Genomic DNA, 56,567 nt, shown 5'->3' on the forward strand with positions numbered 1-56,567 from the left:
CCGGGCAGGCCGAGAGCGGCTTTGAAGTCATTTTCCGGAACAATCCCTTCACTCCAGGCCAGGACCAGGGTGTGATCAGCATGGCCGCTCTGACCCAGGATCCAATGCCCGGCCGTAATTCCCGGTTAATGGATCTGATCGAGGGCCTGGCTTTGAACGAGAGTCGAAGCATGGCCGCGGTCACTCTGGACTGGTTCCAGCACTATCTTGCCTGCGCCATTGGCCCGGCGCTCCGGCTTTATAACGACCACGGTATTGCCCTGGAGGCACACCAGCAGAACAGCCTGCTGGATATTGGTGGTGGCTATCCTCGCTGCTATTACTACCGGGACAATCAGGGTTACTACCTTTCGGAAACGTTTCGCAAACAACTGACAGAGCAGTGCCCGGACCTGTCGGAAACCCCGGAACTGTTCTACCGGGATGCCATGATCCGGGACCGCTTCTGCTACTACCTGATCGTCAACCAGGTGTTCTCCGTGATCGCCCGGTTCGGCCTGGACGGCCTGATTCCGGAATCGGTGTTGATCCGGCAGTTCCGGCAGTTTCTCCGCTCCGAACGCACCCGGCTCCATGGCCCGGCCCGGGCACTGGTCAATCTCCTGCTCGAGGACAGTCGCCTGCCGTACAAGGGCAACCTGCTGACTCGAGTACACGATGTTGATGAGCTGAATGCCGAGCTGGAAATGGCGGTGTACACCAGTATTGCCAATCCTCTTCGCGGTCTGGCGCACGCAGCGCCGCAGCCAAGTTTTCCTGTTCAGGCTGTTGGGGCAGATCATGGCGCTGCGTGAGCAAACACCGTCACCGATGACAGGGCTAAGCCCGGTCATCTCCCTGACCGAGTCGCCAACACAGCGCGTGCTCCGGCAACTGCTGGAAGCCCTGCTGTTTGAGCGTTTGATCCCCTACCGCCCATGCAATGACAACCGCTCCGGCTGGCAATGGCTGTCGTTCCGGATCGGCAGCCTGCCCGGGCGCTGCCGCGCTCGGGTTCGTGGCTTTGGCCGGTTGCGGCTGGATATGAGCACCCTGACCCTGGGGCAGGAACAACCATCAACCTCAACGTCGCTGGCCAGGCTGGTCGGCCAGTTGCCGGCCACGAGCACGCAGCAGCAAGCGCTGTTAAAAGAACTTGTCGCCACCATCGGAAACACCGAAAGACTCGACGCCCTGTATCGGGCCCGTGGCCCGCGGGAACGGCGGGCCCTGCACGGCGAAGCGCTGGACTGTGCATTGCACGAGGGTCACCCCTACCACCCCTGTTACAAGAGCCGACTGGGATTCCAGGGCGATGACCTGGTGCGCTATAGCCCGGAAACCAGCATCGGGTTCCGTCTCCATTGGGTGGCGGTTCCCCGACGCTATCTGGATTCGCAGTTGCTGGCTCCGGACCTTGCGTTCTGGCAGTCGGAACTCGGTCGGGAACAGGCCTATCTGCTGCGGGCCGCATTCCACCGGGCGGGCGTTGACTGGCAACACTGCGGTGCCTTGCCAACCCACCCCTGGCAATGGCAGCAACTCTGCCAGGGGCCCCAGGCCTCCCGGCTCTCCGCACTGGGCATCAGAAGCCTGGGGCCCCTGGGAGACCGTTACCGGCCGGGGCAGTCACTGCGGTCCCTGTTCAACGTCAGCCGGCCGGCGAACGCCTGCATCAAACTGCCACTAGGCATCCATAACACCTCGTCCCGCAGGCACCTGGAACCCCACTCGGTGCCTTCAGCGCCGGCCATCAGCCGCTGGCTTGAAGCGATTTTGGCCGCTGACTCGCAATTCGACGCTGCCTACCCTCTCCGCCTGCTGCCCGAATATGCCAGCCTGGGCGTTAACACTGGGCGTGACCGGGGCACAGGCAGTGCAGGGCTTGAAGGAGAACTGGCCGCCATCTGGCGTGCCAGCATCAGCTCCCGGCTTAATGACGGTGAGCAGGCCATCCCCCTGAACGCCCTGTTCCAGTGGCAACCTGACGGCATGCCGTTCATCCACCCGTGGGTAGAGCACTACGGCCTGGGCCCCTGGCTGGAAGCCACGCTCAAAGCCGTCATCCTGCCGGTCTGGCATATGCTGGCGGCCCACGGTGTCAGCCTCGAGGCCCATGCCCAGAACAGTCTGCTGGTGGTGCGCGACGGCTGGCCCAGGGCGCTGATGCTTCGGGATTTCCACGACAGCGTCGAGTACGCCCGTGACTACCTGCCCCCGGCCACTCCTGAACCAGACTTTGGCCCGCGACAGGCGCTCTACGATCAGGCACTAGACGACCAGTACTACCGTATGAGCGGCCCGGAAGCCCTGCGGGAACTGGTCATGGATACCCTGTTTATCTTCAATCTGAGTGAGCTGGCGCTGCTGCTGGATGAGGCCTACGGATTTAACGAAACCCGCTTCTGGGACCGGGTCAGGACGATCCTGACCGATTACGCACGGCAACACCCGTATCTGACCTCCCGCTTGCACAGGCTGGCCTGGGACCAGTCAACACTTCAGACCGAATCCCTGCTGCGCCGCAAGCTGCAGCCAGACAACCAAAGCCATTGCCTCCGGGTAACCAACCCCCTGGCTTCGGGCCCGGATTCCACATCGATGCCCCCTACCGATCACCATCACGAGAGGTTACCGTGACTGCACCTTTGTTTTACGTCGACAACACCCCCTACAGCCAGGCCGACTGTGATCATATTGTCCGGGGCCTGGCGGAGCGGCCCGAGTTCCAGTCGCCGGTCGGTTGCCGATTTGCGGTCTGCCTGCAAGACACCGCCCACTGGCTGGCCCTGTGCCTCTGGCTGAAGCCCCTTGGCGCCAGTGTACTGCCCATTCACCCCGGCACACCCTACCCTGCTGCCAAAGCCCTGGCCGAGGACACCGGCTGCAGCTACCTGCTGTTCGGCGAGCAACTGCAGGAGGTAACGCCGGAAACTCTTGGCGGGGTGACACGGACGGCTTCGGCCGAGGGTGGTGAGCTGATTCAGCTCAGCTCCGGCACCACGGGTAAGGCCAAGACCATCGCCCGGCCCTGGCGCGACATAGACCGGGAACTGGTCGCCTATGTCGCCCATTTTACTGAGGCCCGGGCCTTAACGCCGGTGGTCGCCTGTCCGGTCACCCACTCCTACGGTCTGATCTGCGGTGTGCTGGCTGCCCGGGAGCGGGGCATCGCACCCCATGTGGTCACCAATCTGAACCCACGATTCATTATTGCCCGACTGCGTGCGGTGCCTGAGCACCTGCTCTATGCCTCACCCACCCTGATTAGCCTGCTGATGAGGATGCTGCCGGAACAGGAAATGCTGCATGCTGTCATGCTTTCCGGGGCTCCTTTACCCGCGCCGGTGCTGACTCAGCTTAGGGACCGCTGTCTGCGGCTGTGCCAGCAGTATGGATGCTCTGAAGCCGGATGCGTGGCTGTGAGCGCGGACGTGACTGAGCCGGGCCTGCTGGGCCACCCGCTGCCTCACCTGTCGGTGCAGGCCGGTGCCTCCGCCGGGCAACCGGATGAAATCCTGATCACGGTAAAAGCCACCGGACAGCGCATTCACAGTAAGGATCTGGGCTATTTCGACCACCGGGGCCAGCTGCACTTCCTGGCCCGCACCGATGACACCATTAATGTCGCCGGCATTAACGTCTACCCGGGCGCGGTGGAAGACGTGTTCCTTGGCTACCCAGGAATTCGCGAGGCGGTGGCTTTCAAGCAACCCGATGCCTTTGCCGGTGAGCGGGTTTGCCTGCGTTTCGTGGCGGATTCAGACATCGACACCGACCAGCTTCGACAATGGAGCCGCGACCGACTGTCACCGCACCAGGTGCCGTCACTGATCGAACAGGTGGAAAGCATCAGCCGGCTCCCGAACGGCAAGGTCAGCCGCCGGCTGTTAAGCGAATCCCTCGCTGACAAGGGTCAGCGGGAGGTCCTGGCATGAGCAAAACCAACCTGACCCGAAGCGCCATTGAAACGGTGATTCGAAACCATCTACCTGACGCCCGGCTATCGGTGTTTTCGGCCAAGGCCCGCCTCAACGCCGACCTGGCGATTGATTCCATCATGCTGCTGCAACTGATTGTGCACCTGGAACTTGAGCACAGCCTGCATGTTCCGGAGGAAGCGCTGCTGACCCATCAGCTCGAGACCGTTGAGGATCTGGAAGCGCTATTGGTCGCCACCGGCAATCCGGAGGTTTCCCTGTGATCAAAGTGCATTGTTTTGTCAGCTGTGTCTGCGAGATCATCAAACGCACACCGGGTGTGGACCACCGCCCCTTCTACTTTGGCGTCTGGGATGCGGACTTCTCGGTCAGTGAGGAGCAGGTTCTGTCTTACCACTCGCCCCATACCCGCCACGACCAGTTCCGGGAGTGGTACCGGCTGCTGTATGGCGTCACCATTGAGCCCTGGTACAACCACCAGCAATCGAAAGAGGCCAACATCGACCGGCTGATTGAACTGGTGGAAACGCGCCCTGCCGATCGTCAGGTCATGGTCATGCTGGACCTTTACCGGTTGCCGGAACGGGAGAACAAGTTTCACCAGAACCCGTTTCCCCACTACGTGATGCTGGAAGCCACGGACGACCCGGAGCAGTGGTTCATGTCGGACCCGGATTTTCGCTGGGAGGGTGTGCTGCCCAAAGCCCGGATTCTGGAATCGGTCCGATCCCCGGCCGCTGCCGGTGGTTTCTGTTTCGACGGTCTGGAAATCCGGCATACGCCCGCGGAAACGGTTGCCGCCTACTTTGCCCAGTGCATGAAAGCGGATACCAATCCGTTTACCGATGCCCTGCGGCAGATTCTGCGCGCCCATACCGGGCCCGATGCCAGACAACCACTGGCGAACCTGCCCCGGGCATTTCGGGAGATTCCGGTGATGGCGATTCGCAAGTACGCCTACGAGCACGCCTTTGCCTGGCTTCTGGAGGATCAGGGCCGCACCGCCGAGGGCGATCCGTGGTTCGAGGCCCTGTGCGAGGACATTGACCGGCTGGTGAAAACCTACACCCAAATCCAGTACCGGGCGCTGAAACTGGTGATGTCAGGCAACCCTGCCCTGCTGGCCGGGGTCGAGCAGCTGCTGGACGAGCAGGATCGGCGGGAGTTCGCCATCAAGGACAGCCTGCAGGGGCTGTTCCAGGAATGGCAGCAGCAACACCCCGACCTCACCGGCGCCACCGCCGACACCCGGATGTCCGACCTGGAGGTATTGCCATGATCCGCTTCCACCTGTGTACCATCTCATTCCGCCACCAGTTGGTGTCGTTACCGGAACTGGCCACCTGGGCCGGGGCCACCGGCTTCGACGGCATTGAACTCTGGGGCGTGCATGCCCGGCACCTGTTACAGCAACCCGGGCTGGATGGCCGCTGGCTGAAAAGCCAGGGACTGGGCATTCCCATGGTCAGCGACTATCTGCCACTGGAGGGTGGTGAACAGGAGGCCATCCGCTACACCCGCGACCTCTGCCAACTGGCCCGGCACTGGCAGGCACCCAAAGTGCGAACGTTTGCCGGCCATCAGGGCAGCGCCGAGCTTGACCGGGGGCAGCGCAAGGCACTGACCCGACGCCTGCAGACGCTCACCCGTTGCGTCGCGGACGAAGGCCTGACCCTGGTGGTGGAAACACACCCCGGCACCCTGGCCGATACGGTTGACTCTACCCTGGAAATGTTGGCAGACATTGACCATCCGGCGCTGGGCATCAACTTCGATGTCCTGCATGTCTGGGAGGCCGGTGCGGACCCACAGCTTGCCCTGCAACAGATGGCGCCCTGGGTCAGGCATTTTCACTTCAAGAATATCCACCAGCGGGATCAGCTTGGCGTGTTTGCCCCGGCCAATGTGTACTCACCGGCAGGCTCAAGGCAAGGCATGGTGCCGGTGATGGAGGGCGCCTGTGATTACCGACCACTGCTGGACACGCTGGCAAACTGGCAACAGTCGCTGGCCAACCCGGCCCCTCTGGACATCTCCCTGGAATGGTTCGGCCCGGACAGCTATCGGGTGCTATCCAGCGACCTTCGCCAGCTAAGGCTGCGGGTTCCGGAAACCGGCGATCAACCTCAGTCGCTGGCGGCCTGCCAGTGAACCTTATCCACCTCATCGCCGGCAAAGCGGATGAGGTGGGAAGCTACCACCTGGCCCAGCGCCTCCAGCTCCGTCTCGGTGGGTGACTGGCACCGCATAAGCAACTTACCGTCTGCTGCTTCGAGCCGGCATTCACCGATGGAGAAAGTCAGCCTGCCATCGGTCCCGGTCCACTCAGCCTCAATCTTGTGGCGAAAGTGTTTGCACAGGCGATTGATCAGGCGACCGGGATCGGTGGTGGCCACTTGGGCGTTCATGGTTAGCATGGCAGATTCCTAGACATCAGTGGGTCAATTAACACTGGCGGATAGCGGACGATCCGCCAGCACGATGGGGTGTCCACGAGAGCACTGTTCGATTCTGGCTTCGATACCATAGGTTTCGGCCAGCAGCTCCGGCGTCAGTACCTGTGCCGGTGAGCCCAGCACGGCCTGGCCGCCGGGAGACAACACCAGAACCTGGTCGCAATAGCGCAGGGCCAGATTGAGATCATGGCTGGCCACCAGGGCAATCGAGCCGGTCCGGCTGGTGGCGTCACGCACCGCATTGAGTACGTTGAGCTGCCAGTGCAGGTCCAGGGCGCTGGTAGGCTCATCCAGCAGCATCAATGGCGTCTGGCGTACCAGTACCTGAGCCAGCCCTACCATCTGGCGCTGACCACCAGACATTTCCGACAGTCGCCGAAGCGCCAGTTGCCGGATACCCAGGGTGTCGAAAATTTCTTCGATCGCCAGCTCGGTCTCTTCCCGGGACCAGTCGCCGCGGGCAGAGCGGCAGGCGCTGAACACAGTTTCGTAGGCCACCAGGGGAATGGCCTGGGGCAGTGGTTGGGGCAGGTAGCCGACACGACGAATGCGCTGGTGGGCAGTAATCGCCGCCAGATTCTCCCCGGCAAAGGTCATGGTGCCGGCAATCGGCAGCAGGCCGGCGATGGATTTCAGCAGCGTGGACTTACCCACAGCATTAGGGCCGACCACGGCCACCAGTGAGCCTGCGGGTATCTCCGGCAGGGTAAGGCCGGTGAAGACGGATCGATTCCGGTAGCCGGCGGTCACGGATTGCAGCTTCAGGGTCACAACGCGGCCCTCCTGCTGCGGCCAATAATCAGGGTGATGAACAGCGGGATACCCACCAGTGCGGTCACAATACCCACAGGCAATACCACTCCCGGCACCAGCAGCTTGCTGGCGATGGATGACAACGACAGCAGGACGGCCCCGGCCAGGGCGCTGCCCGGCAGCAGGAAACGGTGATCTTCCCCCAGCATCAAGCGGGCAATGTGGGGTGCCACCAGGCCGATAAAACCGATTTCCCCAACGAAACACATGGCCGCCGCCGTCAACAGGCTCACCCGCATCAGCACCACCAGGCGCATGCGCTCCACCCGGATGCCCAGACTGCGGGCCTGCTCTTCACCACTGCGCAGCAGGGTCATGGCCCAGGCATTACGAAGGGAAAACGGCAGGCACACCGCCAGCACCAGGGCCACGATAGCCACTTTGTCCATACTGGCCCTGGCCAGGCTGCCCATGGTCCAGAACACAATCTGCTGGACCGACTCGGCATCGGCCATAAACTGGATCAGGCCCACCACCGCGTTGATACCGAATAACAGGGCAATACCGAACAGCACCACCGCATGCACCGAAGCGCCCAGGCTGCGTGACAGCACCAGAATCAGTAGCGAGGCGGCCGCAGCGAACACAAAGGCCGACAGAGGCAACAGCACATGGGCCGCCAGCCCCAATACCGAGATATTGAAGGCGATCACCAGCGATGCCCCCAGGGTGGCAGCCGCGCCGACGCCCAGGGTAAACGGGCTGGCCAAGGGGTTGTTCAGTACTGTCTGCATCTCGGCCCCGGCCAGGCCCAGGCAGGCGCCCACCACCACCGCCATCAACGCGTAGGGCACCCGGATGTCCTGAATGATCACCCGGGTGCCGGCATCAAGGCTTTCAGGATTCAACAGCCCGCGAATCACGTCCAGCAAACCCAGCATGGCCGGCCCCGAGGCGATGTCTACCAGCAATGCAGCCACCGCCGCAGTCACCAGACCAGCCAGACACAGTACCCGCCGGAACACAAAACGGCGGTACTGGCTCGCCAGCCCGCCATCCGCCGGTGTGCCTGCCCGGTTGGCGGCAGCGCCTGCACTCGGCGACGTCATAGCGTTTCCTCGCCAAGCGTGATCCAGTAACGACCATCCAGGGGCACCGGTTGAAACTCCCGATAAAAGGTTTCCAGGGTTTGCTCCGGGTCCAGTTCAGGCAGCGCCTCCGGGTGCAGCCAGCGAGCCAGCGCCTGAACCGCAACTACGTTCATCGGTGTGTTATAGAAGTGATGCCAGATCGCCATGGCCCGCAGCTCCCGGATTGGCTCCAGGGCCCGAAGCCCGGGCCGATCCGTCGCTCGCCGGAACGACTCGCGGGCCATCGGCCCATCAACACCTGCCCCCAGCATCACATAGGGCTGATCGGCATCGGACACCTGGTACTTGCGCGAACCAATGGCCGTGGCCAGGTAGCGATCGGGAGGGTCACTGAGCAGGTACTCCAGATTCATCACACCGGAAACCCCGGGCACCCGGTCTGCCGCCACATTGCGCCCGCCCGCTGCGTCAATGAAGCGCCCCATCATTCCCCGGACCATGGTTTCGCAGCAGCTGTCATGCAGGCCTAACCGGCTGTGGAGAAACACCCTGGGCCGGTTGTCCGGAGGGATGTCAGATACCACCTCACTGACCCGTGCAAGCTCCTCCCGGTAGAAACGGTTGAACCTCTGCGCCTCCTGCTCTCGGCCAAGCACATCTCCCAGCAGGGCCATACTTCGGGGTGTATTGACCAGGGGCTGCTGCCGGAAATCGACAAACACGACCGCCACGCCAGCCCGCTCAAGGCGCTCAATCAACGCCCTGTTGTGGGCTCCGGGACCATGGCCCTCCAGGCTGAAGATGGCCAGGTCGGCCCCGATGGCCAGCACCGATTCCAGACTGAAACTGTCGGCAGATGCATGCCCCACCTTGGGCACCTCCGCCAATGCGGGAAAGCGTTCCAGATACTGGGCATAACCACCGGGGTCGGTCTGTTCGAAATCCGGCAATATGCCGGCCAGGCGATCAATCGTTGCATCGCCGTCCAGAATGGCCAGCGCCGGTATATAGCGGCTCTCACCCAGTATCACCCGGTCCACGGTCTCGGGAATGGTCACCTGCCGGTCGGCCAGGTCCGTGACGGTTCTCGCCGCCTGGACCACGCCTGCCTGGATCAGAAGAACGCCGCCCAGCAGGGCGGCGACAAACTGTGACAATGCCATCAGCGACCTCAGAACCGCATGGCCAGGCCAAGGCGAATGTCACGACCGGGTTCGGGCATACCAACAATGCCTTCGTAGTCCTCGATATGCTGGTAATCGGCGTTACTGGCATGATCCAGGTACTGCTTGTCACCCACATTCTTGACCGTGAGGGTCAGTCTCAGATCTTCACTGCCGGTAGGCAGCCAGTGAACAAACACGTCGTGTACGCCGTAGCCGGGCTTGTCGATGGTACCCACAGAGGTTTCCAGGCCATCAATACCCTTGACGAACCGGCCCTGCCAGCCAAACTCCAGGTTGCGGTCCCAGCGGTAGGCCAAATCAGCAATCCAGGTGTCGCCCATGGTGTTGCCAAGCAGGTTATGCTCGTAAACGGTCAACGGCTGGCCATCCACTTCGGCATCGTTGCTGTGGAAACTGAGCCCGGCGGACAGCGCCTGCCACTGGTAACCGGTTGAAATCAGGTAACCATCAGACTCCAGGTCACCGATGTTCTTGTAGATGGACTCCCGGAAAGGCAGCAGCGGGTCGGCAATCGCATCCTTGATCTCGGAACGGTACACCTCCGCAGACAGGCGGAAGCGGTCATAGCGGTAGTCGAAACCAACTTCGGTATTGCGGGCCTTTTCCCCCTTCAGGTCGGGATCGTTTTCCGAGCCTTCCAGTTTGAAGGAGTCCTGGGTGGTGGGCCCACGAAATGCCTCGGCATAGCCGGCCTTCAGGGTCAAACCGTCGACCACCTCCCAGGCCAGGTTGGCGTTCGGACTGACCTCATCCTCACTGAAGCGCTGGTCATTGTTGTCCTTGAGCCGGTAGTCATCATAGCGGGCACCGGCACTGAACAGCAGACGGCTGGTGAGCCATACATCACCCTGGAGGTAGATACCCAGCACTTCACCGGTCTGCTGTTCGGCCTTCTTGTCGTCCTCGTAGCCGGCATTGACCTTGTCTTCCCGATAGTCCACGCCGTAGGTGAGGCTGTGCTCGCCGAAACGGCTGGTATTGCGTAGGTCGCCGCCGGTGTTCTTGCTGAACCCGAAGTAGCGACCCCAGCGGTCCTCAACGTTCTGCTCGATGTCGGACTCGGTGTGGTAAACGGTTGCTTCCAAATCCACCAGGGCATTGCCGGAGGGTGCATATCCGTAATTCAGTGTGGTGGTATCCCGGCGGCCATCAAGGTCGTACAGGCGATTGAAACCACTAACGATCCACTGTGGGCGCTGGGGCCGTTCGCCCTTGTCGGTGCGGACTTCGTGACTGAGTTTCAGGGTCTGATCGGCCGGCAACTGGCCTACCAGTTTGGCAAAGCCAAGCTGTTGGCGGGCATCACTGCCGGCAACACGCTCACCATTCCCATCCTTGAAGGGCTCGTGATCACTCTGGCTGACAGACACCAGGGTGCTCCAGTTATCGCTCAGCCGGCCAAAGGCTGTTCCGCTTGCCTTGTAGCCGTCGGTGTTGGAGAAAGAACCCAGCTTGACCAGGGCGCCAGCGTTTTCTCCCGGTCGCAACAGGTCTTCCGGATCCCGGGTCACGAAACGGATTGAACCACCCAGGGCACCCGCACCATCCGTGGCCCGACCGGCACCGGCGTTGACCTCAACCTGCTTGAGCAGCTCAGGCTCCACCGACAGACGACCGGAATGATGAAACAGCGCCCCGGCCTGGGTGGCGCCATCCACCGACACGTTCAGCAGGGGATCTTCAAAGCCTCGCACGTAGACTTTCTGGGCAATGCTGTTCGAACCACCCACATTGACATCCGGGCGCCCGGCAAACACATCGTTCAGATCATCCGCCTGGTAACGATCCAGGTTCTGCCGGTCAATGACGATATCGCTGGCAGCTTCCCGCTCAGCGGTCACCTGTATCGCCTCCAGGGACACCGGGTCTGCATGGGCCAGGGGGGATGCGGCCAGGGCAAGCCACAAGGCGTTGCGACGAAAACCACCCACTCGAGATTCAGTTCCTAGATTTGCCATGGGTACTGCGCTCCAATACTGAAAATGATTCCTATTTGGGGCGCATTCTCGATTAGAAAATCGAGGAAGTGAACGACTTTTACATTTGTTACAAACGTGACGCAGGAAACCACAGATCCATTTGAAGCCCCCGGCCGGGCCGATTCCGGGCCTGAATCCAGCCACCAATGGCCTCAACCTGACGACGAGCCAGGGATAGCCCCAGTCCATGCCCGCCAGGTCCGGACTGACCCGTGCGGGAGGCCCGAAAGAATGGCTTGAAGATCAGCTCAAGCTGCTCGGCCGGCACGCCCGGCCCCTGGTCGCCGACCGACAGCCGGTATCCGTTGTCCTGGGGCTCCAGCACGATCCGGATACAGCCCTCCGCCGGGGTGTAGTGACAGGCATTGCGCACGACATTCTCAACAGCCTGGGCTATGGCCCGGTGACTGCTCCCCGCCAGCATGGCCTGATCAGGCAATTCGGTCACAATCCTGCGGCTGGGGTTCTCGTAGCGGGCATCCTCAACGATGGTGTCCACAAGGTCGGTCAGGTTCAGGTCTTCGTTGCCCAGGTCCGGCTGTTCGTTCTCGAGCCAGGCCAGGGTCAGGGTATCTTCCACCAACGCCCGCATCAGATCACACTCCCGCCGGATACGCGGCAGGAAATGATGAGTATCAATGCCTTCCTCAACGCAACTGACGGCCATATCGATCCGGGTCAACGGGGTTCGCAACTCGTGAGAGAGGTCAGCAATCAGACGGCGCTGGGACAGGATCAGATCGCCAATACGCTCCGCCATACGGTCAAAGGTATCTGCCAGGGCGGTGAGTTCATCGTTACGATTGCCCAGCAGGGCACGCACCCGGGTTCCCAGATTACCTTCACTGAACTGACGGGTAGCCAGTTCCAATTGCCGGATGGGATTCATCACATGCCGGTAAATGACCAGTGACAGCACCAACAGCACCACTAACGGCAAGGCCACTTTCAGGAACAGCTTCATCTCCGGCAGGTAGGTGCCCGGGCGCATCCGTTGCGGCAGGGTAATCAGAAAATGGGTATGGCCATCGGCAAAGGTCATGTCCATGATCGGGTTGTCCGCGAAGTAGAGATGGATTTTCCACTCTACGTTCCGGCCAAGACGAAAGCCTTCCATAAACTGCCCGGACAACTCACTTCCAGCCAGGGGCTGCACCGACGACCGCACCACCGCCGCCCAGGTATCCTCCTGCACCTGAAGGTTCTCCAGCCAGTCTGCCAGCGCCCGTTCATCGCCGGATAGGTATAGCCGCTCGGCCGTTCGACCCCATTGCTTCAGAGTGTCCTGATGGTGCTTGGCGATAAAACTCATCTGTTGTTCGGTGGTGGCCCCCAGAAAGGAGATCACCCAGACCAGCACTAGCGTACCCAGGGCCAGGGTGCCGCAAAGGCGCCACCAGAGTTTGCGGCTCACAGAAAACAGTACCCCCGGCCATGGACAGTCTGCAGGCGGTCCGCCGCCATGCCGGCCTCAACCAGCTTGCGGCGCACCCGGCTCAAATGCATATCCAGACTCCGGTCGTAACGGCTGAACTCCTTTTCCAGCACCACCTGGTACAGATAGGGTTTGCTGAGAGTCTCCGACTGGTGCAGAACCAGCATCCAAAGCAGTCGAAACTGGATGGGCGTCAGGCAAATTGCCTCGCCGTTGCAAACCACCGACAGACTTGCGCGATTGAGCGTCAGATTACCAACCACCAGTTCCGTGGGGTCGGCACGCTGGTCGCCTGCCTTGAGGGTGCGCCGGAGCAGTGCTTCGATCCTGAGCAGCAATTCGGTAAAGCTGAACGGCTTGGGCAGATAATCGTCCGCACCCTGCTGGTAACCTAGGATACGCTCCTCCTCCGCGCCACAGGCGGTCAACATCATGACCGGCGTCTGGCGGGTCTTTCGCAGGCGCTCCAGGACATCAAACCCGTTCATCCTGGGCAACAACACATCCAGCAGGATCAGGTCCAGCCGCAGGCTGAGCGCGTCAAGCAGGGCCTGGTCGCCCTCAAAGCACTGTTGAACCTGATACCCCTTGCTGGTCAGCAGCCCTGATAGCTGATCGCTCAGGGTCTGGTCGTCTTCAACAATCAGGACTCTTGGGCGGGACTGGGTACCAGAGGACATTACCGGGCAACCTTAACTTATCAATTCACCTTATCATATGCAGTTGATTATCATTTATCAATCACACGACTACCAACGTTGAGACTTATTCCCGAGAACCCGAAATAACCAGGAATTCTAATAACCAAAGCGAATATCATATACCGCCATATTATTGGCCTACCCGAGGTCTGGCCCAGTAAATTAGCTGTTCTATCATCCAGTTAATCCGGGCAGACCACTCCATGAAAACAAGATTCGCTCTGACCTTTGCCTTGCTGCTGCCGGCCTTGCCGGCGCTGGCTGACGACCAGGCAAACGCCGCGCAAACCGCGCTGCTCGCCGCTTCCTGCGCCAACTGCCACGGTACCGATGGCAAGCTGGCCGGCGTTATCCCGGCCATCGCCAACCGGCCCGCCACGGCGCTTGAAAACCAGCTGATGGAGTTCAAGCACAGCGACTCCACCCGGGCCACCGTCATGCCGCGGATTGCCAAAGGCTATTCCGATGACGAGCTGAAAGCCCTGGCCCAGTATTTCTCGCGCATCGGCTCCGCCCAGCAGCGCTGATTATCACCACGACAGAAGAATCGAGACCATGACCAAATCAAACATCAAGAATCAGGGCCTGAACTCGTCCCGTCGTGATCTGCTCAAGTTGATGGGCGCAGCCTCTGCCTTGCCTCTGCTGGGCGCCTGCAGCAGCCTTGGCGGGCCCGCCAGCAAAGATCTGTCGGCACGGGTCGTGGTGGTGGGTGGCGGCTTTGGTGGCGCCACCGCCGCCAAGTACCTGAAGCGAAACGCACCGGATCTGGACGTTACCCTGGTTGAACCCAACAAGGTGTTCTACACCTGCCCGTTCTCGAATCTGGTACTGGCGGGCATGCGCACCATGGACAGCATCAGCCACAACTACAACGAGCTGCGTGAGCTGGGTGTCCGGGTAGTACACACCACCGCCCAGGATGTTGACCCGGTTTCCCGCACGGTCAGCCTCGGCGATGGCAGCAGTATCCGTTATGAGAAACTGCTGTTATCACCGGGCATTGATATCCGCTGGAACGCCATCGAAGGCTATGACCAGGCTGCTGCAGAACAGGCGCCCCATGCCTGGAAGGCTGGCGACCAGACCCGATTGCTGCGCCGCCAGATCGAAGCCATGGATGATGGTGGAGTGTTCGTACTGACCGCCCCCGCCAACCCGTTTCGGTGTCCGCCAGGACCCTATGAGCGCGCCAGCCTGGTAGCCCATTACCTGAGCCAGCACAAACCCCGCTCAAAGGTGCTGATCCTGGATGCCAAGGACAACTTCTCCAAGCAGGGCCTGTTCATGCAGGGCTGGAAAGACGTGCACGGCGACCGCATTGAGTGGGTCGGGCTGTCTGGCGACGGCAAGGTGGTTCGTGTTGATGCCGGCAAGCGGGAAGTGGAAACCGAATTCGGCACCATTCACAAGGCCTCAGTGCTGAACGTGGTGCCACCCCAGAAGGCCGGCTTTATTGCTGACCGGGCGGGCGTAACCAATGAGTCCGGCTGGGTGCCGGTGGACCCGGTTACCTTCGAATCCACCCAGGTAAAAGATATCTACGTGGTGGGCGACGCCACCATTGCCGCCCCGATGCCAAAGTCCGGCTTTGCTGCCAACGCCCAGGGCAAGGTGGCCGCCGCGGCCATCATTGCCGCCCTGGAAGGTCAGCGGCCGCTGGAGCCGTCCTGGGCCAATACCTGTTACAGCCTGATCAACCCGGAATACGGCATTTCCGTGGCTGCGGTGTACCGGATTCAGGAAGGCCTGATTCACGAGTCCTCCGGCGGCGTAAGCCCCAGCGATGCCAATGCCACCTTCCGCAAACTGGAAGCCGATTACGCCTCCGGCTGGTACAGCGCCATCACCCAGGACACCTGGGGCACGCGCCGCTAGGCCGGGACGATGGGCAACCTGTTCTCAGACCACCTGAGCGCCGTGCTTTGGGCCGGCGCCCTGCTTGGCGTAGTGTACGGCATGATCGCCCAGTGGAGCCGGTTCTGCCTGCTGCGGGGCCTGTTTAATCGTTGGCAGCAGAACGACAGCCGCCGGCTCAGGGCCTTTGCCCTGGCCATGGCGGTGGCATTAATCAGCAGCCAGTGGCTGGCCTGGCAGGCCGGCATCAACCTCACCCGTACCCCCTACCACCCTGGCAGCCTGCCGGTGGTCGCGCTGATTGTCGGCGGCTTGCTGTTTGGCTATGGCATGGCCCTGGCCAATGCCTGTGGCGCCCGTTCGCTGGTGTTACTGGGCACCGGCAATCTGCGGTCGCTATTGGTATTGCTGGTGCTTGGCATTGCTGCCTATATGACCATGTCCGGCGTGCTGGCTGAATTCCGGTTATGGATGGAAGATCTGTACCGCCCTACCCTTCCTGCCACCGATCTAACCCTTGTGACGGCGCCCCTGGGGCTCGACACAGAGACCGGTCGCCTGGTTCTGGCGGGCCTGCTTTCTCTGGCGCTGACTGCCTGGGCGCTGTCTTCCCGGGCATTCCGAACCTCGCCCCGGGACTGGCTGGGTGGGCTGCTGATCGGGCTTCTGGTTGCCGCCGGCTGGTGGATCACCGGGGTGCTGGGCGCAGACGACTTTGACCCGGTTCGGCTGGCGTCTCTCACCTTTGTCGCACCGGTTGGCGACAGCCTGCAGTACCTGATGCTCTCCACCGGCACATCACTGCGCTTCGGGGTTACCGTGGTGGCGGGCATTGTGGCGGGCAGCTTTCTGGTGGCGCTGCTCACCCGGGAGTTCGTCTGGCAAAGCTTCACCAGCCCGGGCCACAACGGCCGTGCCATTATTGGTGGTTTCCTGATGGGCGTGGGCGGCATTATGTCGATAGGCTGCACACTGGGCCAGGGCCTCAGTGGCTTTTCCACCCTGGCAATTTCCAGTTTTCTGGCCCTTGCCGGTATAGTAGCAGGCTCACGCTTGGCGCTGCGCTTCAGTGTCGGCAGTTCTGCCAGCCACTGAGCCCACGGCCAATGGTTCTGTTTGATTCGAGGTCGTCATGATATTCCGCTCCCTGCTCGCCGCTCTTGCCCTGATGTTCGTTATGAGTACCGCCACCGCGGATCAGCGATGGCAAAGGGTAGAAGCCGTGACCCAGGCACTCGACAACCGGGTACCTGAACTGGAAGGCCTGAGCCTTGAGCTTCCCCTGGTGGCGGAAGACGGCAGCAGCGTTGCGTTGTCCGTGTCGTTTACCGGCAGCCTGGAAGATGGCGAACACATCGAAAAGGTCCGCCTGTTTGCGCCCGGCAATCCCCGCCCCGAGGTGGCCGATATTACCCTGAGCGCGCTGGCTTCACCCGCCAACATTGCCACCCGAATTCGCCTGAGTGAAACCCAGCAGGTGGTGGCCCTGACCATCACCAACCAGGATCGCGCCTTTCTCACAACCCGGGATGTAAGAGTGACGGTCAGTGGCTGCCTGGTGGGCGGCGGCGATGCGTCTGCCATTGCCATGGCCAATCCACGCCTGGCGCTGGCCGGCAGTGTTCGCAAGAGCCGGCCGGTGACGGTCAGGTCGCTGATCAATCATCCAATGGAAACCGGACTGCGGCCGGATGGCCAGGCCGATGACAGCATTGAACAGCAGCTGGTTGAATCGCTGACCGCCACCCTGAACGACGAGCCGGTACTGACCGCCCGCTTTTTCACGGGTACCTCCGCTAACCCCTACCTCCAGTTCCAGCTGACGCCGGAAGAAGAAGGCGAACTGAAGCTGGTTTGGCAGGATCAGGAGGGTGAGCAGATGGAAGCAAGCCAGCCTATCAGGTTCTGAACCGCACCCGCAGCTGGCGTCATTCGGCCAGGGCCTCCTTTAGCAGTGACTGAAGGTGGTCTGGCAGTTTGCCGGCCAAATTCAGGGCCGCCTCGTGGCCCCGGGGTGTCATCTTGCCCCAGGTTCGGCGCACGATGCGCAGCCACTTCTCTTTGTCGTAGTCCGGCTTTTCCTCGAAGAACTGCGCAAAATAGCGTTCCAGAAACACCATGCACGCCACGTCTTCCAGTAATTGAGTGTCTTCATCCTCCCGCAGCTTGCGCTTGGTCAGAATCAGCTCCACCCGTTCGCATTCCTCCGGCGGGTAGCCACATTCGGCCATGATCTCCGCGGCCCGCCGGCCATGCATGCGGCCACAGGCCTGGCGCCACTGATAGTAATTTTGCCGGCCCTCCCCGTAATCACTTCGGGGCATGGTCCAGCGCTCGATATGCTGGGCCCGGCAGGCAATCTGCATACGCTCGGAAGGCGCCGGTTCCAGCGCGAACAGCCAACGCGTCATGTGCAGGCTGTAGGCATATTCCCTGGGCAGTGTTTCTCCCTCTAACAACTCCCGATTCGGATCGGCCAGGTTAGCTTGATCAATGGCGCTCAGGGTGCAATCCAGTTTCTGGCTCATGATTACCTTTACTGTTGGTTCATACCTGGGCGGAGGGCCGGGCCTTGACCCGGTCATACCAGGCTTGCAGGTTGGCCTGTTCCGGCTTGATGCGGATATTCACCACCCGGGCAAAGGCGATGGTGGTGAAGGCATTGATGTCTGCGGCGGTAAAGCGGTCGCAGCAGATGTACTCTTTGCCGTCCAGATGCTTGTCCAGGAAGTGCATGAATTTCTCAACACCCTTCCCGCATTCCTCGCCCCACTCTTTGATCGGGTTCATCCGGTCCTTGAAGTATCCGGTGGTGTGCTGGAAGCACATACCGGTGGGCATGAAGAAATAGAATTCCAGCCAGCGCAGCCATTGCTCCACCAGCGCTTTTTCGACCGGGGTTTGCCCCAGCAGTTTTGGCGTGTCCGGATAGGCTTCTTCAAAGTAACGGCAAATGGCCATGGTTTCCGCAATACAGGTGCCATCGTCCAATTCCATGACCGGCACTTTCTTCATCGGGTTGCGGGCTACGTATTCCGGTGTCAGGTTCTCGCCTTTTTCGATATCCACCTGTACAAACTCGGCCTTGTCCAGAAGGCCCTTCTCCGCCATGAATATGCGCACGCGACGAGGATTGGGGGCAGACTTGGTCTCAAAGATTTTCATATTGTTATTGGCTCCGTTGATCTGACATCAAGGCCTTGAGAGTGAACGGAAAAAACGGTTGCGTCAAGCAACTGCTACTGGCCCGGCAACCATTCCCGAATCTGCCGGATAACCCAGGCTGGCTCGTCCAGTGGCAGGTCGTGACCCGCATCCGGATGCAGTTTCAGGGTCCAGCACCAGCGCTTTTCCAGCTCCGCACTGCACTGCCAGTGCACAATCCGGTCCCCTTTGCTGGCCAACAGCAAGGCATCGGCCATCGGTGCCCTGGTTTGAGGCTTATAGCGGGCTGCTGCTGCCAACTGCCGTATCGCATTGTGGAACGACACCGGGCGCTGACGCTGAATGCTGTACCAGGCTTTGCAGAGAGACAACGGCACCTCGCGGTTGGAGGTCAGCTCAAGGATATCCCGCTCCCGGTGGAACAGCTCCCGCCTGGCCAGCAATCGAAGTACCCGGGGCCAGGTGCCCGGCCGCATCCTGCGCCAGGGCGGGCTGAAGCCTGAACTGGTGTTGATCAGAACCAGATGCTGCAGTTCACCGGGCTCAGCATGCTGCGCCCAATCCAGCGCCACCATTCCGCCCATGGACAACGCCACGATGGAGAACGGGCGCGGGATATGACCAACCTGCTCAAGCACCTTCTGACGGATACCGGCAATGGTGCCGGGGCTGTCGTCCCGATAGTGAATACCGGTACCGGGCAGATCCACTAGATGCACCTGGTCATTCGGCATTGCCGTCCGCAATTGCTCGACAAAGGGGCCCCAGTGACCGTGTTCACGCGTCAAACCCCTGAGCAGTATCCAGTGCATATCATCGGGTATCCCTGTACCAGTGCATGATGGCCGCTTCTCTCAGCATGGACTGCTGCTCACCGGTGGGCAACCAGTTCAGGTGACTGGCCGCCGCACTGATCAGAAAGTCCATCCAGGTCAGATGGCTGCGCAGTACGCGCTGATGCCGGTGCGGCACCAGCGGGTTGAAAAATCCATCCAGCCGGAACAGTTGCCGTGGGCGTTTGCGTATCCAGCGCCAAGACCCCATTTCCAGGGTCAGGGGTAGAAACACACCGCTGTTTTCCCGGTTTACCTGTTTGTAGAAATAGTCCCACAGATCGCCATGGGTCAGGTAGTGGGCAGACTGGGGCTCAAACCGGTAGTTGTGATTGGGGTAGGCCTGCTCCCAGATCAGTTTAAGCGCCATAACCGAATCAATACGTCGCATCGGGCGGCGGCGATAGGCATAAGGAAACCAGATCTGGTCCTGCCAGCCAAAACCGGAATGGCAATCCAGTGCCAGACTGAAAGGTCGGTTTGGCAACAGGTCCTGAATCACCGCTTCCAGCACCTGATTCTCCACTTCCATCCCCTGTTCTGGCCGGCCCCGATACCAGGGTAATCGAGACGACCATTGCTGGCCGCCCAGTAAAAAGGCACTGCCATCCTGCGCGGTAATGGGCGCGTTGCGCATCAGATCCACTCCGCTGGGGTTGCTGCGCTGGTTCAGATACATGCCACCGGGGTTCACAATCGGTACCAGGGTAATGTGGACTTTCTCAAGCAGGGCCTTGAGATGCTGGTCCCAACCCAGGCGAGCCAACAGGGAATCCAGCCAGGCCATCACCACCTGGCTGCCAATACGTTCCAGCCCATGCACCCCACCCACAATCAGTACCACCGGAACATCCGTCGCGGGCGTGCCAAGGTCCACCCGATAGATCGGCAACCCCATGGGACCAACAGCCACTCGGCCAGCCACCTGAGTGCTGACGAAATCCGGTGCTTCGGCCAACTGTCGCTCCAGCTGTACCAGCTCCGGCAGAAAGGTTCTGAGCAGTCGTTTTTGATGACGATCCCGGCTGGCCTGCTCAGCCGGAATGACGCTGTGGGGAGTCAGTGCCCGTAGTTCGGTCATGGTGCAATCTCTGGTCGCTGAGCCCCGGAGTTTACCTGCGGAATGCTGCAATAGATTGACAGCGTTACAGCCCCAAATATGCAATACAAACTATTCAGGAAGCGATATGATTAAAGTATCTGCCCCGATACTGATGGCGGTTTAACTTTCCATGTTCAGAACCCTGTTGCTCTCTGCGTTTTTCCTGCTCTCGGCCTGTTCTGACCAGGCGCCAACGGATTCACCAGAAACCGACGCTCCGAACCAGGCCGACCTTTCCAGTGCCGCTCCCGAGCAGGCGACAGCCGCCGGTGCCGCCATTCGGCGCGTGATACTCGCCGCGGACCCATGGTGCCCCCACAACTGCCTGGCAGGCGCGCTGCAGGAGGGCTACATGGTGGATATTGCCAGGGAGATCTTCGCGGAGGCGGGCTACGAATTCGATTACCAGAATTTCGGCTGGGCACGCTCGCTGCAGCTGGCACGGGAGCAATTGATTGACGGAGTGGTTGGCGCGCTGAAAGGCGATGCACCGGACTTCATCTTCCCCGAGACCAGCCTTGGCGAAGCCCGAATTACGCTATATACCCACCCGCAAAGTCAATGGGAGTATGACGGCATTGACTCCCTGCAGGGCAAGACATTACTGGTGATTAACGGGTACGCCTACTCTCCGGAACTTGACCACTATATCAGCGAATACACGGATGATTCCGAGCGGATCTGGATTCTGTCTGGCCCGGCACCACTGGCCCGAGCCCTCCAGCTTCTGGAACGCGAACGCACCGACGTGTTTGTTGAAGACAGCGCCGTGATGTCCTGGTTCCTGGCTCAAAACACGTCCATTGCCGCCCCCAGAAACGCGGGGCTGGCCTACGAGGCCCCCCTGTTTATTGCCTTCCCGCCGGAAAACCCTGACGCAGCCGAACTGGCAAACCTGTTGGACAGCGGCCTCGCCCGGCTGACGGCCAATGGCAGGCTCGCCGCCATCCTGTCGGCTTACAGGCTCTCTGACCCGGACTTATAGGCGGTAATAGTGTCACCGGACGCGGTCCGCAACAGCAGCTCGCCGTGGCGGCCAATTCGGCCATCGACCACCTCTGACATCAGGTCAAGAAACCGCTGTTCCTGGTTCATCAATGCCGGCGCGCAGGCCATCAGTGTGGTGGCCGGCGGCGTAAAGCTCAGGCCTTCTCCGGTCAGCCGGAAACCGCCGGAATAGCGGTTACAGGAGGCCCGGCCCGCAACCCGCCCCTCGTCAAGAAACTCGATCGTGATCCGGGACCGGTCGATGATCCCGCTGCCTGCAAGATCCTCAACAACCCATTCCGCACCGCGGAACAAACGTTCCCGGTCACCACCGCAGCCCATGAAGGTTTCACCGTCCAGAGTCAACCGAACCTGCGCCGGATACTGGGCCCCGGCCATGTCGTCCTCGCACAGCTGGTGGGCTATACGGAATTCCATTGCCTGACCGTCGAACCGTGCCTCGTAGGTTCGCCCGTGCCGGTTGGCCAATGTTTCATTCAGCACAATCTGCTCGCTGAGCTGCTGATCGTAAGGACGGCTCAGGGTCATCTGGTTCTGCTCAATCTGCACCGACCAGAAGGGCTCGGTACCGATGGCATGAAACGAACTTTCGATGGCCCCCGGCTCCAGGCACTCGGGATAGACCTGCCCGCGCAATGTCAGTGTGCCCCGCTCTCCCTTACCCCAGAAACTCGTATCCGGGTCGCCCGGCGCCTTATAGAGCGCACCGGAGGCGGCCACTGCCGGCTTCAGAAGTACCCGCTTGTTCAGGTACTCCAGCCCCACCAGATCACTGCCTTCAGAGCTGGTCATCCGGACATCCAGCTGGCCGCAGCGATATTGGCCAAAATCGGACAAGCCCTCGGTTTGTGGATGGGAGGCACAGGCTGCCAGGGTGAGGCCCGTCAGCGCCACGACGGACAACGGCAATACTCGTCGCAAAAACATGAACACATCCTCTGTTGTTCCACACTACAGGTCGCTAGTTTAGAGATTCCCGGCCCGATTAACCATCATTGCGGGCGCGGGAACCTTGCATCCCGGAAAACAACCGTCGACGTGTCTCAGACAACCAGCGAAGCGGATTACTCCTGACCGCTGGGCTGTGGTACCGCAGTCATTTTTGTTCCATCGGCCGTTTCAAGCACCAATCGGCCGTCAGGCTCGAACTGATAATGCCGTACATCCCCCAGCAGCTTCAAAAACCGGTTTTCCTGCTGCATCAGAGGTTCAGGGCACGCCATGCGGGTGGCCGCCATGCGAGAGAGTTCAAGCTGGGTGCCATTGGCATCCCAGCCACCCTGGTAGCGGTTGCAGGAGGCACTTCCGGAAACCCGCCCTTCGTCAGTAAAGGCGATGGTGACATCGCTGTCTTCTGCCACCGGGTCGCCGTCAATTTCCTCGACCTGCCACTGACTCCCTGCCAGGTTCATGGTTTTTCCCGTCGCCCGCTCCTGGGACAGGGAACATCCCCATAACGACCCGGTGACCAACAACATAGCGAGGACATTCTTTGCAAGACTCATATAACCCCCTGAAACTTATGGAACAACTCTCACAGTCTACGCCTCGCCTGGTGGGAAATCGCTGGCAGAAGAGTTAATCTTGCGTCATCAAAACACCGGGAGCACACCCATGACCGTCAAGCTCTATCAGTTCTGTATTTCCCACTATTCGGAGAAAGCCCGCTGGGCACTGGACTACAAAGGTGTCAACTACAAGCCGATCAATCTGCTCCCGGGCCAACACGCGCGAACCATCACCCAAATGACCGGGGCGGATTCCTCGGTGCCGGTGCTGGACCATGACGGCCAGATCGTTCAGGGTTCAGCGCAGATCGTGGATTATCTGGACCAGATGTTCCCCGACAACCCTCTGACACCGGAAGACCCCATACTTTGTGAACAAGCCTTGGAATGGGAAAAAAAGCTGGATGAACAGGCTGGGCCTGCCATTCGCACCTGGGTCTATCATTACTTTCTGCAACGGCCCAAAGTGGTGGTTCCTTTGCTCGCCGCCGGCACCCCGTTCTATAACCGGATTCTGCTCAGCCTGGCCTTCAGCCGGGTGGATGAGATCATGCGCAAGTGGATGAAGATCAACCAGAAAACGGCAGATGCGGCGCAACAGACCCTGGAGCAGCTGGTCACGGAACTGACCGACATCTACCGCCAGCGGCCCTACCTGGTGGGCGACCGGTTCAGCCGGGCAGATCTGGCCGCTGCAGCCCTGCTGGCGCCGCTATTCCAACCGCCCCAGTATCCGGTGCCCTGGCCAAAGCCCGCCCGTATTCCCAAACCGGTACAACGCTGGCTGGAAGAGTGGCGCCCCAAACTCGAGCCGATCGAAGCCCTGTACCAGAAGCATCGCTGACGGTGTTCGTGTGTCGGAAACCGCCACTTGCGCTGACGTAATAGGACAACGTGTTTGGCGGTAATTGTGCCAAGATAGACCCTGAACAAGAACAACACCGGGTTCCTTAATGGCACTGATAGACATGATGAAGGCGGTGCTGGAAAACAGCGGCCTGCTGGCACTCTGGCAAACCGTAGCCCCTTGGCTGGCACTGGATGAGCGCCAGCTTATTTTTGTGGTAGCCACACCGATTTTCGTCGGCGTTACCCTGTGGGAATACCTGAAAATCCGCCACGACCCGGCGCTGATGGATACCCGCGAGGCGGTCCGGAATTTCGCCCTGGGCGCTGGCTACCAGACCACAGAGCTGCTGTTCGCAGGCATCATCGCTTTTCCGGTTTATGCCCTGTGTTATCACTTCCGACTGTTCGACCTCGAGCTCAACGGGCTCACTGCCTTTCTGACCTTCCTGGGTGTCGACTTCTGTTTTTACTGGATGCACCGGGCCAGTCACCGGATGCGCTGGTTCTGGGCCGCCCACGTAGTGCACCACTCGTCAGAGCGGATGAACTTCTCAACCGCGATGCGCCAGAACGCCACCAATATTTTCAACGGCATGTGGATGTTCTATCTGCCGCTGGCACTGGTCGGTTTCAATCCTGTCTGGATTGGCGTGGCCTATGCGTTCTCCCTGGTCTACCAGTTTTTCATTCACACCACGCTGGTAAAGAGGCTGCCCGGCTGGTTCGAAGCTGTGTTTAATACCCCAAGCCATCACCGGGTGCATCACGGCCGCAACCCCGGCTACATCGATCGTAATTATGGCGGCACGCTGATCATCTGGGATCGACTGTTTGGCACCTTCGTGGACGAAGATGCCAAGGACCCGCCCGAGTACGGCATCACCCGCCCGGTGGCCTCAAATAACCTGATTGTGCTCTGGACCCACGAATACGTGGACCTGTTCCGCGACATGCAGCAGCCAGGCGGACTATTGTCTCGACTCAAACACCTGTGGAAACCGCCGGAGTGGCAACGCCCGGCCGCAAAGGAACCCGGCCAGGACCATGCGCAAACAGACCCTGCTACTGACAACCCCTGACAACCATCAGATCAACGCGACCCTGTTTGAACCAGAGCCGTCACCCAACTGCTGCCTGATCATCAGTCACGGCATGGCCGAACATGGCGACCGCTATGCGGCCCTGGCCTCCTGGCTGGCCGACCAGGGCGTGGCGGTCATCAGCTATCACCATCGCGGCCATGGCCCGGGCAGTGGTCACCCGGGACACTACGCAGACTCGGACGGCTGGCAGAAAGTGGTGGACGACCTGAACCAGGTGGTCCACTGCGCCCGGGAACAGATGCCGGGCATTCCGGTCGCCCTGCTGGGGCACAGCATGGGTTCGTTCATTGCCCAAAGCTACGCCCAGCAATACGGCCAGAACCTGGATACGCTGATCCTCAGCGCAACCAACCGAATCCACACAGCTGAACTTCGGTTCTCGCTGCTACTGGTGCGCCTGATACGTGCGTTGCGTGGGCAGCGGCACGCCAGCAAGACCATTGCCCGGATGACTTTTGGCAAATTTAACCGGATGTTCAAACCCAACCGCACGCCCTGTGACTGGCTCAGTCGGGACCCGCATCAGGTGGATCTGTACCTGGCCGACCCCTGGTGTGGATTCGAATGCACCACCGGGCTATGGCAAGACTTTATCCAGGGTATGCTGTCGATCAATCCCGCCCGGTGGCGCCCGGACCTGCCCGTTCACCTGTTCGCCGGCACCGATGACCCGGTGGGCGAAATGGGCAAAGGCATACGCCGCCACTTTCAGGCCATTCGGGAGGCCGGCGTGCAACAAGTCACCCTCCGGCTGTTTGAGGGCGGGCGTCACGAAACGCTGAACGAAACCAATGCTGAGGTGGTCTGGCAGCATCTGCTGCAATGCTTGCCCGGCCGAAGCCAGGGCCTCCGCCGCGACCAGGCCCTGGCAGGCTGACATCACCGGCATGGTTTCTGGCCTGTTTGGCCGCAGAGCCCGCCACCGGATACCGCTAACCTGATCAGACTTCAACGCCACCACAAGGTAATGATCAGCGTGAGTATCGAACAAGAACATTGGGTGACCAGCGGTGACCTGCTCCTGTACGCCAGAGTCGAAGGTAATCCCCAGGCCACGCCATTGGTATTGGTACACGGCTACCCGGACAACCACAGTGTCTGGGACAAGGTGACCGAGCAACTAGCGAGTAGGGTGAGGCGTTACCGCCTCATCCCTCTCACAGAACCGTACATACGGGCCACGTATACGGCTCATGCCATTAACTTACCCCGAACTCGGGGACAGTGATGCCGGTTTTGACCTTCGCAAGATCCATCAACTTCAGGTCATTGTGCAGGTAGGTGTTGGGCAGGGCCAGACTGGCCAGTGGGGACGCCGCGTTGCGCCAGCTTTGCATCTTGATATGCCGGAACGGGGGTTGGTAACCTAGCTGTTTCAGCCTCCGATGCAGCCGACTCGGCTTTTTCCACTGCTTGAGCTGGAGGCAGCGCAGGCGCCGCCTTAGCCAACTCATCACCTGCTTTAACACCCGCGCGCAGTTCGCCACCCGGAAGTAGCTGACAAAGCCCCGCAACACCGGATTCAGCTCACGTATAATGGCCGCGAGTCCGATGCCCCGGTTTCGCTTCGTCAGTGATTTCAGCTTCTGCTTAAGCCTGACCACCTTCTTTCCCTGTATGCGGGTGTACTTGCTATGTATCACCACGCCCAGGAACTTAACCCCTTCATCACTATGGGCGATGTGGGTTTTGGTGGTATTGACCGTCAGCTTCAACTCATTTTCCAGATAGCGCCGGGCAACCCGTAACGCATTCTCCGCGCCCGCTCGTGAGCCGCACAGGATCAGGATGTCGTCCGCGTAGCGAACGATCCGGTGCCCCCGCGCTTTCATGAACTGGTCGAAGGCGTCCAGGTAGGCGTTTGCGATCAGCGGACTGATCACGCCACCCTGAGGGCTTCCCAGTTCCGTCTCTTCGAGGTGGTATCCCACCATCACGCCACTTTCCAGGAACTGGCGCAGCAGTGACAGGACACTGCCGTCCGTGATCCGTTGGCGGAATTGGCGGATGATCAGGTCATGGTTGAGTGTGTCGAAGCATTTCGACAGGTCCATATCCACGACCCACTCACGCCGGTATCGGCGGATGAACAACTCCGCCTTGCCAATGGCATGGTGACCACTGCGTCCCGGACGATACCCGTAGCTCGACGGGTGAAAGCCCGGGTCGAAGATCGGCTCTAGGATGCTGCGCAACGCCTGCTGCACAACCCGGTCCCGAACCGTTGGAATGCCCAGTAAACGCTCACCACCATCGTCCTTGGCAATGGCGACGCGCCTGACCGGCTGCGCCCGATAGCGCTTTTCCTTCAGCTCGAGCAACAGGCACGACAGCTCCACCTCCAGATTCGCCTCAAACGCACCCAGGCTCTGCCCATCGATTCCGGCCGCGCCCTTGTTGCGTTTGATGTGTCTGAAGGCTTCATACAGGCGCTGTTTTGACAGCAATTGCCCGTACAGACTGTAGTATTTCCTCATGCCTGCTCATCTCTGTGGTGACGGCTTCGAGGATCGGTCTGGCTGCCGGTCTGTTTCAGGCGATCCGTCCGGGTACTAGCGCTCTGGCAATCTGCCGCCACGGTATCGCTCTACTCCCTTGTCCGGAGAACACCAGAGCCACTGCGTTCCCGCAGCACCCCAGTGCACGTCCCTGCCCCGTCGGGCAGCTTGTGAACACAGCGTCCACCTCTCACTCGTCGTCCGTCATTCTCGTTAATGACTTCCGCCCTTCGCATCCGATCAGAGCTTTTGACCCTGACCGGTCCGCTGAACCTCCGCCAGCGGTCATTCCGGTTTTGTCCTCCACGCTGTTACCAGGCTTCTCAGGCCGGAACTTCCTCACTACTACGGCTTCATCTGCCACCTCGCACCGACTGCGGCCTCGGCTTTCACCTTGCGCCACAGCCTCCGGCGTCGCCGGATTCGGTGTCAGGCTTCCCCGGTTACTGCACCGGCTCCCTGTTAACGATGCCACCCTCAAACACAGCCCAGGTCTGACTGAGTATCGGGCTTCGCGTTATTTCGCACGCTGACCCACCTGAACTGCCGAAGCAGGTTCACTTGCGTTGTGTACCGTTAACTTCCTATGGCTTCCTTCAGACCCCACCGTTGGCCAGTGGCGCCCTTGCCAGTCGGATTGTCTTCCCCTCAGTCGGGGTGACGCCATCTTCTTTCAGATGGCCGGGTTTGCCGGCTTCGCCGGGCAAACGAAAAAGGATTATCTGGTCATCCGCTATGACGTTCGGGGCGCTGGCCGCTCCGACAAGCCAGCCAGAACCAGCGCCTATCGCATGAAGTGGCTCGCGCAGGACCTCAAGGCCGTGGCTAACGCGGTGATCCCGGATCGCAGCTTCCACCTGGTGGCCCACGACTGGGGCTCTATCCAGAGCTGGGAAACGGTGACCACCGGAGCCCTGGACGGGCGCATTCGATCCTACACCGCCATTTCGGGACCTTGCCTGGATCACGTGGGCTACTGGTTGCGGGACCAGATCATGGCACCCGGTTCCGGGGGCACCACCAAGGTCCTGAAGCAGCTGGCCAGCTCCTGGTATGTGTTCATGTTCCAGTTGCCGGTGCTGCCAGAAACCCTGTGGAAGGCCGGCCTCGACCGCTTGTGGCCGGGGTATCTTCGCAAACACGAACAGATTGCCGATGCCCAGTTCAGCGAATACCAGAAAGCCGACGGCCGCTATGGCGTCAAACTCTACCGGGCCAACTTTATTCGTAAGCTGCTGCGACCAGAGCCGAGGCTGGCAGGCTGCCCGGTGCAGGTGATCATCCCCACCCGGGATGCCTATGTGGGCCGCCAACTCACCGAGAACCTGGCCCGCTGGACCGGCAAGCTGACCCTGCAGGAACTGGATACCACGCACTGGGCACCCATCACCGAACCGGCGGCCGTGTCACGGTCGGTACGGGAATTTGTCGAAGCCCATCGCTGATATGGGCGACCGCCACAACGCAAAAGGCCGCTGAAATTCAGCGGCCTTTGAGGCAGTTGCCAGGCGGGAATCGTTCAGCGGGTGCCGTACACCACCATGGTTTTGCCCTTGACCCGAACCAGGCCCTGGTCTTCCAGCGTTTTCAGGACGCGGCCCACCATCTCCCTGGAACAACCAACAATACGGCCAATCTCCTGGCGAGTGATCTTGATCTGCATGCCATCGGGATGGGTCATGGCGTCTGGCTCCTTGCACAGGTCCAGCAGGGTGCGCGCCACCCGGCCTGTCACATCCAGGAACGCCAGGTCGCCAACCTTGCGGGTAGTCTGGCGCAGGCGAGAAGCCATCTGCTCGCCGATGAAATACAGCACCCTCGGGTCCTGCTGGGCGATCTCACGGAATTTGGTGTAGCTGATCTCCGCCACTTCACACTCGGTCTTGGCCTTGACCCAGGCGCTGCGGGAATCCATGTTATCAAACAGGCCCATTTCGCCGAAAAAGTCTCCGGCGTTCAGGTAGGCCATGATCATCTCGCGGCCATCATCGTCTTCAATGATGACGGTGACGGAACCTTTGACGATGTAAAACAGGGAGTCGCTTTTGTCACCGGCATAAATAATGGTGCTTTTGGCGGGGTAACGCCGACGGTGGCATTGGGAAAGGAAATAATCCAGGTGTTTGGTTTTCTGCTCAACCGGCTTGACGATGGTAGCCATAGTGCGGGACATGCCTCCTCAGAGTCTGGCGATTCCTGATGTTTTTCTGCCCCGCATTTCCTTGCGGGTTTCGCGATTTTTATTGTTTGCAGCGCAACTTATAACAAGAAGGTCATCTTTCGGCAACTCGAAAGCGGATACAAGATGTATCTGGGATCAATGCCTCTTTGGTCGCAAGGGGTAGCTGTCGCCACTATCAGACTGTGCTAGCATCCTCCATCAGGCTCCGGAGCAACCTTGATCACATCCGGCCATGAACCATCACCCATGGGAGAACCCGATGAAAGCAACCGTCGACTGGACCGGCAATGCCAGTTTCAGGGCTACCAGTGGCAGCGGCCACAGCGTGCAGCTGGACGGCCCACCCGATCACGGCGGCGAAAACCTCGGGCCACGCCCCATGGAAATGCTGCTGATGGGCGTGGGCGGCTGCTCGGCCTTTGATGTGATGAGCATCCTGAAAAAGAGTCGGCAAGACGTCACCGCCTGCCATGCCGAACTTGAAGCAGAGCGGGCCGATGCCGTACCGGCTGTCTTTACCAAAATACACCTGCATTTTGTGGTTACCGGCCACAACCTCAAAGAGAAGCAGGTCGAGCGGGCGGTCAGCCTGTCTGCTGAAAAATACTGCTCAGCGTCCATCATGCTCGGAAAAGCCGGTGTCGAGATCACCCACAGCCACGAAATCCGCGCCGCAGAGTAAGCGATTTCCGTAGCCAGCGCGCCCCATGCCGCCGTTGGGGCCACTGTAACCAAAAATGTCATTGTAGATACTATTCATTGACACACACGGTATGCATAATACGCAACTTTCTCCGCAGGTCTGCGCAAAAGGTGAGCAATTATTATGGAAACCAAACTCCAGCTGCACGGTTTCAACAACCTGACCAAATCCCTGAGCTTCAACATCTACGATATCTGTTACGCGCAGACCGAAGAGCAACGTGAAGCCTACATTGACTATATCGACGAGATGTACAACGCCGAGCGTTTGACCCAGATCCTGTCTGACGTGGTCAAGATCATCGGCGCCAACATCCTCAATATTGCACGCCAGGACTACGAGCCCCACGGTGCCTCTGTGACCATGCTGATTGCCGAGCATGAACTCACCGACAGCGAAGCCAACAACGAAGAATCTCCGGGCCCGCTGCCCGACACCATCGTAGCGCACCTGGACAAGAGCCATGTGACCGTTCACACCTACCCGGAAAGCCACCCTCATGATGGCGTCAGCACCTTCCGCGCCGATATCGACGTGTCCACCTGTGGCCTGATCTCGCCCCTGAAAGTGCTCAACTACCTGATCCACAGCTTTGACTCCGATGTGGTCACCGTGGACTACCGGGTACGTGGCTTCACCCGTGATGTCGATGGCACCAAGCACTATATCGACCACGACATCAACTCGATCCAGAACTACCTGACCGAGGACACCCAGAACGCCTATCAGATGATCGACGTGAACGTGTATCAGGAAAACCTGTTCCACACCAAGATGATGCTGAAAGAGTTTAACCTGGATAACTATGTGTTCGGTGTGAATGCCGGCGAACTGGACCCGGCCGAAGCCCAGTCCATCGAAGACCGACTGCGCCGCGAAATGCTGGAAATCTTCTATTCCCGCAACGTGGAATAAGCTCGTTCAGCGGTGGCATCGTGCCACCGCTGAACTTCTTCAGTTTTTTTGATCTGCCCCGCCAGAATTCTGCGTTTTCATCCTTCGTCTCTCCCCGGTTTAATAGAACCATCATCAACGAGAGGAGGACGACATGACGCTTCGCTCCCTGAAACAAATCATTCCCGCCCTGGGTACCTCTGATGGCGCCGGCGTGAAAATCAAACGCTCACTGGGTCAAAGCCAGGCCATTCGCATGGACCCTTTCCTGATGCTGGATGAGTTTGGCTCCGACCAGCCCCAGGACTATATCGCCGGCTTCCCTGCACACCCGCACCGGGGCTTCGAGACGGTCACCTACATGATCGAAGGGCACATGCTGCACGAAGACCACCTGGGCAACCGTGGCAACCTTCGTAATGGTGGCGTGCAGTGGATGACCGCCGGCCGGGGCATCGTGCATTCTGAAATGCCGCAACAGGAATCCGGTGTCATGCGCGGCTTCCAGTTGTGGCTGAACCTGCCGGCAGCCGAGAAAATGAAGCCAGCCGGCTACCGGGATATTCAGCCCGAAGACATCCCCGTGTTCAATCAGCCCGGAGCCTCCGTAAAGCTGATTGCCGGCGAGATGAACGTCAGCGGCGTGCAGGTATCCGGCGCCGTGACAGGCGGCACTACCGAACCGCTATACGCCGACATTCACCTTGAGCCCAATGCCCAGCTTTCGCTGCCCGTGGCACAGCCCCTGAACGCCATGCTGTACCTCTACGAGGGCAACGCGAGTCTGGTTACTGGTGAGGCACAAACCCAACTTCGGCTATCGGCTGCCAACCTGCTGGATGACGGCGATGAGATCCTGCTGGCGGCTGGCCCATCCGGTGCCCGGCTGCTGTTGATTGCAGGCCGCCCGATAGGTGAGCCTATTGTTCAGTACGGACCATTCGTGATGAATACCCGTGAGGAAATCGAGCAGGCACTGAGGGATTACCAGACCGGTCGCTTAACCGCCGCCTGAACATCAGGCGAAGGTTCGGCCCGCCATCAGGCGTTGGATCATGGGGCGGATAATCAGCTCCATGGCCAACGCCATCTTTGGCCCCGGAATCACCAGCGTGTCGTGGCGTGACAGCGTGCTCTGGGGAATGGCCTGCAACAGCCAGGAAAAGTCCACCTCGTTGGAGTCGCGAAAGTGGATCACCACCATGCTTTCATCTTCACTGGGCACATCCCGGGCGATGAAGGGGTTGGAGGTATCCACCAGCGGTATCCGCTGGAAGTTGATGTGGGTATGGGAAAACTGGGGCACGATATCGTGCACGTAGTCTTCCATGCGGTTGATGATGGTCTGTACTACCGCCTCCTGACTGTACCCCCGCTGGTTGGTATCCCGATGGATTTTCTGGATCCATTCCAGGTTTACAATGGGCACAACGCCGATCAGCAGGTCAACGTACTGGGCAATGTTGTAGCTTTCGCTGATCACTCCCCCGTGTAGCCCTTCGTAGAACAGCAGGTCCGTGTCTGCCGGCAGTGGCCCCCAGGCGGTGAATGTCCCCGGTTTATGACCGGCCTCAACCAGCTGGCGATCTTCATCGTGAACGTACTGGCGGTATCGTCCGTTGCCGGTATGGCTGTAGTCATAGAACAAAGCTTCCAGACGGTCGATATGATTGGCTTCCAGGGCGAAGTGGTTACGCTCGCCAAACTGCCCCTTGGCCGCCAGCCGGGCCATCTGTTCCCGGGTGTACCGGTGGAAACTGTCCCCCCCCACCATGGCGGCGTTCAACTCCTCACTGGCAAACAGCCGCCTGAAAATCTGGCCGGTGGTGGTCGTGCCGGCCCCGGAGGAGCCGGTCACCGCAATGATAGGGTGGCGTTTGGACATAAGAGCAATTTCCCGGATCAGGTCAGGCTGGTAAGCAAGCGTGGTTTTTCAACAACAAAGCCCTGAGCATAGTCCACACCCAGCTGCCTGAGCATATCCAGAACGTCTCGGGATTCAACCTGGGAGGCAATGACTTCCCGGTTCATGTAGTGCGCCATATCCACCATGGACCTCACCATTGCCTGATCAGTCTGGCTCGACACCAGCTGGCTGGTGAAGGCACTGTCAATCTTGATCAGATCCACCGGCAGGGAACGCATGAACTGGAACGAACTGGGGCCACTGCCGAAATTACCCAGGCAGAACCGGCAGCCCAGCTCTTTCATTTCCAGGATGAAATCGGCCACCGCCTGCACGTCGCTGATGGCAGATGCCTCGGTCAGCTCAAACCAAAGCCGTTCGATGGGCGCGTCTTTTTCACTGAGCTTCTCGTAGATAAATTCCAGCAAGCTCTGATCATTCAACGAATACCCAGACAGGTTGATACACACGCCCCCGACATGTCGGGGGTCCGGCGCCTGGTCCCTCAGCCAGTCCAGCATATGCCCGACCACCCAGCGGTCCACCGCCTGCATGCGATCATAGCGCTCAGCCATGCGTACAAAATCCTGGCCGGTTATCAGGGCGCCGCTGTCATCGTACATGCTGATCAGAATCTCATACTGGGCCGTCATCCGGGCCTCGGCATGAAGCGGTATGATCTTCTGGCAGCGCAGCAGCATGCGCTCTTCATCCGGATCCGACAGGCTGGCGACGCGCGCAGCGATCTGCTCCTGGCGGGCCTGGTCATCGGCATCCAGGGTATATTCGGCGATCTTGCCCGGCCCCATTTTCCGGGCCTGGGATAACGCCTGCTCCGAACTTCTCAGCCAGCGTTCGGCACTCACCAGAGCCGGCAACTCGGCCACCAGGCCAACGTTGGCCGACAACGTATACTGGCGGCCGCCAAAGGCAAACTCTGCCGATTCAATGGCCTCGATCAGGGCCGCGGCCACATCCTGGCCCTGCTCTTCCGCAACCAGCATGGCGAACTCATTGCCGGCCAGGCGCGCCACCGGCATGCCATCACCCACATGGCGGCACAACAGCTCTGCCACCTGTTTGAGGGTTTCATCACCCGCCTGGTAGCCAGCGGTATCATTGAGCAACCGGAAGCCACGCAGGTCCAGATGCAACAGAGTGCGGCTGTCTTCACGACGGGCCAGCTGCTGCTCCAGCATCCGTTCGAACTCCCGGCGGTTGAGCAAACGGGTCAGCTCGTCATGGGTGGATGCCCAGGACAGCTGGTCATAAACGTTGCGAACCATGCGGTCGATACTTTCATCCACCAGCGGTCGGTCGTACTGGTTATCAGGCACGATGATGCCTTTGCGCATCTGCCGGGCCAGCGCGTCCAGCTCCAGCTCAACCACCCGCATGCCCTGATGATTGACGAAGACAAAGCGGCTAAAGCCCCGGGCAATCCAGACCAGCCGGATATACTGGGGTTCATCAGGCCGGGTCTGGTCCCGCAGCCAGTCCCCGGTACGCAGCTGCTGTGACCGGTTGATCCAGCGCTGAAGACTGCGCTGTTCCCGCTCGTTGAGGGTTTGCGGGTCTTTCTCGGCTGGTTTTGCCGGCGGCACTTCGACCATCTCAGGGGTTTTGTCGGGCCGGCGAACCAGGAAGTGCTTCAATTCATCGCGAATCTGGGATGACGGCATGTGATTGCTGGATATCGACGCCAGGCCGTCCTGGATCAGCCGCAAAAGCTCCGGCAGGTTGATACTGCTCTCCGGATCATCGGCAAAGGCCAGCAGCGAATCAATCACCGCCAAATAGTCCTGCCAGAGCTGACTGTCTGGTCCCTGGCGAATCCAGGTCAGTGACAACAGGTCCCGCCAGCCGCCTTCCAGCAAACTGACCAGCGCCCGGGGTACCTTGCGACCGGCAATACGCTGATCAATCGCGGCGCTCACCGCCGCCTTGGACTCAGACACCTTCTGGGCACCCTCGGCCGCTGCCGTTACCCGCTCGACGTTCCGGCGGTAGACCAGATTCTGCCGGTCAATCAGGGTGTCCAGCTCGGTCACCGTCTGTTCAAACACGCCGGTGTCCTGCTCGAAATCCGTGGCAATGCGCTGAACCAGCTCGTCGACCCGTCGCTGGACCACCGGGTTCAGGCGGCCACCCTTCACCCCCAGCTGGGCCAAACGGTTCATCACGCCGCGGACAGGGCTGTCCTGATCCTCAAAAAACGCCGGATCCCGCATCACTACCTTGAGCACCGGGACTTCCAGTTGGCGCATCCGGGCCTGCACATAGTCACTGAGCTTGGGGCTTTCCACGACACTTTTGAAAAAGCGATCAACGACATCCAGGGTTTGCTGCTGCTCGTCATCCAGCCGGGCTTCGCCGATTTCCTTGATCTTCTCGACCACACGCTCTTTCAGCGGGGCGGCGGATTCTTCCTGGCCCGCCGCGCGCACCTGTAACTCCTGCAATTCCCGGTGCAGTTCACCGGTCGACAGTGGGCGCGCATTGGGGGCAAAGTCCTCCTGGGGACTTTCCCCTCGGGAGACCCGGCTTGCCTGCAGGGTTGTGAGCAGATTGCGAACGGTGGAAAACGCCGTCTGGGCGGCCTGGGCGTAGCCACGGAATTCACCGGATAACCGGCTTTTCAGGGCTCGACTTGCGGTCGTGGCGCGGGATTCCTCGGCGGGCTGGGCCGGGCTCTCGGCTGGGGTCTCTTCTGGCCTGGTGACTGTCGGAGCGGGCGTGGGCTCGTTCTTTGGCGGTGCCTGCTCACTGAGGTATTTGGACAGGTCCAGGTCTGGCAGCACACCATGGCGAATAAGAATGTTGTTCAGTTCCCGGTACAGCGGCGCCAGTTGTTTAAGCACGGTTTGCTCAAAGGTCTTCAGGCAGACTTTCTCCACCTCCCTGGTTGCCTTGAGCTGTAACAGGGCATGATGGAAGGCCTCACAGACCAGCGCTGGCCCAAGCGGGTTGTGGTGGCCGGTGCGATTGGCGATACCGAGCTTGTCCAGTCGCAGCTTGAGCTGAAGCAGGTCGCCCCGGTACTGGGTATCGGCCCGGGTGACCATTACCCGGATGGTCAGCCAGTCTTCGAACTCGTTCTTGTCGACCACAGACAACTCAGCCCCCGGCGCGCCCTTCTGGGCTGGCTTCAGAGGAGATTCCAGGAACCTCGCCATATGGTGCCAAAGAATCCTCTGGCGTGCCTGGAGCTGCCCTGAGGCGTCCATATACTCGTTGGCCAACTGGTCGCTGGGTGCCTTCTGGGCAGCCTTGCGGAGCGCCTCTGCCATCTGCACGAAACAGGCATCCATCAGCGGCTCAATGAAACTGGTTACCGTTTTTGCGGACTGATGGAGAACAAACTGCACACGCTCACTCGGCGCCCGCAACGACGACCTGGCCTGATCACCACTGCTGCCGCAAAGCTGCAGCATGGCATTCAGGGCGTCGGGATTGGAGCGGGTGAAGTTTACCCCCATGGCGCCGTCGATACGCCGAACGGGACTGACGTGCAGTTCGTAACGACGCTGACCATCCGCACCGCGAAAACGAACCACCAGCTCGGACGGCTGGTTTTGATCGAACACCCGGTCCAGTTTTCGGGAGGTTTCACCGGAATAACGTATGAACAGGCCTTCGGCGCAAAAATCAGCAATCTGGCAGGGCCAGGTATTACCGCCACCTGCGTCGATCTGTGCCGCGAGTTTAATGGGCTGTCGGGTACTGCTACGACGTTCTCTCGGATCCATGAACTACCTGACCAATTGATAAGCCGGCCTGGTCGCCAATGACCGTCGCCCTGGCGAACATCCCTGAGTTAGTGGCTGTGATCTGCTGTTATGATAAAAAGAGTATAGCCAGCCCCGGAAAACAGCCAGCGAGCCTGTCACGACGAGCACCAGGGCGGAGCCGGAAAGACCATCAATCACAACGTACGGATACATGAGACAGCTTAGTCAGATCTATCTTCTTTTGCTACTGTTAACGGGGCTCCAGGGGTGTTCGACCATTGGCTACTATGGCCAGGCAGTGGGCGGCCATCTTTCACTGATGCTGCGGGGACAACCTGTGGAATCGGTTGCCCGCGACCCACAAACTGACCCTGAACTGAAACGAAAACTGTCCGTTGCACAGTCCGCACGCACCTTCGCAAATGACGTACTTCAGCTACCCGTCGGCAAGGCCTTTACCAAATACGTTGAACTGGACCAGCCCTGGGTTGTGGTCAACCTGGTTGCTGTACCCGAATTCTCGCTGGACCCTCACCAGTGGTGTTATCCTGTGGTGGGCTGCCAAGCCTACCGAGGCTACTTCAATCTGGAGCGGGCACGCAAGGAGCAGGCCCGGTTCAACGCACAGGATTACGACACCTTCATCGGCGCTGTCACTGCCTACTCTACCCTGGGCTGGTTCAATGACCCTCTGCACACCGGTTTTACCAGCCTGCCAGATGACCGCATGGTGGCACTGATGTTCCACGAACTGGCCCATCAGGTGGTGTATATCAAGGAAGACACCGCGTTCAACGAAAGCTTTGCCACCGCCGTTGAACTGGAAGGCCTGAGAATCTGGCTGGAACAGCAGGCGTCCGAAGCCGGTTTTGACCGCGCCCTGCAGCGACTGGAGCACCGTAACCGGACCCTGGACCTGGTCAACGGAACCAGCGCACAGCTCCGACAGCTTTATCAGCAACAACAGGTACTGGCCGCTGACGTGCTAAGGGGCCGCAAGGCAACCCTGTTGGAGGAACTGGCCCTTGCCTACGCCAGGCTATCCGAAGACTACCCGGAGCCTGGCCCTTTTGGCACACCACCGGTGCGCCTGAACAACGCCAACCTGGCTCTGTTCCAGCAATACAACCAGCATGTGCCGGCATTCCGGCAATTGTTGCGGGATCACCACTACGACTTCGGGCGCTTCTATGACTCGGTCAAGACCTTGTCCAGGGCCACGCCGGAGGCGCGGGAACAACAGCTCAGCGCCCTGTCACAACGGTTTGTAGAACACCTTTGAGTTGCGTTGGGTGTTGTAGGAGGCCAGCTTTGGCCCGGGCAAATCCTGCACCGCCGTGGGCAGAAAGCCCCGCTCCCGGAACCAGTGTTCGGTCTGGGTGGTCAGCACGAACAGTTTGCGGATACCCTGGGCCTTCGCCAGCTTTTCAATCATCGCCAGAATGTCGTCACCACGCCCGGCACGCCGGTACGACGGGTCGACCGCAAAACAGGACAGTTCACCGGTGCCTTCGTCCGGGTAGTGATACAGGGCAGCACAGCCAACGATGGTGCCATCCCGCTCGGCCACGACGAAGCGGTCCACTTCGGTTTCCAGCATTTCCCGGGAGCGGCGCACCAGGATGCCCTGCTCTTCAAGGGGCTGGATCAACTCCAGAATACCCCCGATGTCTTCCACCCTGGCCTGGCGGATCTGCTCGTAGTTATCCCCGCTCACCAGGGTTCCGGAACCGTCCCGGGTGAACAGTTCCTCCAGCAACGCGCCATCCTCAACGTAGCTGATGATGTGGGCCCGGCGCACGCCTTTCACACAGGCATCACAGGCTGCTTTGAGCAGTGCCGCGTCATGGCCGGTCACCACATTGGTATTGAGGCGTTCCGACGCCTGGCGGGCCGACAGCTCCCGAATCAGTGAGCCGTCTTCCTCAAGCAGGCCTTCGTCATCAATGAACACGATCAGTTTTTCTGCCTGCAAGGCAGCCGCCACCTGGCTGCCAACGTCCTCGTAAGACAGATTGAAAGCATCACCGGTGGGTGAGTACCCCATCGGCGGCAACAGAACGATGTGGCCTTGTTCCAGCAGCTGTTCGATGCCACGGGTATCCACCCGGCGCACTTTCCCGGTGTAGCCGAAATCCACGCCATCCAGCACGCCCACGGGCTTGGCGGTGACATAGTTTCCACTGGTGACCCGGATTCTGGCATTGTGCATGGGCGAGTTAACCAGGCCCATGGATAACTGGCTCTCCAGGTAGGCCCGCAATCCGCCAATAGCCTCCATAACCAGGGGCAGGTGGTTATCCGGGGTGATGCGCAGGCCACGGGCAAAGGCGGACTCCAGGCCGGCGTCGTCCAGCCGGGACTGAATCTGCGGGCGACCACCAAAGGCCACCACCAGGCGCACACCCAGACTGCTGAGCAAGGCAATATCGTGGATGATATTGATGAAGTTCCGGTGCTCGATGGCATCGCCAGGCATGGTCAGCACAACGGTTCGGCCGCGATGAGCATTGATGTACGGAGATGAGTGGCGGAATCCGTGCAGCCATTCGTTCGATTTCAAACCTTTCTCCCCTTCCATCACAGACAAAACTGCTTGATCAGCCCGCGCAGAATATCCACGGTTGGTTGTAATTGCGACATCTCGAGAAACTCATCCGGCTGATGGGCCTGGTCGATGGAACCAGGCCCCATCACCAGGGTTTCCAGGCCCAGCTTCTGCAACCAGGGCGCCTCGGTGGCGAAGGCAACCGCATGGGCGGTATGGCCGGTCAGCGCTTCACAGGCCTTGACCAGGGCCGCGTCGGCCGGCGTTTCGAACGGCGGTACGCCGTCGAACAAGGGCTCGAAAGTCAGATTCAACTGCCGGCGCTCGGCCAGGGGCTGCATCCGGTTGAGGATCGCCTGGCGCAGGGTTTCCATGTTCATCCCGGGCAACGGTCGCAAATCGAAGTGGAGTTCGCACTGGGCGCAGATTCGGTTCGGGTTGTCACCCCCGTGAATGCAGCCCAGATTCAGCGTCGGTACCTGTACCTTGAAGTTGGGGTTTCGGTATTTTTCCTGCCATTCAGAGCGCAGGCTCAGCAGTTCCCCCAGGGCCTCATGCATGCCCTCCAGGGCATTACGGCCGAGGTCCGGGTTGGAGGAATGGCCGGACTGACCATCAAACCGCAGCCGCTCCATCATGATACCCTTGTGCATCCGAACCGGCTTGAGATTGGTCGGCTCGCCGATCACCGCATACCGGGCCTTCGGTTTGCCGGCCTCGGCCAGGGCCCGGGCGCCGTTCATGGAGCTTTCTTCGTCCGCTGTGGCCAGGATAATCAGCGGTTGCTGAAGCGGCTGGTCAACAAAGGCTTTGGCCGCTTCAATGACCAGCGGGAAAAAGCCTTTCATATCGCAGGTGCCCAGGCCGTACCAGCGATTGTCCTTTTCGGTCAGCGTGAACGGATCACTCTGCCAGCGCTTGTCATCGAACGGAACGGTATCGGTATGGCCAGACAGCACCAACCCGCCCGGACCGCTGCCCAGGGTGGCAATCAGATTGTATTTACCCGGCATCCCTGGCACTTCCAGGATTTCCACCGCAAACCCCATAGGCTCCAGCCATTCGGCCAGGGTTCTCACCACCGCTTCGTTGCTGTGGTCCCAGTCCGGTGATGCGCTGCTGATGGAGGGCAACGAAATCAACCGGGTCAGCATGTCCCGGATGCCCGGTACGGTCTGTAACTTGTCAGTGCTGTGCGCCATGGTAGCCTCCCGGCTGTTGATCTCAGTCTGCCCTGCCCCGCCGCCAGACATCGAATTGGGTGATCGCACGGATCAGTATCGGATAGGCCACTTCGCCGCCAGCAACGGTGCGTGACACTTCCAGCTCACGCTCACCCACGCTGACCAGGCGGCCTTCTACCTGATTGCCGTTAGACAGCGTTACCCTCACCTGCCGCCCCAGCCAGCTCTGCGCCCCGTCCAGGTCCGCCGGGTACCATTGCTGAACACCGGGCTCCTCCCGGGGGATCACAGGTTCCAGAGCTTCCAGGGGCAGCTGTGGCTCTGGGGCTACCATTTCAGTCAGGTAGATGTCGGGGACCCCGGCACCATTATAGTCAACGGGCCAGGCCGCTTCGGGCACCGATTCGGAGCGTACCGGTATTCCATAAGTTCCAGAGCCGGGCTGAATGGCAAATTGCAGCTCGCCACCTTCCATCAGCCACTGGCGATAGAGCGCCAGTAACTGATCGCTGCCATCGTAACCGCGGGCTTGCAGACCTGCCTCCATCACAGAGACGGCGTTGCGGGCCCATTGGTTCACGTCCTGCCCGGTTTCCCGGGCACAGTACGCCGACAGGCGGCGCATCAGGCCAGCGTCCCGAAAGGTGATACGAACCGGTTCAGCACTGTTCTCCAGGGTGGCCGCCAGGCCGGAGAGATGAACCCGGGCGCCCGACCATTCCGCTTCCAGGCTGCCGGTTTCTGCACTGTTGATCTCCAACCGGACCCCCTCAGGGCTCTGCTTCAGGTGCACATCACCGCGAATAGCGGAAATGCCCATGCGCATCAGGTCGCCACTGCCCAACTGCTGCCGGGGATCAGGTGCACAGGCCAGTGACACCAGCGGCGGCAGCCGCGATTGTGTCTCGGTACCGGCGGTCAGCCAGTTCCGGAACATGGTAGGCTCCAGAGCCATGCTGGCCTGCTCTGCCGCCAGCGACCAGGTTGCCGGCAGCGGTGACGGGTTGGCCAGGGTGGTCAGCAGGGTCACAGGGGAACCGGCATCAAACTCAATCAGACCCAGCTGCAACGGCTGGGTCAGTCGGAAATCTTCCCAGCGGGATTGCCTCAGGGTCACCCGCCCATCCAGAGCGGAACCAATCTGGCCTCGCTCCAGCACACCATAGCTGGAAAGCTCCGACCGCGCTTGTGCCATGCGCTGATCCGTCAGCCACCAGACGCCGGCCTTGAAACCGACAAAAGCCACGATTCCCAACGTGATCAGAAATGACAACAGGCGCTTCATCCGGTTGCTCCCGGGTCAGGTTGTTTAGTTCCGGGAAATCAGGGTACCAACGCCTTCGTCGGTAAAGATTTCCAGCAGACAGGCATGGGCAACACGGCCATCAATGATGTGGGAGGTGCGCACGCCGTTTTCCACCGCACTGAGCGCGCAGCGAATCTTCGGCAGCATGCCCCCGTGGATGGTGCCATCATCAATCAGATCGTTGACCTGCTGGGCGGTCAGGCCGGTCAGCACCTTGTCTTCCTTGCTCTTCAGGCCGGAGACATTGGTCAGCAGAATCAGCTTTTCCGCCTTCATGGCTTCCGCCACCTTGCCGGCCACCAGGTCGGCGTTGATGTTGTAGGAGGCGCCATCCGGGCCCACACCGATCGGGGCGATCACCGGAATCACGTTGCTGCGGGTGAGCATGTCGATCACGTCGACATTAACACTGGCAACCTCGCCCACGTGGCCAATGTCGATGATCTCCGGTCGTTCCAGTTCCGGTGAACGGTCAACCACCTCCAGCTTGCGGGCACGAATCAGGTTGGCGTCTTTACCGGTCAGGCCCACGGCGGTGCCTCCCTGGGCGTTGATCAGGGATACAATTTCCTTGTTTACCTGGCCACCCAGCACCATTTCCACCACATCCATGGTTTCAGCATCGGTCACGCGCATGCCGTTCACAAAGCGGGATTTGATGTTCAAACGCTCCAGCAGCTCGCCAATCTGGGGGCCGCCGCCGTGAACCACGATGGGGTTGATACCCACCAGTTTCATCAGCACCACGTCCCGGGCAAAGCTGCTTTTGAGCTCTTCGTTTTCCATGGCATTACCGCCGTATTTGATCACAACGGTCTTGCCAGTAAATCTTTGGATATAGGGCAGGCCCCGGCTCAGTACCGAGGCCACCTGCATTGCTGTTTCACGATCCAGCGCCATGGTGATGTGCATTCCTTACTGTCAGAGAATGTGTCTTGTCAGAAGCCCGCAACCAGGTCGGGTGCGGCCTTCTGTAATTGTTCGCGGAAGACGGCTTTGATTCGTTCAAGCGCCTCGTCGGTTTCAGCTTCGAACCTGAGTACCAGAACCGGCGTGGTGTTGGATGCCCGGCACAGCCCCCAGCCATCGGTATAATCTACCCGAATGCCGTCGATGGTACTGATGTTGCCGTCACCAAATTCACCCAGTTCGCCGAGGCGCTCAATGATCGCGAACTTCTCGCTTTCCGTCACCTCGACATTCAGCTCAGGCGTGCTGATATCCTCAGGGAAATCGGCAAAGACATCGTCACTGTGACGATCCTCAATACCCAGGATTTCCAGCAACCGGGCTGCCGAATACAGGCCGTCATCGAAACCGTACCAACGCTCACCAAAGAACACGTGGCCGCTCATTTCACCAGCCAACAGGGCACCGCTTTCTTTCATTTTCGCTTTCATCAGGGAGTGGCCGGATTTCCACATGATGGGCCGGCCGCCAGCTTCGGAAATCACGCCCGCCAGGCGGCGGCTGCATTTCACATCGTACAGTACGTCCGCGCCCGGGTTACGGGACACCACATCCCGGGCGAACAGCATCAGTAACCGGTCTGGCCAGATGATCTTGCCAGTGTTGGTCACCACGCCCAGGCGGTCGCCGTCACCGTCGAAGGCCAAGCCGATATCGGCGCCGGTTTCCTGCACTTTGGCGATCAGATCCTGCAGATTGGCTGGCTTGCCGGGGTCCGGGTGGTGATTGGGGAAGTCGCCATCCACCTCGCAATACAGCGGGGTTACCTCACAGCCAAGTTCCTCGATCAGCATGGGGCCGAGTTCGCCCGCGATACCATTGCCGGCATCCACCACGACTTTGAGCGGGGCAGCCACGGCGATGTCACCGACAATCCGGTCCAGATAGGCCCGGCGCACATCTTCCCGGGACTGGGCGCCCTGACCAGAGGTGAAGTCGGCGGTCTGAATACGCTGGTAAAGTTTCTGAATCGCCTCGCCAGACAGGGTTTCACCGCCCAGCATGATTTTCAGGCCATTATAGTTGGCGGGGTTGTGGCTACCGGTCACCATCACACCGGAGCCTGTCTGCAGCTGGTGTGTTGCGAAATAGAGCACCGGCGTGGGTACTGCTCCGACATGGATCACATTGCAGCCGGTTGCCATGATGCCACCGGCCAGCGCATCGGCCAGCTCCGGGCTGGAATGGCGACCATCGTAACCAACGCAGATAGAGGTAACTCCACGGGCCGAGGCCTCGGAACCAATGGCAAGACCAATCACCCTCACCACGTCGGGCGACAAGGTCTCGCCAACAATGCCCCGGATGTCATAGGCCCTGAAGATTTCAGGGGCAACCTCGACCGACGGCAGCTCGGCTTCCACTACCTCGGGGATATCCTCATCAAACAGGGCATCATCGCCACTGCCAAAACCAAGCACATCCTCGTCGCCATCGAGCATATCGATGTCGGGCATGTCCTTGTCCTGGAACAGGGGTTCTTCTTCACCGGAGGCGGGCTTTCTGGCACCAGCTGCCGATGGCTGCGGTTTTGCGCTCTCGGCGGCCTTTGCCAGCCGTTTATCAACCATCTGCGACAGGCGGAACAGCACCTCGCCAGTAGAGGCCACCATATCCCAACGGAAGGTCGGCAGTTTCACCCGCTCGCCACCAAACACCTTGTGCGACCACTGGATCAGGGCCGTTACATCCTGGCGAATGCCTCGCTGGGCGCCGCCCAACAACACCCAGACAACAATCGCGGCCGCCAGTGCCGGAATGCCGACCAGCACGGCAGCCACAATGGTATTGACCGGCGCCTCTGGCGCCCGGGCCGGCTGGAACACCACCGACCAGTCCGGATTCGTCAGGGTTCTGGCTTCAGAAGGGCCCGCCCCCCGGCCGGCGCTGACCACGGTGCGCTGGGAACCCGATGCCGCCTGCACCAGCGACAACTGGCCTCCCAACTGGCGGTTGCCAACGGTCAGAAGCGGCTGGAGCTGATCCGCGCCGTAAACCACAAGCACACTGCCCTGCACTGCATTGCTGACCGGATGTCGAACTGGCGCGGCGTACTGAAGATACCACTGATCGTTACGGGGAAAGGCGTCCGGCAATAGTGACTGCCCGTTCTCTGCCCGCCGGGCCAGCTCCAGGCCGGCAAACCCGAGCAGGCTGTCGCTGCTGCCGGTGCGGGGAATATCGCGGTAACGGAAGACAAAAACCGCCTGGGCTCCCGGCAACGCCGCCTGCAGCTGGCGCGCCAGCTCGTCCCGGTCACCTTGTTCGGCAAGCTGATTGCTCACATAGCGCTGATTGGCCAGGGCACGCACTTGTTCCTGCTGGGCGCTAAAATACTGGTTCAGCCTCTGTTGGGCGCCGTCGGCCTCAACCACCCGGGCCTGCTGGTAACTGCGCTCACCGGCGGGCACAATGACCAGGAAATGAAGCAGGGCCACCGCAACCACGCCGGCCAGAACCACCACCAGCGCCTGGTTGAGTGCTACGGTATTGAGTCGCTTGAGGCCTGACCCTGAAGATTCTGCTTTTCGCTTGTTTTTCTTTCCCGGCTTCTTTTCGGGATTGTCATCCACCGACGGCTCTTTGATTTTCTTTTTACCGAGTTTCATAGTGCTTCCCGCAATGATTTTTACGTCCCGGACAATCAGTTACCAGCAAAGTATAGACGCCGACCTGCATAAACGCTGCCAGCCTCCGGTAACCGACTCAGTGCGTTCCGGTTGAACCAAACCCGCCCTCGCCGCGGGTACTGGCGCCGAATTCAGACACCACTTCAAAGTCTGCCTGTACAACCGGCACCAGAACCAGCTGGGCAATACGTTCACCGATGGCGATGGTGAAAGCGGTTTGGCCCCGGTTCCAGCATGACACCATCAATTCACCCTGGTAATCGGAATCGATTAACCCCACCAGGTTACCCAGCACGATGCCGTGCTTGTGGCCAAGACCGCTGCGCGGCAGGATCATTGCCGCCAGCGACGGGTCTGCGATGTGCACGGATAGTCCGGTCGGAATCAGGTGTGTCTCGCCCGGCTCGACCGTTAATGGCGCATTCAGGCAAGCACGCAGATCCAGGCCGGCCGAGCCCGGCGTTGCATACTCCGGAAACGGTATGTCGGTGCCAATTCGATCGTCCAGGATTCGTACCTGCAGTTTCTTTTGCGTCATGAGTTCCCGACCTTGTTGCTGTGTTCGGCGATCAACGCCACCAATGTATCTGCGATGGCCTGCTTGCTGTCCGGGCCAATCGCCTGCTCCCCGCTCGGCCAGAATACCGTGACGGCATTCTGATCGCTGTTAAAGCCCAGCCCCGGTACGGACACGTCGTTGGCCACGATCATATTGAGCTTCTTGCGTTGCATTTTATCGTTGGCATAGCGGGCGACATCTGTGGTTTCCGCGGCGAAGCCCACGGTAAACGGAGGATTCTTGCGGGCGGCAATGGTCGCCAGCGTATCCGGATTTCGCACCAGCGACAGTGTCATCGCTTCGTCCGTTTTCTTGATCTTGTCGCCGGCACAGGCAGCAGGCCGGTAATCAGCCACCGCCGCCGTGGCGATAAAAATGTCGCAGCCCTCCGCCACTACCCGCTCAGCTTCCTGCAACATGTCTTGCGCCGTCATCACCGGCCGGACTGCCACGCCATCCGGCACCGGCAGGTTAACCGGGCCACTCACCAGCACTACCTGGGCGCCCGCATCTGCTGCCGCCCGAGCCAGGGCATAACCCATTTTGCCGGAGCTGTGGTTGGAGATATAACGCACCGGATCAATGGGTTCACGGGTAGGGCCGGCAGTGATCACCACCCGTTTTCCCGCCAGCGCTCCGACAGTGGCCCGGGTTGCATCAGCCAGAATCCGGCTGGCAAGGGCGTCCGGCTCCAGCATCCGGCCAGGGCCTGTATCACCACAAGCCTGCTCGCCCTGATCCGGCCCCCAGACGGTAATCTGCGGGTCTTCCGCCAGCAGAGACATGTTTCTCTGGGTCCGGACATTCTTCCACATGGCCTGATTCATGGCGGGGGCCACTGCAATGGGCGCCTCAGTGGCACAACAGACCGTGGTCAGCAGGTCATCCGCCATGCCTTGGGCCAGACGGGCCAGAAAATCCGCAGACGCGGGCGCCACCACCACCTGATCGGCCCATTTGGCCAGCTCAATATGGCCCATGCCGGCCTCGGCCTCCGGGTCGAGCAGCGATGTGCGCACCGGCTCGCCGCTGAGGGCCTGAAACGTCAGCGGCGTCACAAATGCCTCGGCACCCCGGGTCATCACCACCCGCACTTCAAGGCCCGCTTTCTTGAGCAGCCGGACCAGTTCGGCGCTTTTATAGGCAGCAATGCCACCGGTGATTCCCAGCAGAATTCGTTTGGCAGCCATGAAGGGCTCCGTAATCCCGTAAAATGAAAGGGTTATAAGATAGCACGCCCGGGCCCGGCAGGCAGCCTGCAAGAGCACCCGTTCGTTTACCAAATGTTACTTTTTGGAGTAACCTTTGTAATTCTGAGAACCGATGCAGGATGCATCACAATCTGACACGCAAGGACGCACAGCATGAACAACCCTGCCTGGCCAACTGATGAACGGCCCCGTGAGCGCCTTCTGGCCCACGGCCCGGAAGCCCTGTCTGACGCCGAACTCCTGGCCATTTTCCTGCGCACCGGCACCACTGGCATGCCGGTGATGGACCTGGCCCGCCATCTGATCTCTGAATTTTCCGGCCTGCGGGGCTTGATGACTGCCTCCCGCAGGCAGTTCTGTGAGGTCAAAGGCCTGGGCACGGCCAAATACGCCCAGGTTCAGGCCGCCATGGAGATGGCCCGCCGGGTGATGGACGAACCACTGCGCCAGGGAGATCCGCTGCGCTCACCAGCCGACACCCGCCGCTTTCTCACCAGCCGGCTGGGCACTTACCCCCACGAAGTGTTCGCCGGCCTGTTCCTGGATAACCGCCACCGGGTAATTCAGTACCGGGAGCTGTTTCGCGGCACCATTGACGGTGCTGCCGTGTATCCCCGGGAAGTGGTTCGCCAGGCCCTCGAAGACAACGCCGCCGCTGTCATTTTTGCCCACAATCACCCCTCTGGCGTCGCCGAGCCCAGCCAGGCGGACATTTCCCTGACCCGCAGACTGAAAGAAGCGCTCGGACTGGTGGATATCAGGGTTCTTGACCATATGGTTATCGGCCACGGTGAGGTAATATCCCTGGCTGAACGAGGGTTGATGTAGCTGCAGCAGGGTCGCTTCCGGAAAACTGGCCAAATTCCCAACAATTTTTTGCGTTGGTCGGCCAGTTCTGGTATAAAAGCGTCCCTTTCTGGCGGCGTCTGGCGAGCAGCGTTCAGTTTAGAGGCGCGAACCGGTGGCAGTTATTGCTCCGGAGCAACCAGAGACGCATTAAAAAACGAATTCGTATTGATAGACCATTGCTCAGGTCGGAGGCAAGTATGTCCAGAGTTTGTCAGGTTACCGGTAAGCGTCCGGTTACCGGTAACAATGTATCCCACGCGATGAACCACACTCGTCGTCGTTTTCTGCCGAATCTGCAGAACCACCGTTTCTGGGTTGAGACCGAGAAGCGTTTCGTGAAGCTGCGCGTATCCACCAAGGGCATGCGCATCATCGACAAAAAAGGCATTGACGCTGTGCTGGCCGATCTTCGTGCCCGCGGCGAGAAAGTTTAAGGAGCCGCATCATGCGCGAGAAAATCAAGCTGGTTTCATCAGCAGGCACTGGTCACTTCTACACGACCAAAAAGAACAAGCGTAACACTCCGGAAAAAATCGAGATCAAAAAGTACGATCCGGTTGTCCGCAAGCACGTTGCGTACAAGGAAGCCAAGATCAAGTAATTGATCCTGCCTCCACAAAAAAGCCCGGCCAGCGAGCCGGGTTTTTTTATACCTGAGCAAAACACCCCTGCACCGAAAGGGTCTCGCAGGCCTTAAAAGGTTTCCAGATACCCCTTCGGCAATGCCACATCCATGGCGATGGGCAAATGGTCCGATACCGGATAACTAATCACCTCGGCACGTCGGATTTCCAGGGAAGGACTGACCATAATGTGGTCCAGGGCCTTTTCGGGCCGCCAACTGGGGAAGCTGTGAGCCGTGCCCGGCAGGGGTATCAGATCCGTTTCTTTCAGGGGCGTTTGGGTCAGCAGCTGCTCTGCATGAGCATTCATATCCCCCATCAGGACTACATGCCGGTAGTCGGCAATGAGATCCCGCACGTAACCCAGCTGCCGCTGCTGTGCCGCCTTGCTGAGGGACAGGTGCATTTGTACCAGTATGAGCGGATCGTCTTCCGAACCATACCGGGCAATGATAGCCCCACGGCCGGGAATCAGGCCGGGCAGTTTGTGCTCAGTGACATCCAGAGGCCGATACCGACTCAACAGACCGTTGCTGTGCTGCGCGATCTGACCAAGATTGCGGTTTAATTGCTGATACCAGTAGGGAATGCCGGCGGCTTCTGCCAGATACTGGACCTGATTGATATAGCCACTGCGCAAACTGCCACCGTCGCATTCCTGCAACGCCACCACGTCGTATTGCCGCAACAGGGTGGCAATACGGTCGAGATTCTCGATGCGGCGACGATGAGGCAGAAAGTGCTGCCAGCTGCGGGTCAGGTAGTGATGGTAAGACGAGGTATTGATGCCCACCTGGATATTGAAGGTGAGCAGCCGGATATGACGATGGGGCTCAAACTCAGGCACATGCTCGCTACCAGAACAGGCCCCCCGGGGACCTTCCGGTCCCCGGAGAATGCCATTAATCTGATTGCGCAGACGCTTATACATAACAGGGGATTCCCACGCTGAACCTGAACGCGCCCCTCAATACCGGCGGCTCATTCTGCCGCAGCACGTTCCTGCTCGACCAGGTAGTCAACCACAGACAGCACGGCCTCATGACCACCTGCCATGGAGGCGCTGACCACGTACTTGCCATTTACCAGCATAGTCGGTGTACCGGTGATGCGCGCGCCGCGGATCTTGGCCTGGGCCTGCTGAACCCGTGCACGAACACCGAAGCTGCGGTAGTTGTTGAGGAACTCCTCGGCATCAACACCGTGCCCGCTAACGAAATCCGCCAGAGCTTCGGGGGAATTCAGGGGGCGACGTTCGCCAGCCAGTGCCGTAAACAGGGCGTCATGCACCTTGTCCAGCTCGCCCATGGCCTCCAAAGCATAAAAGGCGTAAGCGTGAGGCTCCCAACTTTGACCCAGTGCTGCCGGCAGCTTCACGAAATTCACGTAGTCCGGCGCCTGGTCAGCCCAGGACTCAACCAACGGCTTGAAGGTATAGCAGTGGGGGCAGCCATACCAGAACACTTCAGCAACTTCTACGCCTTCGTCGGATGCGGTGCGAACCGGATTATCCAGGGTGCGGTAATGGGTGTTCTCAACCCATGACTGAGCCTGCGCAACAGCACCAACCGCCATAGACAGCGCGAAAACAACAACTGTGCCTAGTGTTCTTATCATCGGGAATCTCCGAGTTCGATGTTCTGATGTGACCACGATTATGACCCAGCAAACCGGGAAAGTTCCACTGCTGGCCAGAAGGGAATGGTTACGGAAAGGTAAGCAGCAAAAACCCCGCCTTGGCGGGGTTTTTACAACTCGCTACAGAAGCCGGACTCAGTTAAGGCCGGAAACGTAGTTTGCCAAGGCCTTGATCTCAGCATCGGTCAGACGAGTAGCCACGTCCACCATGATGTTGGCGTTGGTGGTGCCTGCACGCTCGCCGTCACGGTAGGCTTTCAGCTGCTTCTCTACGTACTCGGCGGTCTGGCCGCCCAAGCGGGGGTAGCCCGCTGGCTCGTTGCCAGCACCGTTCGGACTATGGCAACCGGCACATGCGGCAACGCCGGAGGCCATGTTACCGCCACGGAACAGCGCCTGGCCACGCTCAACCAGATCTGGATCTGCCTGACCAACAACCATCTCCTGATCGTTATAGTAGGCAGCCAGATCCCACAGATCCTGGTCAGACATGTTGTCCAGCAAACCGGTCATTTCCGGAATCGGACGATCTCCGGTTTTAATATCGACCAGCTGGCGATACAGATATTTCTCGCCTAATCCGGACAACTTCGGATACACCGCCATGATCGGCTTGGCGCCGCCCTGGCCGTGACAGCTGGCACATACCGCTGCGTTCTGTTCACCCGCTGCCGGATCTCCTGCCCCGTGAGCCATTGCCGTCAGGCCAACTCCGAGAACAACTCCTGCGATCAGTCTTTTCATGCTCGCTCCGCTTCTCTCATCTTTGCATCTTGAAAGTATTCTTCGTTGTGCAGCCGGCAGGCGCCAATCTGTCTGGCTTTTCACCGGGGCTGACAGCGGCAACGCGCAGCGTCCCGCCGGAAATTGGTGTAGCATTATACATTAATCGCCGATAACTGAAATCCAAAGGAATACCAACCATCGTGGACCCTGATCTGACTCAAAAAAGCGTTTCGTTCAACAGTGCCCGTTTTCTGATCAGCGCGTCCAAACTGGACGAGTGCCCGCCAGACATCGGTGCCGAAGTTGCCTTCGCCGGGCGTTCCAATGCCGGCAAGTCCAGCGCGCTGAACGCCATTACTGCCAACGGCAAACTGGCCCGGACCAGTAAAACACCCGGCCGCACCCGGCTGATAAACTTTTTTACACTCAATAAAGAAAACATGCGCCTGGTCGACCTGCCCGGTTACGGCTACGCCAAGGTCTCCCGGGACATGAAAGACGACTGGCAACAACATCTGGGGCATTACCTGAATGATCGCCGCTGCCTGCGAGGCCTGGTGCTGGTGATGGATATCCGGCACCCACTCACCGACTTCGACCAAATGATGGTGGAATGGTGCGAGCATAACAACCTGCCGTTGATGATTCTTGCCACCAAAGCCGACAAGCTGAAATTCGGGCAAGCGAAAACGGCCATGCTGGGCATTGCCCAGAAACTGAAACCCTTTGCGTGCGTTGCACACCTGATTATGTTTTCCGCCACCTCAAAACGAGGCGTGGATGAATGCCGGGAAGCATTGACAGACTGGCTGGAAGCGCCGGAATCGGAAACCCCCTGATGAAAAAACCGGCCTGCCATCAGACAGGCCGGTGAAACGTCAGGGTTTGCGACGTACCTGAGAACTCACTCAGGAGACGCAGGAAATGTCCGGTTTCCCACGTCACTACCTTTGAACGCGATCGCGGAAAAAAGTTCAATTTTTAACCAATCCCGACAGAAACCCCGGTTTCAGCCCGTGAGGACTCGCCGTTCTGCTCCGGATTTTCCGGCAGCGTTGGCCGATACTTTTCACGTAACGCCAGCACCTGCTCGCGATAATCCGGGGTCAGATAAGGCAATTCCAGAGTCAGCACCTGATAAATACCCTGCTTGAGTTCGGTCAGGGTGAGACTGGCAGGCTCGTCACTGGCGTGGGCGGTCTTCAGAAAAGCCATCCAGTTGGTGATCACCAGCCAGACGTTGAGCGACATGGCCGAACGTAGATCTTCCGGCTGCGGCTCGATGATACCCGCCTCCGCCAGCTTGCCGAAGATCCGATTGATGGCAGCAAGGCATCGATTGGTGAACTCCCGGTAGTCCTGGCGCAGCCGGGTATCGCTGTCCAGCAGATATTCCAGGTCCCGGTGAAAGAAGCGGTAACTCCACAAACCGTCAAACACCGATTCCAGGTAAAAGGTCAGGTCGTCGAGCGTCAGCAGCCGATCCTCCGGAATATCGAGGTAATAATCCACCAGTTTTTCATACTCCTGGAAGATCTCGTAGATGATGTCGGACTTGTTCCGGAAGTGGTAATACAGGTTGCCCGGAGAAATCGCCAGGTGCGCGGCAATGTGATTGGTGGTGATGTTCCTTTCACCCCGCTCGTTAAACAACTCCAGACTGGATAGCAGAATCTTGTCTCTGGTTTTCATCGTCCCGCCAGTGATTGTTGTTATCTGCATCACGGATGGCCAGATGAGCCAACCGTCATTTCTTGACTGCCTAGAGTATATACTCTAATAATAGCCTCAAGTGCAAATCGTCCAGATTTTAGCCAACCAAAAACAACAGGCTCAGGGTATCGCCCGGCAGCCAATGGGGAGAGAAACATGGGAGCCACTGTCGTCCAGCTCACCGAGAGCAAAAAGCAGATTCAGCACACCCATCGCGTGTTTGAGGACCAGAAGAAGGCGTTCCGGAACAACCCGATGCCGTCTCTGACCGAACGCAAGGAGAATCTGAAACGGCTCAAGCGTGCCTTGCTAAGCCATCAGGACCGCCTGGTAGAGGCCATTGACAGGGACTTCAGCTGCCGCTCCAAGGATGAAACCCTGATTGCCGAGGTAATGCCATCCATCCAGGGTATCAACTACACGCTCAAACATCTGAACGAGTGGATGAAGCCATCCAAGCGGCACGTCTCCGTTCTGTTCCAGCCCGCCAGCAACAAGGTGCATTACCAGCCCAAGGGTGTGGTCGGTGTGATCGTGCCCTGGAACTATCCGCTGTATCTGGCTGTCGGTCCACTGGTGGCGTCTCTGGCTGCCGGCAATCGCACCATGATCAAGATGTCGGAATTCACTCCGCACACCTCCGCACTGTTCAAGGAAATCATTGAATCCATGTTCCCGGAGGACCTGGTGTCGGTGATTACCGGCGAGGCGGACGTGGCCGCTGATTTCTCCCAGCGCCCCTTTGATCATCTGCTGTTCACCGGTTCCACCTCGGTAGGCAAACTGGTGATGCGCGCGGCCGCAGAAAACCTGACGCCGGTGACCCTGGAACTGGGCGGCAAGTCGCCTGCGATTGTGTCTCCGGATGTGCCGATGGAAGACGCGGCCCAGCGGATTGCTTTCGGTAAGGCATTTAATGCGGGCCAGACCTGTGTGGCACCGGATTACGTTCTGTGCCCGGCGGATCGGGTTCAGGGGTTTGTGGATGAGTTCCGCGCGAAGTTTGCGGAGATGTATCCAAGCCTGCGGGATAACGATGATTTCACGGCGATCATCAATGAGCGCCAGTACGATCGCCTGCAGAGCTATCTGGAGGACGCCCGGGCCAAGGGTGCGGAGCTGGTGGAGATCAATCCGGCCAATGAGAACATGAAGGACGGCACCCGGAAGATTCCGCTGACGCTGGTATTGAAAACCACGCCGGATATGAAGGTGATGCAGGATGAGATTTTCGGTCCGATTCTGCCGGTGGTGAGTTACGGCGGTCTGGAGGAAGCCGTTCATTACATCAATGATCGTCCGCGTCCGCTGGCGCTGTATTTCTTTGGCTATGACAAGTCGCATCAGCAGTTTGTGGTGGATAACACGCTGTCTGGCGGTATGTGTATCAACGATGCGTTGATGCATGTGGCGCAGGATGATCTGCCGTTTGGGGGCATCGGTGATTCCGGTATGGGTCATTACCATGGTAAGGAAGGGTTCCTGACCTTCTCCCATCATCGGGCGATCTTTACCAAGCAGAAGTTCAACAGCGGTAAGTTTGTCTATGCGCCGCATGGAACGGCGGCCCATCGGATGGTTTATAAGCTGTTTATTCGCTGAAGCCTGATTGCTTGGTGCAGGGCTGGAGTGTGGTGCGTCTTTCCAAGACACGCCGTGAATACTTCTATGTAGGCTTGAGCAAAACATCCCTGTTTTGCACAGTCTTGGAAAGACGCACCACACCCCAGCCACCGGCACAGTGCCTGCCGCCCTATAACAATAATGTTAAAAGAAGCCTCAACAATGACCACGCCATCCCCGAAATACTGCCCTGAAGATCGACCGGAGCTTAGCCGACGCAGTTTCCTGAAAACCGGCCTCGGCGGCGCCATGTTCCTGAGCACCGTCAGTATGACCGCCGGCCTCACGGGCTGTGCTACGGCCCCCGCCGGGCGGGTGAGTGCCGTTGATTCCCGTATGGACGCCAGTTACCAGTTCGAGTTCTTGAGCCGGGATGATATTGCCCTGTTTGAGGCGCTGTTGCCGGCGATGTTTGCCGGTGCGCTGCCGGAGGAGTCGAATCAGCGGCAGCATGCGATTGCCGGGACCATTGAGCGGATTGATCAGGGCATTGTGATGTTCGGGCCGGCGAATCAGAAGGAGCTGCGCAAGCTGTTTGATCTGCTGAATTTCGCGCCCACCCGGATAACCCTGGCGCGGGTGTGGTCGGACTGGCCGTCAGTCAGTACTGAGAGTGCCGAGGCGTTTCTCAACCGGTGGCGGGATAGCCGGATTGGTCTGCTGAACAACGGCTACATCGCGCTGACCAAGATCAGTAACGTGGCGTTTTATGGCCACGACGCGCACTGGCACTTGTCTGGCTACCCCGGGCCACCCACCTGGGCGGTTGATGCCCTGCCCCAGTTCCACAACGCCTGACCCCATCGCAGATTACGGAGAGCAGTATGTCCATGAACGATCCTATCGCCCGGGGCCTGGCTTCTGGCTGGAATGTTACTGATGCCAGCAAACTGACCACCGATCAAACCGTGGAAGCGGATGTGGTGGTCATCGGCACCGGTGCCGGTGGCGGCACCACGGCGGAGATTCTGGCCCGGCAGGGGCTGTCGGTGATTCTGGTGGAAGAAGGCCGGCTGTATTACCAGAAAGACTTCAAGTTGGATGAGCTGACGTCCTATGCCAGCCTGTATCAGGAAGGCATGAGCCGGGTCACCGCCGACGGCGCCATCGCCATTCTGCAGGGCCGCTGCGTGGGCGGTTCGACGACAGTGAACTGGACCAGCAGTTTCCGCACGCCAGACGAAACCCTCAATTACTGGAACCAGAACCTGGGCTTGAGCGATCTGGCCCCGGACACCATGGCCCCGTGGTTCCAGGGCCGGGAAGAACGCCACACCATGGCGCCATGGGTAACACCACCAAACCTGAACAACGACATCCTCAAGCAAGGCTGTGAAAAGCTCGGCTACTCCTGGCAGGTGATCCCCCGGAACGTCAAAGGCTGCTGGAACCTGGGCTACTGCGGCGTCGGTTGCCCCACCAACGCCAAACAGGGCGCGCTGATGACCACCATCCCTGGCGCCCTGGACAACAACGCCCAACTGTTCCACGGCCTGCGCGCCGACCGGCTGGTGATGAACCAGGACCGCATCGACCACCTGCAGGCCAGCGCCATGGGCCCGAACGGTGTCACGCCCTCCGGCGTCACCGTCACCCTCAAAGCCCGCCACTTCGTAGTCGCCGCCAGCGCCATCGGCTCCCCCGGGTTGCTGCTGCGTTCAGAACTGCCGGACCCCTACAAGCGCGTCGGCAAACGCTCATTCATTCACCCGGTCAACGCCACCGTCGCCCGCATGCCCGCCAAAGTTGATCCCTTCTACGGCGCGCCGCAGTCGATCTACTCCGACGAATTCAACTTCAAACACGGCGTCGACGGCCCGGTAGGCTACAAACTGGAAGTGCCGCCGCTACACCCGGCCATGGCCGCCGGCGTCGTCCCCGGCCACGGCCAGGAACAGAGAGACAACCTCGGCCAACTGCCCTGGATGCAATCCGTCATCGCCCTGCTGCGCGACGGCTTCCACGAAGACAGCCCCGGCGGCACCGTCAGCCTGCGGGATGACGGCAGCCCGGTACTGGACTACCCCATCACTGACTACCTCTGGCAAGGCATCCGCCAGGCCTACCTCGACATGGCCGAAATCCAGTTCGCCGCCGGCGCCGAAGCCGTCCAGGCCGTGCACCTGG

Annotated in this window: 54 protein-coding genes (2 of these 54 only partly in view); 26 read left to right on the forward strand and 28 right to left on the reverse strand. The window is 59.8% G+C overall.

The features are described from left to right. The 6 genes in view from ACNSOI_RS17580 to ACNSOI_RS17605 are tightly spaced (each overlapping or abutting the next) and all read left to right on the forward strand, a layout consistent with a single transcriptional unit that may run on beyond the window. Nucleotides 1-794: the end of an IucA/IucC family protein gene (locus ACNSOI_RS17580; protein WP_420194669.1), read on the forward strand. Its footprint begins 1,039 nt before the window's first position; only the last 794 of its 1,833 coding nucleotides appear in the window; its start codon lies beyond the left edge, outside the window; the stop codon is at nt 792-794. Beyond that, entirely contained in the window at nt 781-2,619 is a 1,839-nt protein-coding gene (locus ACNSOI_RS17585) for an IucA/IucC family protein (RefSeq protein ID WP_420194670.1), read from the forward strand. The genes ACNSOI_RS17580 and ACNSOI_RS17585 overlap by 14 nt, the downstream gene beginning before the upstream one ends. After that, the gene (locus tag ACNSOI_RS17590; protein ID WP_420194671.1) at nt 2,616-3,917 is read left to right on the forward strand and encodes an AMP-binding protein; all 1,302 of its coding nucleotides are present in this window, start codon (nt 2,616-2,618) and stop codon (nt 3,915-3,917) included. The genes ACNSOI_RS17585 and ACNSOI_RS17590 overlap by 4 nt, the downstream gene beginning before the upstream one ends. After that, nucleotides 3,914-4,183, forward strand: coding sequence for a phosphopantetheine-binding protein (locus ACNSOI_RS17595; protein WP_106693941.1), 270 nt, complete (start codon nt 3,914-3,916; stop codon nt 4,181-4,183). The genes ACNSOI_RS17590 and ACNSOI_RS17595 overlap by 4 nt, the downstream gene beginning before the upstream one ends. Continuing rightward, on the forward strand, nt 4,180-5,199 hold the full coding sequence (locus ACNSOI_RS17600; RefSeq protein ID WP_061330789.1) for a DUF6005 family protein: 1,020 nt from the start codon (nt 4,180-4,182) through the stop codon (nt 5,197-5,199). The genes ACNSOI_RS17595 and ACNSOI_RS17600 overlap by 4 nt, the downstream gene beginning before the upstream one ends. Beyond that, nucleotides 5,196-6,071 carry a sugar phosphate isomerase/epimerase family protein gene (locus tag ACNSOI_RS17605; protein ID WP_138435885.1) on the forward strand — a complete coding sequence of 292 codons (876 nt, stop codon included), beginning with the start codon at nt 5,196-5,198 and terminating at the stop codon, nt 6,069-6,071. Before ACNSOI_RS17600 ends, ACNSOI_RS17605 begins: the two co-directional genes overlap by 4 nt. Here the strand turns inward: ACNSOI_RS17605 and ACNSOI_RS17610 are convergent. The 7 genes from ACNSOI_RS17610 to ACNSOI_RS17640 form a co-directional block, all read right to left on the reverse strand. After that, nucleotides 6,047-6,337 carry a DUF2218 domain-containing protein gene (locus ACNSOI_RS17610; protein WP_420194672.1) on the reverse strand — a complete coding sequence of 97 codons (291 nt, stop codon included), beginning with the start codon at nt 6,335-6,337 and terminating at the stop codon, nt 6,047-6,049. The two genes, ACNSOI_RS17605 and ACNSOI_RS17610, sit on opposite strands and share 25 nt — an antisense overlap. A gap of 24 nt (nt 6,338-6,361) precedes the next feature. Beyond that, complete coding sequence (locus tag ACNSOI_RS17615; protein ID WP_420194673.1) at nt 6,362-7,147, reverse strand: ABC transporter ATP-binding protein; 786 nt, start codon at nt 7,145-7,147, stop codon at nt 6,362-6,364. Beyond that, nucleotides 7,144-8,238, reverse strand: a complete 1,095-nt coding sequence (locus ACNSOI_RS17620; RefSeq protein ID WP_106693945.1) for a FecCD family ABC transporter permease — start codon at nt 8,236-8,238, stop codon at nt 7,144-7,146. The genes ACNSOI_RS17615 and ACNSOI_RS17620 overlap by 4 nt, the downstream gene beginning before the upstream one ends. Beyond that, nucleotides 8,235-9,383 carry an ABC transporter substrate-binding protein gene (locus ACNSOI_RS17625; RefSeq protein ID WP_420194674.1) on the reverse strand — a complete coding sequence of 383 codons (1,149 nt, stop codon included), beginning with the start codon at nt 9,381-9,383 and terminating at the stop codon, nt 8,235-8,237. Before ACNSOI_RS17625 ends, ACNSOI_RS17620 begins: the two co-directional genes overlap by 4 nt. An 8-nt stretch (nt 9,384-9,391) precedes the next feature. Further along, the gene (locus ACNSOI_RS17630) at nt 9,392-11,365 is read right to left on the reverse strand and encodes a TonB-dependent receptor domain-containing protein (RefSeq protein ID WP_374787432.1); all 1,974 of its coding nucleotides are present in this window, start codon (nt 11,363-11,365) and stop codon (nt 9,392-9,394) included. A gap of 88 nt (nt 11,366-11,453) precedes the next feature. Beyond that, a complete protein-coding gene (locus ACNSOI_RS17635) occupies nt 11,454-12,800 on the reverse strand; it encodes a histidine kinase sensor domain-containing protein (protein ID WP_420194675.1) in 1,347 nt (448 codons plus the stop codon). Continuing rightward, the gene (locus ACNSOI_RS17640) at nt 12,797-13,501 is read right to left on the reverse strand and encodes a response regulator transcription factor (RefSeq protein ID WP_420194676.1); all 705 of its coding nucleotides are present in this window, start codon (nt 13,499-13,501) and stop codon (nt 12,797-12,799) included. The genes ACNSOI_RS17635 and ACNSOI_RS17640 overlap by 4 nt, the downstream gene beginning before the upstream one ends. Before the next feature lie 224 nt (nt 13,502-13,725). Here ACNSOI_RS17640 and ACNSOI_RS17645 point away from each other — a divergent pair, with 224 nt between their 5' ends. The 4 genes from ACNSOI_RS17645 to soxZ are packed head-to-tail and all read left to right on the forward strand — an operon-like array spanning nt 13,726 to nt 17,288. Continuing rightward, a complete protein-coding gene (locus ACNSOI_RS17645) occupies nt 13,726-14,049 on the forward strand; it encodes a c-type cytochrome (protein ID WP_058091478.1) in 324 nt (107 codons plus the stop codon). 28 nt (nt 14,050-14,077) lie between these two features. Then, complete coding sequence (locus tag ACNSOI_RS17650; protein ID WP_286921048.1) at nt 14,078-15,400, forward strand: FCSD flavin-binding domain-containing protein; 1,323 nt, start codon at nt 14,078-14,080, stop codon at nt 15,398-15,400. Nucleotides 15,401-15,409: 9 nt separating this feature from the next. After that, the gene (locus tag ACNSOI_RS17655; protein WP_319635379.1) at nt 15,410-16,474 is read left to right on the forward strand and encodes a YeeE/YedE family protein; all 1,065 of its coding nucleotides are present in this window, start codon (nt 15,410-15,412) and stop codon (nt 16,472-16,474) included. A gap of 37 nt (nt 16,475-16,511) precedes the next feature. Further along, nucleotides 16,512-17,288, forward strand: a complete 777-nt coding sequence (gene soxZ / locus ACNSOI_RS17660) for a thiosulfate oxidation carrier complex protein SoxZ (protein ID WP_420194677.1) — start codon at nt 16,512-16,514, stop codon at nt 17,286-17,288. Nucleotides 17,289-17,307: 19 nt separating this feature from the next. On the opposite strand, the gene ACNSOI_RS17665 is transcribed toward soxZ, so the two are convergent. From ACNSOI_RS17665 to ACNSOI_RS17680, 4 genes are all read right to left on the reverse strand, one after another. Next, nucleotides 17,308-17,907 carry a DUF4202 domain-containing protein gene (locus ACNSOI_RS17665; protein ID WP_374787437.1) on the reverse strand — a complete coding sequence of 200 codons (600 nt, stop codon included), beginning with the start codon at nt 17,905-17,907 and terminating at the stop codon, nt 17,308-17,310. Between the two features lie 19 nt (nt 17,908-17,926). Continuing rightward, complete coding sequence (locus ACNSOI_RS17670) at nt 17,927-18,544, reverse strand: glutathione S-transferase family protein (protein ID WP_058091483.1); 618 nt, start codon at nt 18,542-18,544, stop codon at nt 17,927-17,929. 74 nt (nt 18,545-18,618) lie between these two features. Further along, on the reverse strand, nt 18,619-19,356 hold the full coding sequence (locus ACNSOI_RS17675) for an alpha/beta fold hydrolase (protein WP_420194678.1): 738 nt from the start codon (nt 19,354-19,356) through the stop codon (nt 18,619-18,621). Nucleotide 19,357: 1 nt separating this feature from the next. Next, nucleotides 19,358-20,458 carry a M14 family zinc carboxypeptidase gene (locus tag ACNSOI_RS17680; protein ID WP_420194679.1) on the reverse strand — a complete coding sequence of 367 codons (1,101 nt, stop codon included), beginning with the start codon at nt 20,456-20,458 and terminating at the stop codon, nt 19,358-19,360. 151 nt (nt 20,459-20,609) lie between these two features. Between ACNSOI_RS17680 and ACNSOI_RS17685 the strand changes: the two genes are divergently transcribed. Beyond that, a complete protein-coding gene (locus ACNSOI_RS17685; RefSeq protein WP_138435897.1) occupies nt 20,610-21,464 on the forward strand; it encodes a substrate-binding periplasmic protein in 855 nt (284 codons plus the stop codon). Here ACNSOI_RS17685 and ACNSOI_RS17690 read toward each other — a convergent pair. Together ACNSOI_RS17690 and ACNSOI_RS17695 are read right to left on the reverse strand one after the other, a co-directional pair. Continuing rightward, on the reverse strand, nt 21,437-22,414 hold the full coding sequence (locus ACNSOI_RS17690) for an META domain-containing protein (RefSeq protein WP_420194680.1): 978 nt from the start codon (nt 22,412-22,414) through the stop codon (nt 21,437-21,439). The genes ACNSOI_RS17685 and ACNSOI_RS17690 overlap by 28 nt on opposite strands. Nucleotides 22,415-22,551: 137 nt before the next feature. Next, on the reverse strand, nt 22,552-22,992 hold the full coding sequence (locus tag ACNSOI_RS17695) for an META domain-containing protein (RefSeq protein WP_138435899.1): 441 nt from the start codon (nt 22,990-22,992) through the stop codon (nt 22,552-22,554). A 109-nt stretch (nt 22,993-23,101) separates the two neighbouring features. On the opposite strand from ACNSOI_RS17695, the gene ACNSOI_RS17700 reads away from it, so the two are divergent. The 3 genes from ACNSOI_RS17700 to ACNSOI_RS17710 all read left to right on the forward strand — a co-directional run bounded on the left by ACNSOI_RS17700 (nt 23,102) and on the right by ACNSOI_RS17710 (nt 25,824). Then, nucleotides 23,102-23,839: a glutathione S-transferase family protein gene (locus ACNSOI_RS17700; protein WP_420194681.1), complete on the forward strand. Its 738-nt coding sequence runs from the start codon at nt 23,102-23,104 to the stop codon at nt 23,837-23,839. A gap of 109 nt (nt 23,840-23,948) precedes the next feature. After that, entirely contained in the window at nt 23,949-24,923 is a 975-nt protein-coding gene (locus tag ACNSOI_RS17705) for a sterol desaturase family protein (RefSeq protein WP_286252152.1), read from the forward strand. Then, complete coding sequence (locus tag ACNSOI_RS17710; RefSeq protein ID WP_286921038.1) at nt 24,889-25,824, forward strand: alpha/beta fold hydrolase; 936 nt, start codon at nt 24,889-24,891, stop codon at nt 25,822-25,824. Before ACNSOI_RS17705 ends, ACNSOI_RS17710 begins: the two co-directional genes overlap by 35 nt. Nucleotides 25,825-26,146: 322 nt before the next feature. Here ACNSOI_RS17710 and ltrA read toward each other — a convergent pair whose 3' ends face one another. Further along, complete coding sequence (gene ltrA / locus ACNSOI_RS17715) at nt 26,147-27,424, reverse strand: group II intron reverse transcriptase/maturase (protein ID WP_420194047.1); 1,278 nt, start codon at nt 27,422-27,424, stop codon at nt 26,147-26,149. Nucleotides 27,425-28,011: 587 nt separating this feature from the next. Between ltrA and ACNSOI_RS17720 the strand changes: the two genes are divergently transcribed. Continuing rightward, the gene (locus ACNSOI_RS17720; RefSeq protein ID WP_420194682.1) at nt 28,012-28,890 is read left to right on the forward strand and encodes an alpha/beta fold hydrolase; all 879 of its coding nucleotides are present in this window, start codon (nt 28,012-28,014) and stop codon (nt 28,888-28,890) included. A gap of 74 nt (nt 28,891-28,964) precedes the next feature. On the opposite strand, the gene crp is transcribed toward ACNSOI_RS17720, so the two are convergent. After that, on the reverse strand, nt 28,965-29,606 hold the full coding sequence (crp, locus tag ACNSOI_RS17725) for a cAMP-activated global transcriptional regulator CRP (RefSeq protein ID WP_007153756.1): 642 nt from the start codon (nt 29,604-29,606) through the stop codon (nt 28,965-28,967). Between the two features lie 280 nt (nt 29,607-29,886). Between crp and ACNSOI_RS17730 the strand changes: the two genes are divergently transcribed. The 3 genes from ACNSOI_RS17730 (at nt 29,887) to ACNSOI_RS17740 (ending at nt 32,239) form a co-directional block, all read left to right on the forward strand. After that, nucleotides 29,887-30,309 carry an OsmC family protein gene (locus tag ACNSOI_RS17730; RefSeq protein WP_286252158.1) on the forward strand — a complete coding sequence of 141 codons (423 nt, stop codon included), beginning with the start codon at nt 29,887-29,889 and terminating at the stop codon, nt 30,307-30,309. Nucleotides 30,310-30,453: 144 nt separating this feature from the next. Beyond that, nucleotides 30,454-31,245, forward strand: coding sequence for an adenosylmethionine decarboxylase (gene speD / locus ACNSOI_RS17735; protein ID WP_061330812.1), 792 nt, complete (start codon nt 30,454-30,456; stop codon nt 31,243-31,245). 133 nt (nt 31,246-31,378) lie between these two features. Beyond that, on the forward strand, nt 31,379-32,239 hold the full coding sequence (locus ACNSOI_RS17740) for a pirin family protein (protein ID WP_061330813.1): 861 nt from the start codon (nt 31,379-31,381) through the stop codon (nt 32,237-32,239). Nucleotides 32,240-32,242: 3 nt separating this feature from the next. Here ACNSOI_RS17740 and ACNSOI_RS17745 read toward each other — a convergent pair whose 3' ends face one another. Continuing rightward, entirely contained in the window at nt 32,243-33,109 is an 867-nt protein-coding gene (locus ACNSOI_RS17745) for a phosphoribulokinase (RefSeq protein ID WP_230712873.1), read from the reverse strand. A 17-nt stretch (nt 33,110-33,126) separates the two neighbouring features. Then, on the reverse strand, nt 33,127-36,879 hold the full coding sequence (locus tag ACNSOI_RS17750) for a DUF1631 family protein (protein ID WP_420194683.1): 3,753 nt from the start codon (nt 36,877-36,879) through the stop codon (nt 33,127-33,129). 193 nt (nt 36,880-37,072) lie between these two features. Here ACNSOI_RS17750 and ACNSOI_RS17755 point away from each other — a divergent pair, with 193 nt between their 5' ends. Continuing rightward, nucleotides 37,073-38,143, forward strand: a complete 1,071-nt coding sequence (locus tag ACNSOI_RS17755) for an aminopeptidase (protein WP_354444767.1) — start codon at nt 37,073-37,075, stop codon at nt 38,141-38,143. On the opposite strand, the gene argA is transcribed toward ACNSOI_RS17755, so the two are convergent. The 7 genes from argA to coaBC form a co-directional block, all read right to left on the reverse strand. After that, the gene (argA, locus tag ACNSOI_RS17760; protein ID WP_354444765.1) at nt 38,117-39,424 is read right to left on the reverse strand and encodes an amino-acid N-acetyltransferase; all 1,308 of its coding nucleotides are present in this window, start codon (nt 39,422-39,424) and stop codon (nt 38,117-38,119) included. The genes ACNSOI_RS17755 and argA overlap by 27 nt on opposite strands. Before the next feature lie 17 nt (nt 39,425-39,441). Further along, nucleotides 39,442-40,611: an acetylornithine deacetylase gene (gene argE / locus ACNSOI_RS17765; RefSeq protein ID WP_420194684.1), complete on the reverse strand. Its 1,170-nt coding sequence runs from the start codon at nt 40,609-40,611 to the stop codon at nt 39,442-39,444. A 22-nt stretch (nt 40,612-40,633) separates the two neighbouring features. Continuing rightward, nucleotides 40,634-41,878, reverse strand: coding sequence for an acetylornithine deacetylase (locus tag ACNSOI_RS17770; RefSeq protein ID WP_420194685.1), 1,245 nt, complete (start codon nt 41,876-41,878; stop codon nt 40,634-40,636). 24 nt (nt 41,879-41,902) lie between these two features. Next, nucleotides 41,903-42,799 (reverse strand): acetylglutamate kinase, encoded by an 897-nt coding sequence (argB, locus tag ACNSOI_RS17775; protein WP_058091499.1) that lies wholly within the window; start codon nt 42,797-42,799, stop codon nt 41,903-41,905. A gap of 38 nt (nt 42,800-42,837) precedes the next feature. Beyond that, entirely contained in the window at nt 42,838-45,477 is a 2,640-nt protein-coding gene (locus ACNSOI_RS17780) for a phosphomannomutase/phosphoglucomutase (protein ID WP_138435912.1), read from the reverse strand. Between the two features lie 97 nt (nt 45,478-45,574). Beyond that, nucleotides 45,575-46,036 carry a dUTP diphosphatase gene (gene dut, locus ACNSOI_RS17785; RefSeq protein WP_058091501.1) on the reverse strand — a complete coding sequence of 154 codons (462 nt, stop codon included), beginning with the start codon at nt 46,034-46,036 and terminating at the stop codon, nt 45,575-45,577. Continuing rightward, complete coding sequence (coaBC, locus tag ACNSOI_RS17790) at nt 46,033-47,247, reverse strand: bifunctional phosphopantothenoylcysteine decarboxylase/phosphopantothenate--cysteine ligase CoaBC (protein WP_286252180.1); 1,215 nt, start codon at nt 47,245-47,247, stop codon at nt 46,033-46,035. The genes dut and coaBC overlap by 4 nt, the downstream gene beginning before the upstream one ends. Before the next feature lie 174 nt (nt 47,248-47,421). Here coaBC and radC point away from each other — a divergent pair, with 174 nt between their 5' ends. The 3 genes from radC (at nt 47,422) to rpmG (ending at nt 48,718) form a co-directional block, all read left to right on the forward strand. Then, nucleotides 47,422-48,096 (forward strand): RadC family protein, encoded by a 675-nt coding sequence (gene radC, locus ACNSOI_RS17795; protein ID WP_106693971.1) that lies wholly within the window; start codon nt 47,422-47,424, stop codon nt 48,094-48,096. Between the two features lie 218 nt (nt 48,097-48,314). Further along, entirely contained in the window at nt 48,315-48,551 is a 237-nt protein-coding gene (gene rpmB / locus ACNSOI_RS17800; RefSeq protein WP_058091504.1) for a 50S ribosomal protein L28, read from the forward strand. Between the two features lie 11 nt (nt 48,552-48,562). After that, entirely contained in the window at nt 48,563-48,718 is a 156-nt protein-coding gene (gene rpmG / locus ACNSOI_RS17805; protein WP_008173465.1) for a 50S ribosomal protein L33, read from the forward strand. A gap of 92 nt (nt 48,719-48,810) precedes the next feature. Here the strand turns inward: rpmG and ACNSOI_RS17810 are convergent, their stop codons facing one another. From ACNSOI_RS17810 to ACNSOI_RS17820, 3 genes are all read right to left on the reverse strand, one after another. Continuing rightward, on the reverse strand, nt 48,811-49,671 hold the full coding sequence (locus tag ACNSOI_RS17810; protein ID WP_061330822.1) for an endonuclease/exonuclease/phosphatase family protein: 861 nt from the start codon (nt 49,669-49,671) through the stop codon (nt 48,811-48,813). 50 nt (nt 49,672-49,721) lie between these two features. Then, the gene (locus ACNSOI_RS17815) at nt 49,722-50,357 is read right to left on the reverse strand and encodes a thiol:disulfide interchange protein DsbA/DsbL (protein ID WP_106693972.1); all 636 of its coding nucleotides are present in this window, start codon (nt 50,355-50,357) and stop codon (nt 49,722-49,724) included. Between the two features lie 156 nt (nt 50,358-50,513). Next, nucleotides 50,514-51,122 (reverse strand): c-type cytochrome, encoded by a 609-nt coding sequence (locus ACNSOI_RS17820; RefSeq protein WP_106693973.1) that lies wholly within the window; start codon nt 51,120-51,122, stop codon nt 50,514-50,516. A gap of 182 nt (nt 51,123-51,304) precedes the next feature. On the opposite strand from ACNSOI_RS17820, the gene yihA reads away from it, so the two are divergent. After that, nucleotides 51,305-51,943, forward strand: a complete 639-nt coding sequence (gene yihA / locus ACNSOI_RS17825) for a ribosome biogenesis GTP-binding protein YihA/YsxC (protein WP_061330825.1) — start codon at nt 51,305-51,307, stop codon at nt 51,941-51,943. Nucleotides 51,944-52,085: 142 nt separating this feature from the next. Here yihA and ACNSOI_RS17830 read toward each other — a convergent pair whose 3' ends face one another. After that, nucleotides 52,086-52,796 carry a TetR/AcrR family transcriptional regulator gene (locus ACNSOI_RS17830; protein WP_072676133.1) on the reverse strand — a complete coding sequence of 237 codons (711 nt, stop codon included), beginning with the start codon at nt 52,794-52,796 and terminating at the stop codon, nt 52,086-52,088. Nucleotides 52,797-52,973: 177 nt separating this feature from the next. On the opposite strand from ACNSOI_RS17830, the gene ACNSOI_RS17835 reads away from it, so the two are divergent. The 3 genes from ACNSOI_RS17835 to ACNSOI_RS17845 form a co-directional block, all read left to right on the forward strand. Beyond that, on the forward strand, nt 52,974-54,419 hold the full coding sequence (locus ACNSOI_RS17835; RefSeq protein WP_061330827.1) for a coniferyl aldehyde dehydrogenase: 1,446 nt from the start codon (nt 52,974-52,976) through the stop codon (nt 54,417-54,419). 183 nt (nt 54,420-54,602) lie between these two features. Then, complete coding sequence (locus tag ACNSOI_RS17840) at nt 54,603-55,238, forward strand: hypothetical protein (RefSeq protein ID WP_420194686.1); 636 nt, start codon at nt 54,603-54,605, stop codon at nt 55,236-55,238. A 26-nt stretch (nt 55,239-55,264) separates the two neighbouring features. After that, on the forward strand, nt 55,265-56,567 hold the 5' portion of the coding sequence (locus ACNSOI_RS17845; RefSeq protein WP_420194687.1) for a GMC family oxidoreductase N-terminal domain-containing protein. It continues 296 nt past the right edge of the window; the window shows 1,303 of its 1,599 coding nt (coding positions 1-1,303); its start codon is at nt 55,265-55,267; its stop codon lies off the right edge, out of view.

This window comes from Marinobacter sp. GH_1 (assembly GCF_048595985.1).
Taxonomy (GTDB): Bacteria; Pseudomonadota; Gammaproteobacteria; order Pseudomonadales; family Oleiphilaceae; genus Marinobacter; species Marinobacter shengliensis.

Bases quoted from the DNA above. Each gene is read 5' to 3' on its own strand.
- ACNSOI_RS17605 (WP_138435885.1), top strand. From the start codon at position 5,196: ATGATCCGCTTCCACCTGTGTACCATCTCATTCCGCCACCAGTTGGTG.
- ACNSOI_RS17755 (WP_354444767.1), top strand. From the start codon at position 37,073: ATGAGACAGCTTAGTCAGATCTATCTTCTTTTGCTACTGTTAACGGGG.
- ACNSOI_RS17835 (WP_061330827.1), top strand. From the start codon at position 52,974: ATGGGAGCCACTGTCGTCCAGCTCACCGAGAGCAAAAAGCAGATTCAG.
- ACNSOI_RS17655 (WP_319635379.1), top strand. From the start codon at position 15,410: ATGGGCAACCTGTTCTCAGACCACCTGAGCGCCGTGCTTTGGGCCGGC.
- ACNSOI_RS17665 (WP_374787437.1), bottom strand. From the start codon at position 17,907: ATGAGCCAGAAACTGGATTGCACCCTGAGCGCCATTGATCAAGCTAAC.
- argB (WP_058091499.1), bottom strand. From the start codon at position 42,799: ATGGCGCTGGATCGTGAAACAGCAATGCAGGTGGCCTCGGTACTGAGC.
- ACNSOI_RS17745 (WP_230712873.1), bottom strand. From the start codon at position 33,109: ATGTCCAAACGCCACCCTATCATTGCGGTGACCGGCTCCTCCGGGGCC.
- ACNSOI_RS17820 (WP_106693973.1), bottom strand. From the start codon at position 51,122: ATGAAAAGACTGATCGCAGGAGTTGTTCTCGGAGTTGGCCTGACGGCA.
- argE (WP_420194684.1), bottom strand. From the start codon at position 40,611: ATGGCGCACAGCACTGACAAGTTACAGACCGTACCGGGCATCCGGGAC.
- ACNSOI_RS17610 (WP_420194672.1), bottom strand. From the start codon at position 6,337: ATGCTAACCATGAACGCCCAAGTGGCCACCACCGATCCCGGTCGCCTG.
- radC (WP_106693971.1), top strand. From the start codon at position 47,422: ATGAACAACCCTGCCTGGCCAACTGATGAACGGCCCCGTGAGCGCCTT.
- ACNSOI_RS17710 (WP_286921038.1), top strand. From the start codon at position 24,889: ATGCGCAAACAGACCCTGCTACTGACAACCCCTGACAACCATCAGATC.
- ACNSOI_RS17700 (WP_420194681.1), top strand. From the start codon at position 23,102: ATGACCGTCAAGCTCTATCAGTTCTGTATTTCCCACTATTCGGAGAAA.
- ACNSOI_RS17685 (WP_138435897.1), top strand. From the start codon at position 20,610: ATGTTCAGAACCCTGTTGCTCTCTGCGTTTTTCCTGCTCTCGGCCTGT.
- ACNSOI_RS17740 (WP_061330813.1), top strand. From the start codon at position 31,379: ATGACGCTTCGCTCCCTGAAACAAATCATTCCCGCCCTGGGTACCTCT.
- soxZ (WP_420194677.1), top strand. From the start codon at position 16,512: ATGATATTCCGCTCCCTGCTCGCCGCTCTTGCCCTGATGTTCGTTATG.
- ACNSOI_RS17830 (WP_072676133.1), bottom strand. From the start codon at position 52,796: ATGAAAACCAGAGACAAGATTCTGCTATCCAGTCTGGAGTTGTTTAAC.
- ACNSOI_RS17640 (WP_420194676.1), bottom strand. From the start codon at position 13,501: ATGTCCTCTGGTACCCAGTCCCGCCCAAGAGTCCTGATTGTTGAAGAC.
- ACNSOI_RS17585 (WP_420194670.1), top strand. From the start codon at position 781: ATGGCGCTGCGTGAGCAAACACCGTCACCGATGACAGGGCTAAGCCCG.
- ACNSOI_RS17730 (WP_286252158.1), top strand. From the start codon at position 29,887: ATGAAAGCAACCGTCGACTGGACCGGCAATGCCAGTTTCAGGGCTACC.
- ACNSOI_RS17810 (WP_061330822.1), bottom strand. From the start codon at position 49,671: ATGTATAAGCGTCTGCGCAATCAGATTAATGGCATTCTCCGGGGACCG.
- ACNSOI_RS17695 (WP_138435899.1), bottom strand. From the start codon at position 22,992: ATGAGTCTTGCAAAGAATGTCCTCGCTATGTTGTTGGTCACCGGGTCG.
- rpmB (WP_058091504.1), top strand. From the start codon at position 48,315: ATGTCCAGAGTTTGTCAGGTTACCGGTAAGCGTCCGGTTACCGGTAAC.
- ACNSOI_RS17595 (WP_106693941.1), top strand. From the start codon at position 3,914: ATGAGCAAAACCAACCTGACCCGAAGCGCCATTGAAACGGTGATTCGA.
- rpmG (WP_008173465.1), top strand. From the start codon at position 48,563: ATGCGCGAGAAAATCAAGCTGGTTTCATCAGCAGGCACTGGTCACTTC.
- ACNSOI_RS17750 (WP_420194683.1), bottom strand. From the start codon at position 36,879: ATGGATCCGAGAGAACGTCGTAGCAGTACCCGACAGCCCATTAAACTC.
- ACNSOI_RS17815 (WP_106693972.1), bottom strand. From the start codon at position 50,357: ATGATAAGAACACTAGGCACAGTTGTTGTTTTCGCGCTGTCTATGGCG.
- ACNSOI_RS17690 (WP_420194680.1), bottom strand. From the start codon at position 22,414: ATGTTTTTGCGACGAGTATTGCCGTTGTCCGTCGTGGCGCTGACGGGC.
- ltrA (WP_420194047.1), bottom strand. From the start codon at position 27,424: ATGAGGAAATACTACAGTCTGTACGGGCAATTGCTGTCAAAACAGCGC.
- ACNSOI_RS17620 (WP_106693945.1), bottom strand. From the start codon at position 8,238: ATGACGTCGCCGAGTGCAGGCGCTGCCGCCAACCGGGCAGGCACACCG.
- coaBC (WP_286252180.1), bottom strand. From the start codon at position 47,247: ATGGCTGCCAAACGAATTCTGCTGGGAATCACCGGTGGCATTGCTGCC.
- crp (WP_007153756.1), bottom strand. From the start codon at position 29,606: ATGGCTACCATCGTCAAGCCGGTTGAGCAGAAAACCAAACACCTGGAT.
- dut (WP_058091501.1), bottom strand. From the start codon at position 46,036: ATGACGCAAAAGAAACTGCAGGTACGAATCCTGGACGATCGAATTGGC.
- ACNSOI_RS17680 (WP_420194679.1), bottom strand. From the start codon at position 20,458: ATGACCGAACTACGGGCACTGACTCCCCACAGCGTCATTCCGGCTGAG.
- speD (WP_061330812.1), top strand. From the start codon at position 30,454: ATGGAAACCAAACTCCAGCTGCACGGTTTCAACAACCTGACCAAATCC.
- ACNSOI_RS17630 (WP_374787432.1), bottom strand. From the start codon at position 11,365: ATGGCAAATCTAGGAACTGAATCTCGAGTGGGTGGTTTTCGTCGCAAC.
- ACNSOI_RS17705 (WP_286252152.1), top strand. From the start codon at position 23,949: ATGGCACTGATAGACATGATGAAGGCGGTGCTGGAAAACAGCGGCCTG.
- ACNSOI_RS17780 (WP_138435912.1), bottom strand. From the start codon at position 45,477: ATGAAACTCGGTAAAAAGAAAATCAAAGAGCCGTCGGTGGATGACAAT.
- ACNSOI_RS17625 (WP_420194674.1), bottom strand. From the start codon at position 9,383: ATGGCATTGTCACAGTTTGTCGCCGCCCTGCTGGGCGGCGTTCTTCTG.
- ACNSOI_RS17675 (WP_420194678.1), bottom strand. From the start codon at position 19,356: ATGCACTGGATACTGCTCAGGGGTTTGACGCGTGAACACGGTCACTGG.
- ACNSOI_RS17645 (WP_058091478.1), top strand. From the start codon at position 13,726: ATGAAAACAAGATTCGCTCTGACCTTTGCCTTGCTGCTGCCGGCCTTG.
- ACNSOI_RS17650 (WP_286921048.1), top strand. From the start codon at position 14,078: ATGACCAAATCAAACATCAAGAATCAGGGCCTGAACTCGTCCCGTCGT.
- ACNSOI_RS17840 (WP_420194686.1), top strand. From the start codon at position 54,603: ATGACCACGCCATCCCCGAAATACTGCCCTGAAGATCGACCGGAGCTT.
- ACNSOI_RS17770 (WP_420194685.1), bottom strand. From the start codon at position 41,878: ATGAAGCGCCTGTTGTCATTTCTGATCACGTTGGGAATCGTGGCTTTT.
- ACNSOI_RS17670 (WP_058091483.1), bottom strand. From the start codon at position 18,544: ATGAAAATCTTTGAGACCAAGTCTGCCCCCAATCCTCGTCGCGTGCGC.